This is a genomic window from Cyclobacterium sp. SOCE241 (genome assembly GCF_056867545.1).
Genome location: NZ_CP149779.1, coordinates 4,440,695 through 4,498,365, shown reverse-complemented (window position 1 = coordinate 4,498,365; position 57,671 = coordinate 4,440,695). Strand labels below are relative to the sequence as shown.

The 57,671-nt window shown below is 39.3% G+C and carries 58 protein-coding genes and 6 pseudogenes (2 of these 64 running past the window's edge); 20 read left to right on the top strand and 44 right to left on the bottom strand.

The genetic code is table 11. The features are described 5' to 3' along the window. Positions 1–764, top strand: partial view of a F0F1 ATP synthase subunit beta gene (gene atpD / locus WG932_RS22710; protein ID WP_483085492.1) — the 3' portion only. The gene continues 748 nt to the left of window position 1, outside the view; only the last 764 of its 1,512 coding nucleotides appear in the window; its start codon lies off the left edge, out of view; its stop codon occupies positions 762–764. A 42-nt stretch (positions 765–806) separates the two neighbouring features. Then, positions 807–1,052, top strand: a complete 246-nt coding sequence (gene atpC / locus WG932_RS22705; RefSeq protein ID WP_483085491.1) for an ATP synthase F1 subunit epsilon — start codon at positions 807–809, stop codon at positions 1,050–1,052. A gap of 77 nt (positions 1,053–1,129) precedes the next feature. Here atpC and WG932_RS22700 read toward each other — a convergent pair whose 3' ends face one another. From WG932_RS22700 to WG932_RS22610, 19 genes are all read right to left on the bottom strand, one after another. After that, positions 1,130–1,954, bottom strand: a complete 825-nt coding sequence (locus WG932_RS22700) for an N-acetylmuramic acid 6-phosphate etherase (protein WP_483085490.1) — start codon at positions 1,952–1,954, stop codon at positions 1,130–1,132. Positions 1,955–1,988: 34 nt separating this feature from the next. After that, on the bottom strand, positions 1,989–2,138 hold the full coding sequence (locus tag WG932_RS22695) for a hypothetical protein (protein WP_483085489.1): 150 nt from the start codon (positions 2,136–2,138) through the stop codon (positions 1,989–1,991). Then, positions 2,120–2,401, bottom strand: coding sequence for an aldolase/citrate lyase family protein (locus WG932_RS22690; RefSeq protein WP_483085488.1), 282 nt, complete (start codon positions 2,399–2,401; stop codon positions 2,120–2,122). The genes WG932_RS22695 and WG932_RS22690 overlap by 19 nt, the downstream gene beginning before the upstream one ends. Continuing rightward, complete coding sequence (locus tag WG932_RS22685) at positions 2,398–2,799, bottom strand: aldolase/citrate lyase family protein (RefSeq protein WP_483085487.1); 402 nt, start codon at positions 2,797–2,799, stop codon at positions 2,398–2,400. Before WG932_RS22685 ends, WG932_RS22690 begins: the two co-directional genes overlap by 4 nt. A gap of 2 nt (positions 2,800–2,801) precedes the next feature. Continuing rightward, a complete protein-coding gene (locus tag WG932_RS22680) occupies positions 2,802–3,638 on the bottom strand; it encodes a hypothetical protein (protein WP_483085486.1) in 837 nt (278 codons plus the stop codon). Between the two features lie 131 nt (positions 3,639–3,769). Next, the gene (locus tag WG932_RS22675; RefSeq protein ID WP_483085485.1) at positions 3,770–4,171 is read right to left on the bottom strand and encodes a hypothetical protein; all 402 of its coding nucleotides are present in this window, start codon (positions 4,169–4,171) and stop codon (positions 3,770–3,772) included. 11 nt (positions 4,172–4,182) lie between these two features. Then, positions 4,183–4,494: a hypothetical protein gene (locus WG932_RS22670; RefSeq protein WP_483085484.1), complete on the bottom strand. Its 312-nt coding sequence runs from the start codon at positions 4,492–4,494 to the stop codon at positions 4,183–4,185. After that, positions 4,448–4,687: a hypothetical protein gene (locus tag WG932_RS22665; protein ID WP_483085483.1), complete on the bottom strand. Its 240-nt coding sequence runs from the start codon at positions 4,685–4,687 to the stop codon at positions 4,448–4,450. Before WG932_RS22665 ends, WG932_RS22670 begins: the two co-directional genes overlap by 47 nt. Beyond that, on the bottom strand, positions 4,684–5,037 hold the full coding sequence (locus tag WG932_RS22660; protein WP_483085482.1) for a hypothetical protein: 354 nt from the start codon (positions 5,035–5,037) through the stop codon (positions 4,684–4,686). Before WG932_RS22660 ends, WG932_RS22665 begins: the two co-directional genes overlap by 4 nt. 402 nt (positions 5,038–5,439) lie before the next feature. Continuing rightward, positions 5,440–6,771 carry a hypothetical protein gene (locus tag WG932_RS22655; protein WP_483085481.1) on the bottom strand — a complete coding sequence of 444 codons (1,332 nt, stop codon included), beginning with the start codon at positions 6,769–6,771 and terminating at the stop codon, positions 5,440–5,442. 167 nt (positions 6,772–6,938) lie between these two features. Then, entirely contained in the window at positions 6,939–7,124 is a 186-nt protein-coding gene (locus tag WG932_RS22650) for a hypothetical protein (protein ID WP_483085480.1), read from the bottom strand. Then, entirely contained in the window at positions 7,118–7,255 is a 138-nt protein-coding gene (locus WG932_RS22645; protein WP_483085479.1) for a hypothetical protein, read from the bottom strand. The genes WG932_RS22650 and WG932_RS22645 overlap by 7 nt, the downstream gene beginning before the upstream one ends. A 133-nt stretch (positions 7,256–7,388) precedes the next feature. Continuing rightward, a complete protein-coding gene (locus WG932_RS22640; protein WP_483085478.1) occupies positions 7,389–7,592 on the bottom strand; it encodes a hypothetical protein in 204 nt (67 codons plus the stop codon). 247 nt (positions 7,593–7,839) lie between these two features. Beyond that, positions 7,840–8,718 carry an exo-alpha-sialidase gene (locus WG932_RS22635; protein WP_483085477.1) on the bottom strand — a complete coding sequence of 293 codons (879 nt, stop codon included), beginning with the start codon at positions 8,716–8,718 and terminating at the stop codon, positions 7,840–7,842. Between the two features lie 32 nt (positions 8,719–8,750). Further along, positions 8,751–9,020 carry a hypothetical protein gene (locus WG932_RS22630; RefSeq protein ID WP_483085476.1) on the bottom strand — a complete coding sequence of 90 codons (270 nt, stop codon included), beginning with the start codon at positions 9,018–9,020 and terminating at the stop codon, positions 8,751–8,753. A gap of 1 nt (position 9,021) precedes the next feature. Beyond that, positions 9,022–10,065, bottom strand: a complete 1,044-nt coding sequence (locus WG932_RS22625) for a polysaccharide deacetylase family protein (protein ID WP_483085475.1) — start codon at positions 10,063–10,065, stop codon at positions 9,022–9,024. 13 nt (positions 10,066–10,078) lie between these two features. Next, a complete protein-coding gene (locus WG932_RS22620) occupies positions 10,079–11,185 on the bottom strand; it encodes a sialidase family protein (RefSeq protein ID WP_483085474.1) in 1,107 nt (368 codons plus the stop codon). Further along, positions 11,182–11,571, bottom strand: a complete 390-nt coding sequence (locus WG932_RS22615) for a hypothetical protein (protein ID WP_483085473.1) — start codon at positions 11,569–11,571, stop codon at positions 11,182–11,184. Before WG932_RS22615 ends, WG932_RS22620 begins: the two co-directional genes overlap by 4 nt. Then, on the bottom strand, positions 11,571–12,221 hold the full coding sequence (locus tag WG932_RS22610; protein ID WP_483085472.1) for a metallophosphoesterase family protein: 651 nt from the start codon (positions 12,219–12,221) through the stop codon (positions 11,571–11,573). The genes WG932_RS22615 and WG932_RS22610 overlap by 1 nt, the downstream gene beginning before the upstream one ends. A 682-nt stretch (positions 12,222–12,903) precedes the next feature. Between WG932_RS22610 and WG932_RS22605 the strand changes: the two genes are divergently transcribed. The 6 genes and pseudogenes from WG932_RS22605 to WG932_RS22580 all read left to right on the top strand — a co-directional run bounded on the left by WG932_RS22605 (position 12,904) and on the right by WG932_RS22580 (position 17,716). Next, entirely contained in the window at positions 12,904–13,449 is a 546-nt protein-coding gene (locus tag WG932_RS22605) for an ROK family protein (protein WP_483085471.1), read from the top strand. 38 nt (positions 13,450–13,487) lie between these two features. After that, positions 13,488–13,760 (top strand): ROK family protein, encoded by a 273-nt coding sequence (locus WG932_RS22600; RefSeq protein WP_483085470.1) that lies wholly within the window; start codon positions 13,488–13,490, stop codon positions 13,758–13,760. Between the two features lie 98 nt (positions 13,761–13,858). Further along, positions 13,859–15,086, top strand: a pseudogene (locus WG932_RS22595) (MFS transporter). A 3-nt stretch (positions 15,087–15,089) separates the two neighbouring features. Next, positions 15,090–16,250, top strand: a pseudogene (locus WG932_RS22590) (DNA-binding transcriptional regulator). Positions 16,251–16,419: 169 nt separating this feature from the next. Beyond that, on the top strand, positions 16,420–16,800 hold the full coding sequence (locus WG932_RS22585) for a hypothetical protein (protein ID WP_483085469.1): 381 nt from the start codon (positions 16,420–16,422) through the stop codon (positions 16,798–16,800). Position 16,801: 1 nt separating this feature from the next. Next, on the top strand, positions 16,802–17,716 hold the full coding sequence (locus WG932_RS22580) for a hypothetical protein (protein ID WP_483085468.1): 915 nt from the start codon (positions 16,802–16,804) through the stop codon (positions 17,714–17,716). A 675-nt stretch (positions 17,717–18,391) separates the two neighbouring features. Here WG932_RS22580 and WG932_RS22575 read toward each other — a convergent pair. From WG932_RS22575 to WG932_RS22560, 4 genes are all read right to left on the bottom strand, one after another. Beyond that, entirely contained in the window at positions 18,392–20,077 is a 1,686-nt protein-coding gene (locus tag WG932_RS22575) for a SusD/RagB family nutrient-binding outer membrane lipoprotein (protein WP_483085467.1), read from the bottom strand. A gap of 22 nt (positions 20,078–20,099) precedes the next feature. Next, complete coding sequence (locus tag WG932_RS22570; RefSeq protein ID WP_483085466.1) at positions 20,100–22,100, bottom strand: TonB-dependent receptor domain-containing protein; 2,001 nt, start codon at positions 22,098–22,100, stop codon at positions 20,100–20,102. Next, the gene (locus WG932_RS22565) at positions 22,034–23,488 is read right to left on the bottom strand and encodes a TonB-dependent receptor plug domain-containing protein (protein ID WP_483085465.1); all 1,455 of its coding nucleotides are present in this window, start codon (positions 23,486–23,488) and stop codon (positions 22,034–22,036) included. Before WG932_RS22565 ends, WG932_RS22570 begins: the two co-directional genes overlap by 67 nt. 109 nt (positions 23,489–23,597) lie before the next feature. Next, on the bottom strand, positions 23,598–23,813 hold the full coding sequence (locus WG932_RS22560) for a hypothetical protein (RefSeq protein ID WP_483085464.1): 216 nt from the start codon (positions 23,811–23,813) through the stop codon (positions 23,598–23,600). 152 nt (positions 23,814–23,965) lie between these two features. Here WG932_RS22560 and WG932_RS22555 point away from each other — a divergent pair, with 152 nt between their 5' ends. The 4 genes and pseudogenes from WG932_RS22555 (at position 23,966) to trxA (ending at position 30,824) form a co-directional block, all read left to right on the top strand. Then, the gene (locus WG932_RS22555) at positions 23,966–25,396 is read left to right on the top strand and encodes a purple acid phosphatase family protein (protein ID WP_483085463.1); all 1,431 of its coding nucleotides are present in this window, start codon (positions 23,966–23,968) and stop codon (positions 25,394–25,396) included. Continuing rightward, positions 25,378–25,785 carry a metallophosphoesterase family protein gene (locus WG932_RS22550; protein WP_483085462.1) on the top strand — a complete coding sequence of 136 codons (408 nt, stop codon included), beginning with the start codon at positions 25,378–25,380 and terminating at the stop codon, positions 25,783–25,785. Before WG932_RS22555 ends, WG932_RS22550 begins: the two co-directional genes overlap by 19 nt. 347 nt (positions 25,786–26,132) lie before the next feature. Then, a pseudogene (gene dnaE, locus WG932_RS22545) lies at positions 26,133–30,416 on the top strand (DNA polymerase III subunit alpha). Positions 30,417–30,503: 87 nt separating this feature from the next. Then, the gene (trxA, locus tag WG932_RS22540) at positions 30,504–30,824 is read left to right on the top strand and encodes a thioredoxin (RefSeq protein WP_483085461.1); all 321 of its coding nucleotides are present in this window, start codon (positions 30,504–30,506) and stop codon (positions 30,822–30,824) included. A gap of 396 nt (positions 30,825–31,220) precedes the next feature. On the opposite strand, the pseudogene WG932_RS22535 reads toward trxA, so the two are convergent. The 11 genes and pseudogenes from WG932_RS22535 to WG932_RS22485 all read right to left on the bottom strand — a co-directional run bounded on the left by WG932_RS22535 (position 31,221) and on the right by WG932_RS22485 (position 40,795). After that, a pseudogene (locus tag WG932_RS22535) lies at positions 31,221–32,461 on the bottom strand (amidohydrolase/deacetylase family metallohydrolase). Positions 32,462–32,550: 89 nt separating this feature from the next. Then, the gene (locus WG932_RS22530) at positions 32,551–33,561 is read right to left on the bottom strand and encodes an aminotransferase class V-fold PLP-dependent enzyme (RefSeq protein ID WP_483085460.1); all 1,011 of its coding nucleotides are present in this window, start codon (positions 33,559–33,561) and stop codon (positions 32,551–32,553) included. Further along, positions 33,554–33,688: a twin-arginine translocation signal domain-containing protein gene (locus WG932_RS22525; protein WP_483085459.1), complete on the bottom strand. Its 135-nt coding sequence runs from the start codon at positions 33,686–33,688 to the stop codon at positions 33,554–33,556. The genes WG932_RS22530 and WG932_RS22525 overlap by 8 nt, the downstream gene beginning before the upstream one ends. Positions 33,689–33,741: 53 nt before the next feature. Then, complete coding sequence (locus WG932_RS22520; RefSeq protein WP_014020087.1) at positions 33,742–34,269, bottom strand: RidA family protein; 528 nt, start codon at positions 34,267–34,269, stop codon at positions 33,742–33,744. 55 nt (positions 34,270–34,324) lie between these two features. Beyond that, entirely contained in the window at positions 34,325–35,572 is a 1,248-nt protein-coding gene (locus WG932_RS22515; RefSeq protein ID WP_014020086.1) for an amidohydrolase/deacetylase family metallohydrolase, read from the bottom strand. A gap of 11 nt (positions 35,573–35,583) precedes the next feature. After that, positions 35,584–36,270, bottom strand: coding sequence for a carbohydrate-binding family 9-like protein (locus tag WG932_RS22510; RefSeq protein WP_483085458.1), 687 nt, complete (start codon positions 36,268–36,270; stop codon positions 35,584–35,586). A gap of 101 nt (positions 36,271–36,371) precedes the next feature. Then, entirely contained in the window at positions 36,372–38,060 is a 1,689-nt protein-coding gene (locus WG932_RS22505) for a PQQ-dependent sugar dehydrogenase (RefSeq protein ID WP_483085457.1), read from the bottom strand. 714 nt (positions 38,061–38,774) lie between these two features. Beyond that, entirely contained in the window at positions 38,775–39,665 is an 891-nt protein-coding gene (locus WG932_RS22500; protein WP_014020083.1) for a MerR family transcriptional regulator, read from the bottom strand. Continuing rightward, complete coding sequence (locus WG932_RS22495; RefSeq protein ID WP_483085456.1) at positions 39,662–40,108, bottom strand: sterol desaturase family protein; 447 nt, start codon at positions 40,106–40,108, stop codon at positions 39,662–39,664. Before WG932_RS22495 ends, WG932_RS22500 begins: the two co-directional genes overlap by 4 nt. A gap of 21 nt (positions 40,109–40,129) precedes the next feature. Next, entirely contained in the window at positions 40,130–40,429 is a 300-nt protein-coding gene (locus WG932_RS22490) for a carotenoid biosynthesis protein (protein WP_483085455.1), read from the bottom strand. A gap of 75 nt (positions 40,430–40,504) precedes the next feature. After that, on the bottom strand, positions 40,505–40,795 hold the full coding sequence (locus WG932_RS22485) for a hypothetical protein (RefSeq protein WP_483085454.1): 291 nt from the start codon (positions 40,793–40,795) through the stop codon (positions 40,505–40,507). A 160-nt stretch (positions 40,796–40,955) separates the two neighbouring features. On the opposite strand from WG932_RS22485, the gene WG932_RS22480 reads away from it, so the two are divergent. Beyond that, positions 40,956–41,261: a DUF4286 family protein gene (locus WG932_RS22480; protein ID WP_014020080.1), complete on the top strand. Its 306-nt coding sequence runs from the start codon at positions 40,956–40,958 to the stop codon at positions 41,259–41,261. A gap of 14 nt (positions 41,262–41,275) precedes the next feature. On the opposite strand, the gene WG932_RS22475 is transcribed toward WG932_RS22480, so the two are convergent. The 5 genes from WG932_RS22475 to WG932_RS22455 all read right to left on the bottom strand — a co-directional run bounded on the left by WG932_RS22475 (position 41,276) and on the right by WG932_RS22455 (position 45,471). Next, positions 41,276–41,782: a hypothetical protein gene (locus WG932_RS22475; RefSeq protein WP_014020079.1), complete on the bottom strand. Its 507-nt coding sequence runs from the start codon at positions 41,780–41,782 to the stop codon at positions 41,276–41,278. 146 nt (positions 41,783–41,928) lie between these two features. Further along, a complete protein-coding gene (locus WG932_RS22470) occupies positions 41,929–43,527 on the bottom strand; it encodes a hypothetical protein (RefSeq protein WP_483085453.1) in 1,599 nt (532 codons plus the stop codon). An 80-nt stretch (positions 43,528–43,607) separates the two neighbouring features. Continuing rightward, on the bottom strand, positions 43,608–44,438 hold the full coding sequence (locus tag WG932_RS22465) for a M14 family zinc carboxypeptidase (protein ID WP_483085452.1): 831 nt from the start codon (positions 44,436–44,438) through the stop codon (positions 43,608–43,610). A 140-nt stretch (positions 44,439–44,578) separates the two neighbouring features. Beyond that, a complete protein-coding gene (locus tag WG932_RS22460; protein WP_483085451.1) occupies positions 44,579–45,226 on the bottom strand; it encodes a TIGR01777 family oxidoreductase in 648 nt (215 codons plus the stop codon). Further along, on the bottom strand, positions 45,223–45,471 hold the full coding sequence (locus tag WG932_RS22455; RefSeq protein ID WP_483085450.1) for an NAD-dependent epimerase/dehydratase family protein: 249 nt from the start codon (positions 45,469–45,471) through the stop codon (positions 45,223–45,225). The genes WG932_RS22460 and WG932_RS22455 overlap by 4 nt, the downstream gene beginning before the upstream one ends. 428 nt (positions 45,472–45,899) lie before the next feature. Here WG932_RS22455 and WG932_RS22450 point away from each other — a divergent pair. The 3 genes and pseudogenes from WG932_RS22450 (at position 45,900) to WG932_RS22440 (ending at position 49,392) form a co-directional block, all read left to right on the top strand. Next, positions 45,900–47,197 (top strand): annotated as a pseudogene (locus tag WG932_RS22450) (voltage-gated chloride channel family protein). A 136-nt stretch (positions 47,198–47,333) separates the two neighbouring features. After that, entirely contained in the window at positions 47,334–47,543 is a 210-nt protein-coding gene (locus WG932_RS22445; RefSeq protein ID WP_483085449.1) for an acyl carrier protein, read from the top strand. Between the two features lie 382 nt (positions 47,544–47,925). After that, positions 47,926–49,392: a Gfo/Idh/MocA family protein gene (locus WG932_RS22440; protein ID WP_014020074.1), complete on the top strand. Its 1,467-nt coding sequence runs from the start codon at positions 47,926–47,928 to the stop codon at positions 49,390–49,392. Positions 49,393–49,489: 97 nt separating this feature from the next. Here WG932_RS22440 and WG932_RS22435 read toward each other — a convergent pair whose 3' ends face one another. Continuing rightward, entirely contained in the window at positions 49,490–49,906 is a 417-nt protein-coding gene (locus WG932_RS22435) for a GNAT family N-acetyltransferase (RefSeq protein ID WP_014020073.1), read from the bottom strand. A 202-nt stretch (positions 49,907–50,108) separates the two neighbouring features. Between WG932_RS22435 and WG932_RS22430 the strand changes: the two are divergent. The 3 genes and pseudogenes from WG932_RS22430 to WG932_RS22420 all read left to right on the top strand — a co-directional run bounded on the left by WG932_RS22430 (position 50,109) and on the right by WG932_RS22420 (position 52,322). Next, a pseudogene (locus WG932_RS22430) lies at positions 50,109–51,229 on the top strand (Gfo/Idh/MocA family protein). 554 nt (positions 51,230–51,783) lie between these two features. Next, a complete protein-coding gene (locus tag WG932_RS22425) occupies positions 51,784–52,062 on the top strand; it encodes an NADPH-dependent FMN reductase (RefSeq protein WP_483085448.1) in 279 nt (92 codons plus the stop codon). A 47-nt stretch (positions 52,063–52,109) separates the two neighbouring features. Beyond that, positions 52,110–52,322 carry a hypothetical protein gene (locus WG932_RS22420; protein WP_483085447.1) on the top strand — a complete coding sequence of 71 codons (213 nt, stop codon included), beginning with the start codon at positions 52,110–52,112 and terminating at the stop codon, positions 52,320–52,322. A gap of 25 nt (positions 52,323–52,347) precedes the next feature. Here the strand turns inward: WG932_RS22420 and WG932_RS22415 are convergent, their stop codons facing one another. The 4 genes from WG932_RS22415 to WG932_RS22400 form a co-directional block, all read right to left on the bottom strand. Next, positions 52,348–53,457 (bottom strand): hypothetical protein, encoded by a 1,110-nt coding sequence (locus WG932_RS22415; RefSeq protein WP_483085446.1) that lies wholly within the window; start codon positions 53,455–53,457, stop codon positions 52,348–52,350. Between the two features lie 118 nt (positions 53,458–53,575). Then, positions 53,576–53,923 carry a type II toxin-antitoxin system PemK/MazF family toxin gene (locus WG932_RS22410; RefSeq protein ID WP_339679521.1) on the bottom strand — a complete coding sequence of 116 codons (348 nt, stop codon included), beginning with the start codon at positions 53,921–53,923 and terminating at the stop codon, positions 53,576–53,578. A 405-nt stretch (positions 53,924–54,328) separates the two neighbouring features. Then, complete coding sequence (locus WG932_RS22405) at positions 54,329–55,105, bottom strand: ThuA domain-containing protein (protein ID WP_483085445.1); 777 nt, start codon at positions 55,103–55,105, stop codon at positions 54,329–54,331. Positions 55,106–55,397: 292 nt separating this feature from the next. Beyond that, entirely contained in the window at positions 55,398–56,951 is a 1,554-nt protein-coding gene (locus WG932_RS22400) for a M20/M25/M40 family metallo-hydrolase (RefSeq protein ID WP_483085444.1), read from the bottom strand. A 514-nt stretch (positions 56,952–57,465) separates the two neighbouring features. On the opposite strand from WG932_RS22400, the gene creD reads away from it, so the two are divergent. After that, positions 57,466–57,671: the beginning of a cell envelope integrity protein CreD gene (creD, locus tag WG932_RS22395; RefSeq protein ID WP_483085443.1), read on the top strand. It continues 1,117 nt past the right edge of the window; the window shows 206 of its 1,323 coding nt (coding positions 1–206); it begins with the start codon at positions 57,466–57,468; its stop codon lies beyond the right edge, outside the window.

Here is a 57,671-nt window from a genome sequence, read left to right as displayed (position 1 = left end):
TAGCATTGACAGGACTTACTTTAGCTGAATATTACCGTGATGGTGAAGGAGATGGTGCAGGTAAAGATATCCTATTCTTTATTGACAATATTTTCCGTTTTACCCAAGCAGGATCTGAGGTATCTGCACTTTTGGGAAGGATGCCTTCTGCAGTGGGTTATCAGCCTACACTTGCCACCGAAATGGGAGCGATGCAGGAACGAATTACTTCAACAAAAAACGGCTCCATTACTTCCGTACAAGCGGTATATGTACCTGCTGATGATTTGACGGATCCGGCACCTGCAACAACCTTTGCTCACCTTGATGCGCAAACTGTACTTTCAAGAAAAATTGCAGAGCTAGGAATTTACCCGGCAGTGGATCCTTTGGATTCTACTTCGAGAATTCTCGAACCATCTGTAGTAGGTGATGAGCATTACAACTGTGCCACCAATATTAAAGAGCTTTTACAGCGCTACAAAGAGCTTCAAGATATCATTGCTATCTTGGGTATGGAAGAGCTTTCTGAAGAGGATAAAATGGTTGTGCACCGTGCCAGAAGGGTACAAAGGTTCCTTTCTCAGCCTTTCCATGTAGCCGAGCAATTTACAGGCCTTAAAGGTGTGTTGGTAGATATCAAAGATACCATCAAAGGATTCAATATGATCATGGATGGAGAATTGGATCACTTGCCAGAATCAGCATTTAACCTTGTAGGTAGCATTGAAGATGCCATTGCCAAAGGTGAGAAAATGTTGGCAGAAGAAAAAAATAGCCATTGATTAGGGTAGTACCGAATATACTACCCTTTAATAAAATAAATCATGCATTTAGAGATCATTACACCTGACCAAAAAGTATTTGAAGGAGAAGTGTCTGAAGCCACCTTTCCCGGAGCTGATGGTTCCTTTCAAGTATTGAAAAACCACGCTGCTATTATATCTGCCCTTGAAAAAGGTGCTGTTTCTTACACCACTACTGAAGGACAAAAGTCATTGGTGGTAGATGGTGGAGTAGTGGAGGTTAATGACAATAAAATTATTGTATTGGCTGAAAAGGTAGTGGATTGATTAACATCTTTTCTCGAAAAAACAAAAAGGGTTTTGAAATTAATTTTCAGAACCCTTTTTGTTTTTCGGGATTTGCCCTATCTTTCTTTCTTGTATTTCCCTAAAGATTCTAAAGCTGATTTAACAGAACCTTTGTCCATCAATAAGGCCTTGGCCTCCTCATAATTATCCATTGTTGCTCGCTCCATAAGCATTTTCACACTTCTATCAACAATCTTGTCATTGATCAATAAAACGTTGACCATTTTATTGTCTTCCACCCTGCCTAAGCGAATCATGCTGGTAGTGGAAATCATGTCAAAAATCATTTTCTGTGCAGTGCCACACTTCATTCGGGTACTTCCGGAAACAAACTCCGGCCCGGTGATTACCTCCACAGGGAAATCTGCATTTGACGCAATGGGTGACTCAGGATTGCTTACAATACAACCTGTTAATACACCATTTGCTCTACATGATTTTAAAGCGCCCAATACAAAGGGAGTAGTCCCACTCGCTGAAATCCCTAGAACAAAATCATTTTCTGAAACCTCATAGCCTTTCAATGCTTCCCATCCGGCATTTGGATCATCCTCTTTTTCTTCTCTCGCCTCGATCAAACGATCCACTCCGCCAGCCAAAATAACATTCACTTTCCCCTTGGGTATTCCGTAAGTGGTAGGAAGCTCTATTGCATCTAATACAGAAAGTCTGCCACCACTTCCGGCACCTAAATAAAATAGCCTGCCTCCATTTTCAAGTTTATCAACAATGTTTTTAATCAACAGGTTGATTTCCGGCAATGCTTTTTCAATGGCAAGGGCCACCTTCTTGTCTTCATTGTTAATATTGGCAGTCAACTCCTCAATGGACATTTTCTCCAAATGCCTGTACAAGGAGGGTTGTTCTGTTATTTTTGTCATTTTATATCAGTTTAAATAAGTTCACAAGAAAATTTTATATCACAGGACTATCGGAGGTTCCTTGAACTCTGTTGCCCGCATCCCCAAAGTTGGATCTCACCTGTTCCAAGTCCTTGTTTAATCGCTGTGTAAATAACGCATAATCGGAACTATGGACCACCATATTCACCCCTCCTTTATCCAAAAAACTTGTCTTTCAATGGTCTCAGAAAAATGAATGCCCACCATCAAGCCTAACTTTCTACTCGTTTGAATGATCTGCCTTACGGCCTTAATAAAATCAGGATGATCATAAGCTTCAGGAATCCCCATACTTACAGACAAATCATGAGGGCCTATAAATACGCCATCAAGACCCTGTAAAGATAATAATTCATCCAATTTCTCCAATGCAGGCACACTTTCAATATTCACTATACTCAGGTGTCCTTTGTTGTATTTGGTCAAATATTCCTCCAGCCCCGGGGGACTTTTTCTCTTCCCTCTAAATACAGATTTAATTTTTCTCCTTTTAAAGGTCTGAATTTGGTTGCACCAATTAATGCTTGAACCTCATGTACGGATTCAACATACGGAATTACAACCCCTGTAGCCCCGGCATCAATGGCCTGGCAAATCAGGTGGTGATCAGCTTTATAAACCCGTACTATGGGAACAATCTCTCTACCTTTATAAGCATCACATAAGACAGCTAGGTCTTTTCGTGAAAGGGAAATATGCTCAGTATCAATAAAAACAAAATCCAAGCCGGAGGTAGCCAGCGCTTTTGGCCACAAGGGATTGTTTGACGTAACACAAGTACCAAGCACCAATTCTCCGGACTGAATTTTATTATTGAAGCTCATTTTTATTTTATTAAAGGGTCGCTGATTACGTTTAGATATCGCCCCATCCAATAAGGCAATAGCCATATATCACCTGCACTATACTCTTGGGTTCCGGCATTACCTCCATCCAAAGTAAATCGATTTCCATTATGTCTACGTATGGCCAATTCATCGGGAGGTAGCACTTCACTTGTGCTTTGTCTTCTAAAATTCTCCTCCAAAATTTCAATGTCTTTTCTATGGCTGTTTTTTGCACTCCAGCTAATCATATCCAATGGGTATTCCTGAAGGTACCAAATTGCCTCTTCAAGATCAAAATCCTCACGATCTACCAATGCCCCGAAGATATTCCACAAACCATCCTTCTCCGGACGTTCGGCCTCCCAATGGTCTTTAATTGCTTGCTTATACTTCTCTTTCAACTCATCCGTAAAGGCATATCGATAAAGCCCCCAGTAACCAAGGAAATACATCTCGTCATCCGAATGATTCCAAGATTCAGATAGCATAGCAGCCCAATCATCACTTCCTTCTTCTGCTTTTCCAATAACTTCCATAGGTCGCATAAGGTTTTCTAAGTAACCATGCTTTTCCATTAAGTTATAAGCCTCCTTTTTGTACATTTCCTTGCCGGTAAAATGATAAGCTGTTTGTAACATGGCAATGATATTGGAGGAGTTTAGTTTCCTGTCGCCAACCATGGTAGGGAAACCATTTACATATTCAGGATTCCACCTTCCCCAGGTGGTATGTTTACCATCATAATCAATCAAGTACCAGTCATTTTCTACGATATGCGTCATCACTTGATCCAATAAGCCTATGGCTTGCCTACGCAATGCTTCGTTGTCTACCAATTCGGCAATTACTCCAAAAACAAATACATGTCCAATTACCTCATCACTGCTTGTGGTAGCTTTCCAGTCCCACTCAGGATCAGCTGCATGCTGCCACCTGTCCGGGTCAGCTAATTTCTCAATATATACTTCTAAAAGAAGGATCTTGAAGGAAGCCCTTCTACCGGATTTATGGTATAAAGCCTCTTTCCATAGCGTCCAATGACTCCTTTTATGTTCTGTAGGGCTTCAGAGATCCGGGTTGCGGCATAATGAAATGCTTCTCCTCCCAAATACATTGAAGGTCCATAAGCCGTCATTGTCTGAATCCGCCAGTCTTCCTGCATCGCTTCTTTCCATTTGGGTGAGGTGGCATTGAAGCCATGTCGAATATGGCGATGTCTTACCTGCTTCTCATAATAGGCTGCTTTTTCTGCCAAGCGTTTGGGACATAAACACCAACTTCCCAGCCCCTTATCTGTCAAGATCAACACTTCATCTGCATTTTTTTGGCTGATATGCAATACCTTGTCTCCGGGTAACCACCTGCTCACCAAAATAATAATTAAACTTGCCGTCTTCCCTTCAAATGCTCCTTGCTCTGAGCCAAACCGCCAGCAAGCCGTTGATTTCTGTAAGGCTGGTCAGTACAGCCATGGCAAAGCCTGCTGCTTTGTCCCCACTTTTTTATCGCTAAGTAAGTCCCATTCAAAATAGCCATACTTTTGGTACCTACGGCAAGTTTATTTTTCCCTTCACGTACTACAAAACTGGTAAACCCTGCTCCTCTGTAAGAATTGTTAATTTTGTATCGGCAGGTGAAAAAGACATCAACTTGTTTTCTGCCAATAGTAAAACCTTTCAGAGGAGGCATCATAGGTGATTTCTATTACCGGTGATCCACTGATCTTGCCCTTATAGGAAACACCTTCCTTATTTACCGCGGATATTTTCTCCATCTGAAACCAAAAAGGTGAAGTCTTTTCCATGAGCAAAACAGCTGCACTTGCCAACTCATGTTTTAAATAAAAGGCTCCGGCCCAAGCATTGCTAAATACCGCTTCGGTCATCCAAGTATACAAATTGATCGCATACAATAAAGTTGATTCCTACAATATTTTTGTCTTTCATGGCCAGGTAGGTCTTGTCCGGTGTCAAGGTTCCCGGATATAAAAAAGCACCTGCATGCGGTCTTAACAGTCCTGATTGGCCTAATATCTGAATGGTACCATTCCTGTCTGCATAGACCTTTTTCTAGCCTAGAAGCCCCTTCGGAATAATATTTAATGGCATACTCCTGAACAAAAGGAACATCTTGGTGAACCCTTCGGCTGTTGGATGGCAATTGTTGCCCTTGTACTTGCAAGAAGCCAAGAAACAAACCAACAATAATGAGAAGCTTTAAATTTATTTTTTTCATATTAAAATAAAATGGTTGATAAATAATAGACAGGTAAATCAATTGCAAATTAGTAGCAGAAAAATTGGAAGATCCTATTCCTGATACAGGCCATAAATAAATTTGTCCGCCCTGTTATAAAACATGAGCGGACAAACAATTCCCTAAATAAACAGAAAGTTAATTATTACAATGCCTCTTAATAAGCTAACGATCCACTCTTTAGTAATACAGCAATTGATTATAGATGTACTATTTCAATTATGTTTTGTTGATGAGGGGCTAAAATAAGGTTTGAATATTGTCTAATAACATTTCTATACCCTTTACCTCATTCTAGTATTGGTTAATTGCTAACCGGCTTGCTTATTACCTCAAGGTATCTCCCCATCCAGTACGGTAGAAGCCAAATATCACCGGCACTCATTTCTTCTTTTCCATCTCTTCCCCATCCAGCTCAAACCTATTGCCATTGTGACGGCGCATTTTTAATTCATCTGGTGGAAGCACCTCTTTGGTGCTTTGGTTCCGAAAATTTGGTTCCAATAGTTCAATGTCTTTTCTATGGCTATTTTTAACATTCCAATTAATCATATCCAATGGGTATTCCTGAAGGTACCAAATAGCCTCTTCAAGGTCAAAATCCTCTCGATCTATCAATGCTCCAAAGATATTCCATAAGCCATCCTTCTCCGGACGTTCGGCCTCCCAATGGTCTTTAATTGCTTGCTTATACTTCTCTTTCAACTCATCCGTAAAGGCATATCGATAAAGCCCCCAGTAACCAAGGAAATACATCTCGTCATCTGAGTGGTTCCATTTTTGAGACAACATTGCTGCCCAATCATCGCTTCCTTCCTTGGCTTGTCCTATTTCCCTCATCGGACGCATCAGATTTTCTAAGTAACCATGCTTATCCATTAATTTGAAAGCTTCCTTTCTATACATTTCCTTTCCGGTAAAGTGATAGGCTGTTTGTAACATGGCAATGATATTGGAGGAGTTTAGTTTTCTGTCACCAACCATGGTAGGAAAACCATTTACATATTCAGGATTCCACCGTCCCCAAGTTGTATGTTTACCATCAAAATCAATCAGGTACCAATCATTTTCTACAATATGCGTCATTACTTGATCCAGTAATCCTATGGCTTGTTTGCGCAAAGCTTCGTTGTCTACCAGCTCAGCAATCACTCCAAAAACAAATACATGACCTATTACTTCATCACTACTTGTAGTAGCTTTCCAAACCCATTCGGGATCTTCAATATCTTGCCAATGTTTAGACCCTCCAAGCTGATCTTTGAAGCACTTCTGGAAAATGACCTTGCAGGAAAACCTTCCAATATCATTGATAGTATACAGTCTTTCCATGGCATCTAATGATTCTTTCACATTTTGCAAGGCTTCTGGAGAACCGGTAGTTGCGTAACGGAAAGCTTGCCCGCCCAAATACATAGAAGTCCATAAGCCGTCATTGTCTGAATCTTTGATCCTTCCAGTATTAAAATTACCCTTCTCCATGTGGGTGAGGGTGGCATTGAAGCCATGTCGAATATGGCGATGTCTTACCTGCTTCTCATAATAGGCTGCTTTTTCTGCCAAGGTTTGTGACATAAACACCAACTTCCCCAGCCCCTTGTCTGTCAAGATCAACACTTCATCTGCATTCTTTTGGCTGATATGCAATACCTTGTCTCCGGGTAACCACCGCTCACCAAAATAATAATTAAACTTGCCATCTTCCCTTTCCATGAATGCTCCTTGCTCTGAGCCAAACCACAGCAAGCCGTTGATTTCTGTAAGGCTGGTCAGTACAGGCCAATACGGCTGTTCGCTCCCAATTTTTTTATCGCTTAGTAGGTCCCATTCAAAATAGCCATCTTTGGTACCTACGGCAAGTTTATTTTTCCCTTCACGTACTACAAAACTGGTAAACCACCGCCCTCTGTAAGAATTGTTAATTTTGTATCGGCTGGTGAAAAAGACATCAACTTGTTTTCTGCCAATAGTAAAAACCTTTCAGAGGAGGCATCATAGGTATTGATTTCTATTACCGGTGATCCACTGATCTTGCCCTTATAGGAAACACCTTCCTTATTTACCAAGTGGATATTTCCACTCCATCTGAAACCAAAAATGTAAAGTCTTTTCCATGAGCAAAAGAGGCTGCACTTGGTAATTCGTGTTGGAGGTATAGGCTCCCTGCCCAAGCATTGCTAAATACTTGCTTGGTCATCTAATTAATACAATTGATCTGCTACCGTGCTGATTCCTACAATATTTTTGTCTTTCATGGCCAGGTAGGTCTTGTCCGGTGTCAAGGTTCTGATATAAAAAAGCTGCATGCGGTCACCAACAGTCTGATGATACTATTGTAAATGGTCTCGCTCCTGTCTGCATGGTCTTTCTAGCCTAGTAGCCCCTTCGGAATAATATTTAATGGCATACTCCTGAACAAAAGAGACATCTTGGTGAACCCTTCGGCTGTTGGATGGCAATTGTTTGCCCTTGTACTTGCAAAAGCCAAGAAACAAACCAACAAAAACAAATAGTTTTAAGTGTAAGTATTTCATGGTAAATTAATGTGGTTAATAATTTAAAGTGTATGAGTCCTTGATAGTGCGACAATATCAAAATCATACCGGCTATATATTCATTATTACTAGAAAGGGTATAAATAAATTTGTCCGCCCCGTTATAAAACATGAGCGGACAAAACTTACCTAACCTAACTACTAAAGCTTAATCTATCTTACTTGAATCAAGTAAGTGATTGAGTTATATATAATACATAATACCTTTCAATATGGGCTACTTGCTTTAAAAGTTTTTTGGATCAATTTTTAAATATTTTATGGATTTACCTTTTTTATTCAAATGGTAGGAATAAGTGACATGTACCATTCCATCTGTATCCTGTATCATAGAAGGGTAAGAGAAGCCGCCAACCTCTTTCTTTTCATCTTCCAAATAAATCTTTCCTCTCCATGTTTGCCCTTCATCATCTGAGATGTATAAAGAAATCCTGTACCTGCCATCATCTATATCATTTCCTAAGAAAAGCCAGGTACCACTGTCCAATACCAGCAGTTCTACACTTGCAGTATTCGGTATGCTGGTTTTCTCTGAAGCAGACCAAGTCATTCCATCATCTTGGGAGTAGCTTTTATGGATTCTGGTAGGAGCATCTCCACTATCCCTCATTATGGCCATAATTTCGCCACTTTCTCTTTGCCCCAGTGCCGGCTGAATGGGACCTCTTCCCACCAAGGGCTTGCTCGGAAACCAGGTGGCCCCATCATCATCAGAAATGGCCATCATGGAAAAATTAAAACCATCTGAATAAAGGGGTAATAAAATCCTTCCTGAGTTAAGCACAATCGGCTTTATTCTGGTCATCCATCCAATACTGGATTTTTTACTATCCTTGCTGGCCTCAATGATCATTTGGTCATATTGTGGAGCATATTCAGACCACCCAGAGTTATTTTCAGGCAATTCTTCAAATCGTTTGGCAACTTCCTGATGAAATATTTCACCGGGTTTGAGCAGAATATTATCCTGCCAACTCCAAATGGGAGCGCCTGCATTTTCATAACTTGTACTAGTTCTAAACCGCAAAATGGACTGCTCCCATCGGTTGGCCTGAACGGCAATCCAAACCAGAAAGAGCTTCCCTTCTTGATTAAGGAAAAGCACGGGATTACAATCCGGAATATTGGGGGTATCCGCTAATAGAAACGGTTCACCCCATCGGCTATCCTTTTTCTTAGCCTGGCACCCATAATGCGCACATCATCTGCCTTTCGTTCTCCTGAGCCTTCAAACCAAGCTGTGAGTAAGTCCCCATTGGGCAAAGAGACAATACTGCTTCCATGCACATGATTTTGTTGAAGAGGAAAAATCAAGTTTTCGCTAACGACCACTTTATCTTTAGGAATGTACTGGCCAAAAGCAGAAATACTAAGCAAAAATATGCCTATAAAAACTATCTTATTCATTTCACTTTTTTCTTCTTTCCATTACTTCAGACCAGGTGGTTAAAATAATTCCCTCGTCTTCAATGAATTTCTGTAGTTCCGGAGAGGTCATGGCCAGCATATCTGCATACCTGGATTTGCCCGAGCCACTTATTCTGTCAAATGTATTTCGATCTCCGTTACTGTGAACAATCACCATGGCCAAACCGGGCTCCATAAGCCTGAGTAATTCTTTACATTTCTCTACTTTGTAGGCCCCTAACTCCTCATCACTTACTTCATGATCCGGCGTCCAGTTACCACTTGTGGTATGTAAATCATCCAAAACGGGCAAGCCTGCCTCCCACAATTGTTGGGCTACTAAGGGAGTTCTTTCCATAATAGGATTATTGGGCAATTTCATTCCTTCTTTGTATTTGCCTTGTCTTTTGAGTTGTTTGATCAAATTGCTGTTCATGGAAATCCCTAATAATTTATTGTTCCCTCCCGGAAACATTACAGGAATACCATATTCTATCCCCACTTTAATATACCTTTCAAGAAAGGGCGGATGATAAAATAGGGTTCCCATATGACTATCCATATGGGTTGGTTTCAACCCTAGGGACAAAGCACGGTCAATCTGAGCACGGATTTCTATTTCTACTTCATCCGGGCTCGCATTGGCTACAACTTCAGCTACCGAAGGCCACATTGCTCCTTCTTCATCGACCAAGCCCGGTACTGCCGCCTTACCTGCTAGTGGAGGCCATCTGTAATGTTTCCATTCAGAGGTCAATGTCAAATGGAGTCCTGCATCCATAGGATCTTCTTTTGCGTCTTTTACAAAACTCGCGGCCCAAGGGCAGGGCATCATAATGCTACAAGAAGTAGCTACACCAGCATGTATTGATTTTTTAGCTCCTTCATTGGATTCATAGGACATCCCTGCATCATCTACATGAAAGATAACCACCTTCTTCCCTTTAGGAAATCCCAATTTTTCAGCGTAAGTCATTTCTTGTTGGCTAAAAACAGCTTGACCTTGAAGCAATAGAATAAGTAAGCTACAAAATATAGTTCGCATCTAATACTAAAATTTAAATCCCTTCAAGTTTACCTTTCCAAAAAGCAACCGTTTCTCGGTTCCAGGTATAACAAGCGACCAAGTGACCGTCTTCATAAAACATAGCAGGATATGAAAGCTCATCGTCTCCCTCACCCTTTTCTATCTCAAATTTCAAAGGCCAGGTTTTTCCATTGTCTTCAGAAACAGCAATGGAAATGGGGAACCTATCTCCCCAATTCTCAGCAACAGGGTTATAGATCAAAGCAATTTTCTCCCCTTCTATATGGGCAATATCAATTCCACTGTTGTTATTGGGCAATTCAATTTCGGTAACCTCAGACCAAGTTTTACCATAGTCTTCTGAGTCAGACCTACAGATATTTCCTGAGCTACTTCTCATCAGCATGTGTACATGACCAGGTTTTGACTCCCATAGGGCTGGTTGAATTACTCCTTCTCCTGTAATTACTGAGCGATCCATATCCAATTTATCTGTGGCAGTCCAAGTTTTTCCTTCATCCTCAGATCGGTCAACAAATACTGTCCATACTTTATTTTTCTCATCAGAGGCAGGAGCCAGCCAAGTACCGTCAGATAAAACCAACATATGGTTTCTAACAGGACCACGGCCACCTTTATCTCCCGGTACCAATTCTCTTGCTTCAGACCAAGTTTCTCCTCCATCTTCAGTGTATTGCACCCAAGTTTCCCAATAGTCAATTTCCTTTCCTACTTTAAAATACAAATATACTTTGCCGTCTGGGGCATTGAATAAAACAGGATTCCAATGTGGTTCATTTCTTACTTTTACCAATAATTCAGGCTCACTCCAATCTCCGGCTTTACCTTTAGACACCCAAATTCCTACGTCATTGTGCTTTTCATGTGAGCCTGCAAACCAAGCGGTTAAATATTTCCCATTACCTAAGCCGGTAATGGTGGAAGCATGACACTGAGCAAAAGGTCTATCTTCACCAAAAATATGCTCATATTCTTCTGTGGTAAGCTTTGTCTCTTGAACAGCTGTTTCGTCTTTTTCTTCAACTGCTTTGGATGTATTTTCTCCACTGCAAGCTGCACTGATTATCAATAGCGATAAGAGAAAAGAATAACTTAGTAATTTTCGGTAATTTTTCATGGTTTTATCAATGGATTATTTGGATAACTGTCGATGATGTCTCCATCCTCATCTACTGTAATAATATTAAAACTTTTGCCCTGTAGGGTTACGAGTGTAAATGCTCTCACCGATTGTGAGGTCTCTAAATACCAAGTACTTGCCGCATTATGCACGGTTCGGGGCCTGGTACCCCAAGAACCATCACCTATATAGACGATTCCATCCTCATCTACATTATTGTTCTTTATAGGATAGGTTCGTTTGTACGCATGATCGTGATTTTCAAAGGCCAAATTCATACTTGAATTTTCAAATAAAGGAACCCAATGTTTTCGAATCATCGTTTGAGTCGTCCCTGTAAATGATCTGGCCGAAGGGTAAGCCGGCACATGGTAAATGGCCATTATATGTGCAGTGTTTTTTCTTTCTGAAGCGCCAGTTCACGGGCAAGCCAATCCTTCTGTGGCCCATCGATGGCATTGGTGTGGTCCGAATCAAGAAAGAGAAAACTTAGGTAATTGCCAAACTCCAGCACCCCATAGCCCGGTTGTCCGGGGAAAGCAAAGAGATTATAGTAAAAAGGAGCGCTTTCTTTTCTTTTCTCAATTTTCAAATGCTCGGCGATGGATTCATCATCAAAGCCACTTTTGACTTCATGGTTTCCAATTCCTACCATGATAGGAATGATCCGCCCATCGTCTTGTATCAGTGTATTCTTTACAGCTTCAAACCAGGCATACCACCTTTTAACATTTTTTCCGTCTCCATTGGCGTAAGCAAGATCACCTCCAATGATAATAAAGTCTGGATTGTAAGGCAATACTTGAAGGTTGGTTTTTTCCATTACCTTTTGATCATGCATAGTGTCTCCGCCTATCGCAAATTTGATAGGGTTTCTGGAAATATCATTTGGCATGGTTTTAAAATAATATACTTTATCATGGGCTCCGAATTTAACTTCATAGGCTTGGTTTGCCATCAGCCCTTCAAGAAAAACCCGGTGTATTTTACGATCCGAAAATGGGAAATTATTCACTTTACCACTTTTCTCCATCCAATTTTTATCTCCTTTTTTCGATAATATAATGTTTGCGTGGCATTGGATTTTAAATGCCAATCAATTGTCATTGTACTGGTAGGATCTTTTTCCCAGGTTAAATAAATTCCACTAGGTTCTTCCTGCGCATTTATGGTGCCTGCAAATAGTCCCAATAGTGATAAAAAGCATATAAAAATAAGGGCTTTTTACTTTGAAATTGCATTGTTAAAGGATTATTGTTAGTTGTATGCTCGATTAATTAAATTCGATATAATTGTAAAATATATAGACCAGATTATAAAAGACCATTTGGCTTTATTCAAGACTTTGTCATTTTGCTATTTATTATTATTTAAAAATAAAATGATGCTTTAAGATATATAGTCTTGTTAAGATTTCACAGTATTTATAGTTTCTTTAATACCACTGTGGTTGCTCAATTTTCTCAATCCAACAAATACATTACAGTTATTTTCGGTTTCGGACTATTAAAAAAACAATTGCTCTCAAATAGCCCTAACGAACCTTTTTAAGTATATCATTAGAATCTAAACAAATATATAGTTTGATTATCCACTGTTTTTCAGGTAGTTACTAAAGGTTAACTTTTCCTAAAACTTCAATTTTGGGTTGTTAAAAGGTTAAAGTTGAGATATATTTGTCGTTGATTTTTTTTAAAAATACCCGACTTAAAACAATGAACATAGGAATAGATTTAGGAGGAACGAAAATACAGGTAGGTATTGAACATGAAGGAAAAATCATTCACAAGACCAAGGCTCTTTTGAAAGAAAAAAATGACCTTCAGTCAACACTTAACCAGGTGAAACAATTTATTAAACCACTTACTGCCTACGAGGTAGAGGGAATAGGTATAGGTGTACCATCAGTAGTGGATGTGGAAAAAGGAATTGTATATAATGTAACCAATATACCTTCTTGGAAAAAAGTGGCCTTAAAAGATATTCTTGAAAAAGAGTTTAAGCTTCCGGTCTTCGTCAACAATGATGTCAACTGTTTTGCGATAGGAGAGCATAAATTTGGAAAGGGAAAAGACTATAGTAATATGGTAGGCCTATCTATTGGAACAGGATTAGGGTCGGGAATTATAATTAAAAATAAGCTTTATGCCGGGGTAAACTGTGGCGCAGGCGAAATTGGTCTACTCCCTTACCTAAACCATAATATAGAATACTATGCCAGTGGAAACTTTTTAGCGCAGAGTACCAAACCACCGCATTAGATGCCTTTACCGCAGCCAAAAATGGTGAAAAAGAGGCATTGGAGCAGTGGAAAGCCTTTGGTCAACATTTTGGAGCGGCAGTGCAAGTGGTCATGTATACTTATGATCCTCAGGCAATCGTAATCGGTGGTTCAGTAGCCAATGCCTATCCATATTTTGAGGAAGCCATGCGCGAAAGTTTCAGTGACTTTATCTATCCTGAATCATTTAAAAAGTTAAAGATCCACCTGACTAAAAACGAAGACATTGCACTATTGGGAGCTGCTGCCCTTGTAGATTTGCCTGTCAATGCCACCAAAAAAGCTGTTTAATCAGCTCCTTTTTCCCGCTTTTGCAAAAAAACCTCCAAATTTATTATAGAATATTATTGCTACGCATAACCATTTAATGACATGAAAAAAACACACTTATCGTTGCCCTCATATTATTGATTTTTTCGTCATTTCATTTCTTACCAATATTCTTGGACCTATCATTCCTGATATTATTGATAGTTTCACTTTGAGTATTGGGCTGGCAGGTTTTTTACCTTTTTCTTTTTTGTAGCCTATGCAGTGATGTCCATTCCATCCGGAATACTGGTAGAAAAATACAAAGAAAAGAAAATGTTGATCTTTGCATTTACCATGGCATTTATTGGTGCCTTACTATTTGCTTTTATTCCAAGTTTTACCATTGCTTTGACTTCTCTGTTTATCATTGGCATTGGAATGGCCGTTCTACAAGTAGTGATCAACCCACTACTTAGAACTGCAGGTGGTGAAGAGCATTTTGCTTTTAATTCCGTTATGGGCCAACTGGCTTTTGGAGCTGCTTCTTTTCTTAGTCCCATGCTTTACAGCTATTTGGTAACCAATATTCATACCTCAGACAACTCATTGATATTTTCGTTTTTAAACCCTATGGTTCCGGAAAACCTGAAATGGGTCTCATTGTATTGGGTGTTTGCTGCCATAGCCTTTCTGATGGTTATCATTATCTATTTTGCTAAGTTTCCAAAAGTGGAGCTCAAAGAGGATGAGAAAATTGATGTGGGTGTGGCCTTCAAAGAGCTATTGGCCAATAAGTATGTGCTATTGTATTTCTTAGGAATCTTTTGTTACGTGGGAACAGAACAAGGCATAGCCAACTGGATTTCGAAATTTCTCCAGTCTTATCACGGCATAGATCCATCTACTACAGGTGCAATTGTTATCTCTTACTTTTGGGGTTTATTAACTGTAGGTTGCTTATTGGGACTTGTTTTGCTTAAATTTCTTGATAGCCGAACCGTATTGATTTTCTTTACAACCGGAGCCATCTTGGCTTTGTTAGCGGGTCTTTTCGGCCCTGCCAATGTAGCACTTATCGCTTTTCCTTTGACCGGTTTTTTTGCTTCTGTAATGTGGTCCATTATCTTTTCTCTGGCACTCAACTCCGTACCTCAACACCACGGGACCTTTTCAGGGATTCTATGTACGGGAATTGCAGGAGGAGCAATTGTGCCGCTAATAATTGGTGGATTGGCAGAACTTGTAGGACTTAAATTGTCCATGTTATTTCTTTTGATTACTTTAGGATACATCTTAAGCATTGGCATATGGGCCAAACCTTTGGTCACCAATGCTACCAAAAGTTTGAAGGATATCTTTAAGTAAAAAATGTATAAAATTATTTTGCTCTTGGATTTTGCCGAAGAGTACAGTAAGAGTTTATTAAAGGGAATATCAAAATATTCTACTGAGCATGGACCTTGGTCCTATTGCCGCATGCCACTTTACTATAGGGAAACAATAGGTATTAAGGGCATACTCGAATGGGCCAAGGATTGGGGGGCTGACGGTATCATCGGGCAATTATACAATGAGATAGACCTTGACCTTCTTGTCGATTCAAAAATCCCCGTGGTTGCGCAGGATTTTAAAGAGCGATTTACAGAAATTCCAAATATTACAGGTGCTTACCATGAAGCCGGTGAAATGGGGGCTTCCTACTTTCTTAAAAAGGGCTTTAAAAACTTTGCCTTTTATGGTTTCAATGATATTGTTTGGTCCAGAGAACGGGCTGAGGGTTTTGAAAAAAATCAACGCAATGGGCTACAAAGTAAATTACTTTGAGCACAGAAAATCCCGTTCTACGGACTTGTGGTACTACAAAAGTAATTCTTTGAGTAAATGGCTTTTGTCTTTGCCAAAACCCATTGCTCTGATGACCTGTGATGACAACCAAGGGCTCCATATTACCGAAGCCTGCAAGCAAAATAAAATCCGGATTCCTGAAGAAGTTGCTGTTTTGGGCGTAGATAATGATGAAATGCTTTGCGAATTATCAGATCCTCCACTATCAAGTATTGGCTTGGATATAGAAAAAGGGGGTACGATACTGCCAAGTTAATGGAACAAATGATCCAAACCAGTGCTTCAAATTTCTATGATATTCGGGTAAAACCCACCCAAGTCATCACCCGGCAGTCTACCGATATCTATGCAACCAATGATGACCATATCGCTTCATCATTGAAATATATCCATAAAAATATTGAGAAAAACCTCCAGGTAGAAGAAGTAGTAAAGCAGGTACCCCTTTCCAGAAGAAGTCTTGAAAAGCGCTTTTTACAAATTACAGGCTATCCCATTTACAAATATATTTTTAACCTGCGGATAGAAAAATTTACGCAAAAGCTTCTGGAAACTGATCAAACAGTTTTTGAGATTGCCATGGATCTGGGCTTAAATGACAGTAAAAACATTGCCAGGCAATTCAAGCAAGTAAAAGGATGTAATCCTATAGAATACAGAAAGCGATACCTTGCTGGGAAATAAGTCTTCCGCTCTTTTCGCCATCAAAAATATCCTCTACTCAATTAACCGCCAAATAATCCCTCAGAACCGTTCATATAATGCCATTATTTTGAATGGTACTTTTTTGTACCCTTAGGTATACTATAAAAACATACCCAAAATTTCTTCAACCTTTATCCCTTTTCCGGTTATGAAACATTTAGATAAAAACACCATCCTATCCATCATCCTTGCAGGTATGGCTTTAGCCACAGCTTGGGCTATCCGCGGGCAGTTTGGTCATGAACAAGGTGCAGCTTGGGCCGGCGGTATAGGCGCTCTTAGTATACTCCTACTTGCCAAAAGAGAGGACTGGTACAACAAGGCGATCAAAGCCGCTTTTGCCGGGGCTGTGGGATGGGGTTTTGGAGGCATGATGAGCTATGGTATTCTTGTAGGTTATGGCAGGGGCACAGAGTTTTTGAATGTGTATTACGGTCTTTTTAGTCTCTTTATCGTAGGTGGGCTGTATGGATTAGTAGGCGGGGGGCTTTTTGGACTGGCCTTGGCCGATAATCCGGAGAAAAAGTAAAATGGCACCAGCTAATCGTAGAAATGGCCGTAGGTGGGCTGATTTTTATTTCCTTATGGTTGAGCAGTTGGGTTTTGAGATGACTCCTCCAAGGTCAGAGGCCTGGGGTATCTGCGCAGGCTCCGGTTTAGCATTAATTTATTTTCTTTCAAGAAATAAACAATTTAGTGCATTGAGAGTCGCTATTTATGCAGGCCTTGGTGGGGGATTCGGGTTTGCCTTCGGAAATTTTCTTCAAGTTTTAGGAAATGTGGCACAAATCCCCTTTAACATGTGGAATGTTATGGAATATTCACTCGGCTTCTTTGGTGGAGTAGGAATGGCCTATGGCACCTTTACCTCTACATGGAAAGTAGAAAATCAAAACACAAAATTCACCTCCAGTAACCTGATCATTCCTACGGTAGGCCTGGTATTGCTCATACCATTCTTTGTCTGGCATCAATCTTTTCTAATGAAGGACATTACCGAAACACTGGCCGCATTTGTAAATCAGCCGAAAACCTGGAGACTTGTGGTTCAGTTAATTGCTTTATTTATCGTATTAGGCCTTTCTGTCTATTGGATAAAAATAGGTTCAGATAAAAAGAAGCTAGAAAATGCCACCTTTAGTAAAAAAGAGATTTCTTCACTATTTATCAGTTATTTTGGTGCATATATTACTTATACCATACTACTTACAGGATCGTTCTTAAGTTTTTACCGAATTGAGCAGTTCCTCTATATTGTAAATTTTGTGATCATACTTGCGCTAATCCCAAGAAGTCAAGCGCACTTTATTTCCCATCCTGCTAAAACCAGTACTTGGACAAAAATCCTGTTACTGATGTTGGCATTTTTTATATTGCTGGCTTTTATTCTTATCAATAGTCATGGGGATATCGGGCATTCGCACAAAAGGTTTGAATGGATTTGATTGATAAAAAAGGTAAAAAGTAAAATTCTAATCTATGAAGAAAATCAGCCCTTACAGGGGCTGATTTTTTTGTTTTCCACCGGTGAAAACTCCATTTAGAATCAAAGGGTAAAATATTTTTAAGCCTATCCGGCTCTATTAATAAGACTGAATTAAAAAGCATTGGATACCTCAAGCAGGAAATCTCAAAAAACTACCTCTCTGGAGAAACTTCCTATTCCTTAAAATTTGGTTATAGGAAGCAACTCAGTCCTAGGAAGGCTATTTTGGACTTACTAAGAAAAACACATACCCTTTCACCTCTTACTAAAGAGCTTTAATTCTATTGGCATCCCCAAGGCATGTCGCTCATTGCCGGCTTAATCTACAACTCAAACAGCTTCAAAACATCGGTTTCACTACCAATCTACCCACAGCAATTTCTCATTCAAAGAACTAGGCGGTTAATGATTGATCTCTAAGATGCAAATTGATAGGGGCTATAATTTGGCTGGTTATCGATGATAATTCAGGGCTCAATGGGCCAACCAAGTACATACCTTTGCAATGCTAAAAGGAGCAAGACCTACAACAACAGCTTTAGAAATTGGAAAAAAGTTAATTTTCATATAAATATAAAAAAGGTTCTCTGCCGAAAACCGACAGAGAACCTTTAATAAATATATTAATTCAGACTTAAAAAGGAACGTTTGTTCCCTGATATAACCAAGGCTTAGACCATTGGCTATCCGCACCAAAGTTACCGGAAAATTCAGTGACTTCAAGGTTACTTAGTGCAGCATTTATATTGTGAGAGTTGTTATTGTACTCATCATTTCCATACTGGAACCTTAAGGCTACCTCAGGCTGAGGAGACAATGGACCGGCAGATAAATCAGGATAACCTGTTCTTCTGTAATCAGCAAAAGCTTCCGTACCATTGGACCAGTTGGCCACCCATTTCTGAGTAATAATTTGTTCTAAAGTACTATTAAACATTACACTTGGCTGAGCAACAAACGCTTCGTACATGTCCGCTTTACCCCACACTTGAAGAGATTGTTCAATACCCATATTGTAATGCGTTTCGGCATCTCCTACACTCCAGCCTTTAAGTGCACCTTCAGCAAAGATAAAACTTACTTCAGCCGCAGAGATAATTCTAGCTTGAAGAATATCTCCAGCAGAACCAGCGGTGCTGTAAATTGGATCTAGTTGAGAAACGTGCAGGTTTTGAGTTCCTTGACCTGGAATTGGGTTACCATTATAAGATTCCGGAGTCAAGATGGATGGAGGCAAACCTACATACAAATCTGAGTTATAATCCGCCATATTAGGATTGAAATGGCGTGTAAATTTCACATCAGCATACTCTTCTTCAAATTGATCAAAGGTATAGATAGACTCTATAGGCTCTCCATTTGCTCTAATAAAGTCTTCTGCCGCTACACTCAAAGTTTCATCTTCAACCCATTGTACCCTTACAGAGTCAAAGAATACCGGTAATCTTGGATCATCTGTCATGGTCAATTGATCAATAAAGGTCTGACAAGCCTGGTACCGCTGAAAGTCATCAGGGTTAAGCCGCACATGACGGGTAATCCAGATATCGTTTGCGCCTCCTGTATAATCAAGGGTTGCATCCTGAGAAGGGTCTTGAATATACATTCCGCTACTATAGATGGCTTCCACTCCAGCTTTGGCTACATCCGGTTTCTTTTCAGATAACCGCATGTAATACCTCAATAATAAGGAATTGGTAAACCTTCTCCAGCTATCAATATCAGCTCCGTAAATAAGATCATTTCCGGCAGTCACTCCTTCAGTAGAAGCAGAAGCAAGTAATGTGGCTGCCTCTTGAAGATCTGCTATAATCCCATCATATATAACCTCTTGGCTATCAAATTTAGGGAATTGAAACTCATCACTTCCTTGATCACCTTTTAGGGCATTAATGTATGGTGCATCTCCCCATAAATCTGCAATATTTCCAAAAGCGAAAGACTTCATGGTAAGGCCTACCCCTTGGAAGAAGGCATTGTCCATTTCTTCACCTCTGGTAATCATCAGATTGTTGGTTCTTAAGATATCATACCATCCAGTCCAACTTTTGGAAACCCACTCATAATTGTTGTGACTACTGTACCAACCATTTTTCTGCGTGTATTGCATGGCCCCTGCCAAGTCATTGAAACCTAAGTTCAAATAGCTTTGAGCTGAAGAAGTCAATACAGAGGGCATCAAAAGGTTTGGATTGGCGTTGGCCGGGTCAATACCATAAGGGTTGGTATTGATCTCACTGAGTTGGTCATCACAACCGGTGACCAGTACAAGTCCCAGGAGAAATACGGCTATCTTTCTAAATTCAAATAAATTTTTCATGATATGCAAATTAAGGACTTTTTTAAAGATTAAAATTGAGCTTGAACCCTACAGGAATACTCCACGGCATCACATTTTGACGCTCAATTCCTTGTTGGAAAGAAGAACCAGAAGCCCTGAAAGCTCTTTCAGGATCTATACCTATATCTGCTTTTGTCCATAAAATTATATTTCTAGTATATACAGAGAACGTAGCATTTCTGAAAACACTGAAATTTGGAATTTTATATCCTAAAGACAATTCTCTTAATTTAATAAAAGAAGCATCAAAAGTTACTTGCTCATTAAAGCTCCATGGGTAAGTATTGGTGATTGGGTAGATATTGGTACCGGATCCACCAAGGTGCTCGGTATAAACATCATCAGAATAATCATCCGGGGTATCCGCTCCGGCAGTTTGAATCACACCTGGTACAAAAGCTCCGTCTGATCCATTTTCATCAATTGCAAAACCACCTGTTTCTGCAGTATGTCCACCTACTCTAGGGAAATTTCCTGGTTCAGGGATGATGTATTTTTCCGGATCTGATTTTAACAGCGCCACCAATTCATCTTCAGAATACAAGCCACCCGGGATCAGGTTATCCAATTGTCTTTGTGATTTCCAGTCAGACTCTCCATACCTATATGTAAAGGACATAAACTCACCACCTTGTCTCCAGTCTAAGCTGGCATTCAATACAAAGCGTTTGTAGCTTAGTCCAGTTTGCATACCTAAAATAAAGTCAGGGTTGAAGTTACCAACTTTTCTAAGGTCTTCATCTGCAGACAATCGTTGCCATTCTCCGGCACTGCTCAATACAGGCCATTTGTAATAAGGAGAAGAAGGATCTTCTACTTGTACAAATCCTCTACTGTAAAGGTCTCCAATTTGCTCTCCTAAGAAAGTAATTGCTCCACCACCATTATCACTCCATAGGGTGATTCTGTTAAAGTTTTCTACAAGTTCCAATACACTGGTCCTGTTTCTACTCCAGTTAAAATCTACGTCCAGTTTCCAACCATTTCTGTCAAGTGGGGTACCTCCAAGACTAAGCTCAATACCTTTACTTTCGATCAAACCTGCATTGATAAGTCTGCTGCTAAACCCTGAAGAACGAGGAAGATTTACAGAGAAGATTTGGTTTCTGTTTTCGATCACATAATACGTTCCGGAAAATCTCAACTTATTGGCAAACATGTTCAAATCTATACCTGCTTCAATAGAGGTAGCTTCTTCCGGTAGGAAATCAGGGTTATTTATACCAGATCCTAAGGAAGCAACATTGATAGAATTGTAAGTACCGGTAGATAAGTTTTGCACCAATCTGTATGGGCTCGTATCGTTACCTACTTTTGCCCAACCTACTCTTGCCTTTAACATATCAATCGTTTCAGGAAGATTTAGCGTATAATTCGCCAACCAGCTTAAAGATGCTGAAGGATAAAAATAGGAATTGTTGTCCAATGGAAGCGTAGAAGACCAGTCATTTCTCGCCGTCAAATCCAAATACAATTGGTCAGCGTAACCAAAAGAGGCCAATCCATAAATACTATAGATCCTTTTGTCAGAGTATGTATTGCTAACAGACCTGTTTTCAGCAGGAATATTTTGTGCATTGTAGATACCCGGTACTACAAGCCCATTATTTCTGTCTCCACCAACACCTATATTTGCTGAGGTTCCCATTCTGCTCATGATATTACCACCGGCAGAAGCATTGAAATCCAATTTACCAAAGTCATCGTTATAGCTTAACAAGAAGTCAGCATTGGACTCTTGATTCAAGAGGTCAGAGTTATAATACCCACCTTTTGCCATTCTACTGTAGCTATAAGGAATCTTGGTTTCTCTGTTTTCATCAGAACGATCCAGTGAATACCTTACCATGAAATTCACATTTTTAGAGATTTTATAGTCTAAAGAAACATTTCCATACACCCTGTCCCTTCTGAATGCATTCTGAATACCATAAGCTATAAAATAAGGATTGTCTCCATTAGGGTCCTTACCTGCTGAATGTCTTCCTGTCCAGGCACCCAAATATCACGCATTTGCTCAAAGTCTATATATGAAGATGCATAGATAGCTTCAAGTGGGTTACCTCTTCTATCACCGGTACTAGGCCGATCATTCGACTTACTGTTTGTGTAGTTAAAATTGGTATTTAAAGTGACGTTTTCTAAAACATCATAAGACAAGGAAGCAGCAATGCTGTTTCTAAATAAATCAGAATTAGGAATCATACCCTGATGTACCATATTCCCATAAGAAACCCGGTAAGTAGCTTTGTCATCTCCACCGCTGATTGCAAGGTTGTTATTAGATGTTATCCCGGTTTGCATAAAATCTTTCATGGCATTAGGATAAGATTTTAATTCAGTAGGAGTTACATTACCGTTTTCATCTACAGGGCTATTCCATTGTTCTGCCATATTTCCGGCATCCAACTCTGGTCCACCCCAATAGGCTGATCCGTCGTTAAATACACCTTCTCTGTTACCATTGGCATACTTGTAATGAAAATCAAGCAGTCTAGATGGTCTTTCAAATACGTTGCTCGTAGAGAAAGATACACCCATACTTTTTCCTTTGCTTCCGGATTTGGTCGTAATAATTACTACTCCATTACCGGCACGAGTACCATACAATGCTGCCGCACTGGGTCCTTTAAGCACACTGATATCTGCAATATCATCAGGGTTAATATCAGAAATGGCATTTCCATAATCGACCTGGTTACCATTTCCATTTTCCCTATTATTATTCAGTGAGTTAGACATTGGCACACCATCTACCACAAATAGCGGTTGATTGTCAGAAGTCAAAGAGGAAGCTCCCCTAATTACCATACTGATTGAAGAACCTGCCCCACTGGTCTGATTGATGGTTACACCAGGCATTCTACCTGCGAGAGAGCTCAAAACGTTTTCTTGGGAGACTTGTGTAATGTCTTCCGCTGAAACAGTAGACACATCATAACCCAAAGAACGTTGGTCTCTTTTGATACCCAATGCAGTCACAACTACTTCATTCATTGCAGTAGCTGCTTCTTCCATACTCACATTGACACTTGTACGGTTCCCTACAGTAACTTCCTGACTTTCAAACCCAACATAAGAGAATACCAATACTGAATTTGGTCCGGCTACATCAATGCTATATGATCCGTCAATGTCCGTTACCGTTCCATTGTTTGTTCCTTTTTCCAAAATAGTTACTCCGGGTAAGCCTGAATCATCCCCTGTGGAAGTAACCTTTCCGTTGATAGTTATTGCAACCATCTCCTCCAATTCTGTGGCAGTCCTTAAGGAACTCCCCATTAAAGAGGCTCCATTGGCATCAGCCAGTACTGATCCGGTAGATATAATACCTACCGAGAGAAGTGGCACCATCCACTTCATCATTTTTTTAGTACGATGTTTTTTCATAAGTTAATTGTTTTGCATGTTCAGTTTTCTATTGTATTGATAAATTGGAAGTTATTATCCAAACCTTGTCCTTGATGGGACGTCTACTCCTTATATTTTATCTCTTTTCTTACTTCAATTTGCTTGTTTTCTGATTTCCAAAATTTGCATTCTTGTCTTTCTTATAATCTTTTAAGACTTTATCAAAATGTTTCCGCATACTCTCCTCCATACCGCTCCTCATTTCCGAGTCTTCCAGGCCTTCTAAAAGCGCTTCAAACTCCGGTCTCGAAATTTCATTTTGTACAAGTCTCTGCATCAGAGCCTCTGCTTTTTTCTTTTTCATATAAATGCCCTCCACCGTAAATACCATCGCTTATAAAAAAGAGACTATTTGTAAAAATTGTTTTTTATTATGAATTAATTGTTAACTAACATAACAATGGCATAAAATGGCCTGTTTTCCATTTAATGCGTAATAATATTTGACACAAAAAAATGGCTTTTAGAGACAACGGAGCCCTAAATATTATATCAATTATGAAAACCACACCACTATTATTGGCTTGTTTAGTTTTGATTTTACATGCTTGCGGACCAAAAGAAAACAGTAACAAAACTTTACCTTCGGTAAAAGAAACCATGGATGGGGTCGTAACGAGACTTTATAAGGAGTTGGATAAAGCTCAACTAGACACCATTTCTCATAAGTTTATCGAACAATACCTTACCGAGAAAGAAAAAGAATCTTTAGCGACACAATACTGGAAAATGGAGGTAAATGTACCTACCACCGTATCCCTAATGAGAAATAAAGGTCAAGAAGTAATTCCTTTTTGGTTGAAGCCTTCGGGTTTTACCCTCACTGATATGGAAGTACAAAATGAACACGATACCTATGAAGTCTGGCAAAAAGATTTTGATGCCGGTGAAATTCAATTAGGTATCAATGGTTTTGGAAAACACCGACCCGTTTATTTCATAGGTCTAGCTCCACAAAATCCGGAAGAGCAATTAGAAATCACTCCTATCTTTCCGGCAAAACAACATTTTGAGGTTTTTGATGTGGGGGCATTTACTTACCACGACTGGAGTGGCCTTACGCTTACCTCTGTACCTGAAGCCCTTAAAGGGCAGCAATTGCTGACAACCATAAGAGGTAGAGCTAGAGAAGCTCATATGGTGAAGGCCTTTAGAACAACGGATTTCCCTACCGGAGAAAAACCTGACCAATTGCTGCTTACCTGGAGTGATGCCCCTGAAACTTCCATGGATATCCAGTGGAGAACCACGGAAACGGTAGCCTCCGGTACCGCCAAGTATTGGAAAGTAGGATCCAATGATACTTTGGAAGTACCGGCAGAAAAATTTCTAATGGAGGACAGGCTCCTACAAAATGATCGGTACATGAATAGGTTTACAGCCAAAATAAGGGCTTTAGAACCTGATACTAAATATGGGTATATCGTTGGAAATGAAAAATCCGGTTGGTCATCTCCTGAAACCTTCACCACCGCTCCTGATAAAAACAAACCATTCTCCTTTGTTTGGTCCGGAGATGTACATCTGGATGAAGTATGGGGGGACAATATTCAAAAAGCAGAAAAAAGATACCCTGATATTGCTTTCTATTATATCGCAGGGGATCTTGTCAATACAGGTTTATACAGGGATGATTGGGATAAATTGTTTCAATATGCAGGAAAAACAATTGCCAGAAAACCCTTGATGGCGGTGCCCGGCAACCACGATAGCCAAGATGGCTTGGGTGCATGGATGTTTGAAGAAATGCTAAGTTACCCGTCCGATAGCCCATCACCAGAAATGGCCGGAAGATCTTATGCATTTAATTATGGCAACACCCTCTTCTTGATGATTGACTCTACCTTCCCGAATGAAGACCAAACAGCGTGGATAGAAAAAAATTGAAAGAATCAGATGCCACATGGAAAATTGCTGTATTTCATTTTCCTCCTTTCAATGAGGTAGAGCCTTATGAAGATATCCAAGGCGAATGGGGACCACTTTTTGACAAATACCATGTGGACATGGTCATGGGCGGGCATTTCCACTATTATATGCGATCCAAGCCATTGAACGGTGGGGAAATTGTAAATAGCCCTAAAGACGGAACAATATATTGGATCTCTGTGGGCACTACAGGAAAAAACAAAGACATAGGAACAGGCTCCTATGCAGAAATTCAGTTCCCTGCAGACCACTTGTATCAATACATTACAATTGACGGAAAAACCATGAAAGCTGAGACCATCAATGTGGATGGAGAAACGGTTGACAAATTTTCCATCAATAAATAATAACTCCTTTTGTCCTTTTAAAGCCTGTCTACCTTTAAACGGTGGGCAGGCTTTTTTTGCCCCGGATATTTTTCAAATTATACTGGCAGAAACCTTTATTTACCTGTATTTTTAACTCGGATTTCGCAATGGAATTTGCCGGACTTAACTTCATTCTTTCGATAACCAAAAGATTACCAGGCCAATACATGATATTTTGAATGAGTTAAAATAATCAGGTTAGCAAGACAACCCACAAAGGAAAAGTTTCACTATTGTCGCTAGCTTTGCCATGAATAAATCCCTGCTTTGGTAAATCTTTCATCCAAAGTATAGAATAGACTAATGAATTACATCAATATACATTTATGTACCTGATATTTGATACCGAAACAACCGGACTCCCAAGGAACTACAATGCGCCCATGTCTGACTTGGACAATTGGCCTCGTTTGGTTCAATTGGCTTGGCAGCTTCATGATGAAAAAGGAAAGCTTATTTCTAACAACAATTATATTGTTAAGCCTGAAGGTTTTACTATACCCTATAATTCGGAAAAAATTCATGGTATTTCAACCCAAAGGGCCTTAAAAGAAGGACATGACCTAAGCAAAGTATTGGAGATTTTTGAAGAAGATCTCAAGAAAACAACCTTCTTGGTTGGTCACAATATAGGTTTTGATATTTCGATTGTAGGGGCTGAGTTATTAAGAACCGAACGCCCTATTGTTGACTTGGAGAAACAAGCCTTGGATACCAAGGATATTTCAACCGAATTTTGCGCCATTCCGGGGGCAAAGGAGGGAAGTTCAAATGGCCTACCTTGTTTGAATTGCATCAGAAGCTTTTCGGTGAAGGTTTTGGGGATGCCCACGATGCGGCTTATGATGTCGATGCCACAGCAAAATGTTTTTTTGGTCTTATCAAGGAGGGGGTACAGCCACCCATTGAAGGAATCTCTCTGGATGCAATCATTTATGAACCACCGAACCTGGAAGCGGCAAATTTTGCTGCCGCAAAAGATGAGGTAAAAGTATCTGCACAAAAAATCCTTAAAGCCGCTGATCGTGCAGATATTTCAGACCTAAAGGATACTCCTTTTACGCATTTGCATGTCCATACCCAGTTTTCTATCCTTCAATCTACATCTGAAATTCCTGCCATCATTAGAAGGGCAAAAGAATTGGGGATGCCGGCATTGGCAATGACCGACCATGGCAATATGATGGGGGCATTTAACTTTGTAAAGGAAGCATTTAACAATGACATCAAACCCATCCTAGGTTGTGAATTTAACCTTTGTAGAGATCGCAAAAATAAATCCAATAAAGACGATGGTTACCAAACTGTTTTATTGGCTAAAAACAAAGCGGGCTACCATAACCTCGCCAAACTGGCTTCTTATGCCAACATAGAGGGCTTTTACTATGTACCTAGAATCGATAGAGAAGTTTTGGTGCAATACAAGGGAGACCTTATCGCTACTACAGGAGGCCTGTGGGGAGAGGTTCCTTATCTTATTCTTAATGTGGGAGAAACCCAAGCGGAAGAGGCCTTTGTATGGTGGCACGAGCAATTTGGAGATAATTTCTATATTGAACTTAATCGGCACGGAATACCTGAGGAAGAAAAGGTAAATGAAGTATTACTTCAGTGGGCAGCAAAATACAATGTAAAGTATTTTGCTGCCAATAATACCTATTACAATGCCCAAGAAGACGCCAAGTCCCACGATATTTTGTTGTGCGTAAAAGATGGGGAGCTGGTAGAAAAACCTAAGAAATACATAGGAAAAAGAGGACGCGAGTATCGCTATGGTTTTCCAAATGATGAGTTTTACCTTAAATCTCCCGAGGAGATGAAGAAACTCTTTGCAGATTTACCCGAGGCCATTTCTTGTACAGATGAAATCGTATCCAAAATAGAACCTTTCAAGCTGGCAAGAGAAGTACTCTTGCCTAAATATGACATTCCCGAAAAATTTGTAGATCCTAAAGATGATGAAGATGGGGGAAAAAGAGGAGAGAATGCATTTCTTCGCCACCTCACATACGAGGGCGCGAAAAAAGATACGGAGAAATCACTGATGAAATTCGCGAACGATTGGATTTTGAATTGGAGACGATCGAAAGGACAGGATATCCCGGTTATTTCTTAATTGTACAGGATTTTACCGGAGCGGCAAGAGAAATGGGAGTATCAGTTGGACCAGGGCGTGGCTCTGCAGCAGGATCTGCCGTTGCTTATTGCGTGGGTATAACGAATGTTGATCCCATTGCATACGATTTACTATTTGAGAGATTCCTTAATCCTGATAGGGTCTCTCTCCCTGATATTGATATTGATTTTGATGATGAAGGCAGGCAAAGGGTAATAGAATATGTAATCAAAAAATATGGTGCCAATCAGGTGGCACAAATCATAACCTATGGAACCATGGCTGCCAAGTCTGCCATTCGAGATACAGCAAGGGTACTTAACCTTCCCCTTTCTGAAGCAGATAGATTGGCTAAGTTGGTTACGGATATCAAACTTAAAGCTCTCTTTGAGTTGGCCAATGACAGGGCTAAACTCTCAGCAAAGCTTAAAAACAACAACGACAACTTGGAAAAGGCCTTAGAGTTAATCAGGATATCAAAGGGAAATGACGACAACTCCAAAACCATAAACCAAGCAAAAGTACTGGAAGGTTCTGTGAGGAACACAGGGATACATGCTTGTGGGGTCATAATCACACCGGATGATATTACTAATTTCGTGCCTGTTGCCTTGGCAAAGGATTCGGAGATGGTTTGTACCCAATTTGACAACTCCGTAGTGGAAAGTGCCGGGTTGCTAAAAATGGATTTCTTGGGTCTAAAAACCCTTACCCTAATTAAGGATGCTGTCCGCATCATCAAAGAAAGGCATGGTATTGAGCTCGATCCGGAAAACTTTCCTATTGACGATGTCAAAACATATGAACTCTTTCAGCGAGGTGAAACTGTAGGTATATTCCAATATGAATCTGCCGGCATGCAAAAATACATGCGGGAATTAAAACCTACGGTTTTTGCTGACCTTATCGCCATGAATGCCCTTTACAGGCCGGGTCCATTGGAGTACATCCCTAGTTTCATTAAGCGGAAACATGGTTTAGAAACCATCACCTATGATTTGGATGATATGAAGGAATACCTTGAGGAGACCTATGGTATTACGGTCTACCAAGAGCAGGTAATGCTTCTATCTCAAAAATTAGCGGATTTTACCAAAGGTGAAGCGGATGTTCTCCGTAAAGCCATGGGTAAAAAGCAAAAGAATGTGCTGGATGAGATGAAACCAAAATTCATCAACCAAGCAGCTGCAAAAGGGCATGACAGCAAAAAATTAGAAAAAATATGGAAGGACTGGGAAGCCTTCGCCTCCTATGCTTTTAATAAATCCCATTCTACTTGTTATGCCTGGATTGCTTACCAAACAGCTTATCTTAAAGCCCATTATCCGGCTGAATACATGGCTTCGGTTTTGAGCAATAACATGAATGACATTACCCAGGTAACTTTCTTTATGGAAGAATGTAAACGAATGGGAATTCAGGTACTTGGGCCGGATGTCAACGAGTCCAAGAGTGATTTTACCGTAAATATGGAAGGCCAGATTAGATTTGGTTTGGCAGCAATAAAAGGAGCCGGCAATGCAGCTGTAAATGCCATTATAGAGGAGAGGGAAGCAGGAGGCTTGTACAAAGACGTCTTTACATTCACCAAAAGAGTAAACCTTAAGGCAGTCAATAAAAAAACCATGGAAGTATTGGCAATGGCGGGAGGGTTTGACTGTTTTGTAGATTTTCATCGAAGACAATACCTAGAAGCCCCGGATAATGAAGCCACGCTATTAGAAAAAGCCATAAAATATGCCCAAAAGGTAATACAGGAAGAAGAAAGTTCCCAAGTTTCCATGTTTGGAGGTGGCGGGGGCTGGACATTCCTGTTCCTTCTATTCCTAATATGGAGCCCTTCAGCCAATTGCAGCAATTAAATATTGAGAAAGAGGTAGTGGGTCTTTATATTTCAGGGCATCCTTTGGATCAATTTAAAGTAGAAATAGAAGCTTTTACCAATACTGGACTTCCGGAGCTAGCGGATCTTTCACAGCTAAAATCAAAAGGGGAAATCAAACTTGCCGGAGCAGTGACTTCATTTGCGCACCGCACCACAAAAAATGGGAAACCATTTGGCACTCTTACGATGGAAGATTACCACGGAGGCCACACCTTTTTCTTATTTGGTGAGGATTATGTGAAATTCAAGGAGTATTTTATGCACAATTGGTTTTTATACATTTCAGGATCAGTACATCCAAACAAATACAAACCTGCTGAATTTGAATTTAAAATCAATCAAATCACCTTGCTAAACGAGATCCGAGGAAAAATGATCAAGGGTCTAAGGGTTCACATTGACTTGGATGATTTGGGGTTAGAATTGATGGAAAAATTGGAGGCCATCACTCAAAAATACAAGGGAGATGCAAAATTATACATCAATATAATAGACAATAAGGAGAATTTGACCTTAGACTTAATCTCCGCAAAATACCGAATAGACCCCTCTAATGAACTGATTCAAGCATTGGATCAAATCCCGGAAGTAGCTTATAAAATCCTTTGACAAAAAAATAATTTCATTGATTCGGAACTTATTAATGTTGAAACTGATTAAGTTATATATTTTATAAAAAACCATAATTACATTAAGATGGCAAAAGCAATTGAAATTACAGATAGCAATTTTGAGGAAGTAATCAAATCTGATCAGCCTGTTTTGGTAGACTTTTGGGCAGAATGGTGCGGACCTTGTAAAATGATCGGCCCAATAGTTGAAGAACTTGCAGGAGAATATGAAGGCAAGGCTACCATCGGTAAATTAGATGTTGATGCAAACCAAGACGTTCCTTCCAAGTTTGGAATTAGAAGTATACCTACTCTTTTGATTTTCAAAGGTGGAGAGGTAGTAGACAAAGTAGTAGGGGCAGTTCCCAAGTCTGTACTATCTGATAAATTGGAAGCGCAGGTATAAATATATTTCTCCCCATTAATACAATAGATACTATAAATCTAAGTTTAGGTTTTTATTCCAATGGAACATTCAAAACTTTAGGTAATCTATTGAAACCATTGCAGGCAATAAGGCTTATCTTATGAAAGCAGATCTAAATGAATGCAAATGATTGAAATGGGTAGAATTATTAAAAAAAGTCCTTCAAACGAAGGACTTTTTCTTTTTAAATAAGGCAACATTTAACCCGGATTATGTAATAGAATTCGTGATGAGTGTTGCAATCGCAAGAAAATCAGGCTGTTTGGAGATTTTAGCATAGCACCGCTATGGTGAAATTGAAAACAGCAACGAAGTGGTTGATTTTAAAGCGATTTCAGCACGTAATAGAATGTCTATTGCATATTTTGGGTTTAATTATTGAATGGATCTACCATTTAAGTCATAAACAACTTTACCATCTTTAATGGTTACTTCACATTCAAGTTTTTGATTGGTAGGTACCTTATCACCGGTTCTATCCCACTGAGTAAACTCACCATTTCTGATGTGTAGAATACTTATATCAGCTATAGCTCCTTCAGAAAGGTGTCCCAATTCAGTTCTTTTGATTACTCTTGCAGGTTCCCAAGTACTGGCTTCAATAACATCAGGAAGTTCCATTCCCATGGCCAAAAATGTAGTCATTACATTTAGCATGTCCTTCATGGCAGCATTCATGCTTCCGGTGTGAAGATCAGTACTAATGGTATTGGGGTATAAACCAGCAGCTAAAGCAGGTATTGCTTGTTTAAATTCAAAACTGGCTCCACCATATCCAACATCAAAGATGATCCCTCTTTTTGAGCTTCAAGTACGAAAGGTTCAAACTCACGAGTTTCTCTATTTATAACTGTTTCTCTAGCACCGTTTAGCTCAGCATAGGTATGGGTATAAATATCACCAGGCCTCAAACGATTGAAAAATAATTCTTTGATAGAAAGTGGATCAAAGGCATTGGAACCTCCAAAATCAACAATAACAGGCATATCTGCAATTCTTCCTGCTTCTACAGCCCTGTCGATTGGAATCCAATCTCGGCTACCGTAATGAGCCACCTTAAAACCTACAACATATTGTTTATTTTGCTTGGCAACTATCCCACTAAGTTTACCATCCATGTCGCTTGTGTTTTGTTCCCAAGCTCCACCACGCATTCCTTCACCAACGATATTCATAAAGCTCAATACCCTTGTTTTGCTTGGCTCGATAACGTTCTTTTTGAAGGTTTCAAAATTCTTCCATCCGGCACCTCCACAATCAACAATTGTAGTAACACCTACACGAAAGGTAAAACCATCCGGTGGCAACGCAGTCAAACCATCACTTAGGTAATGATTTGGTTTGGTTCCATGAAATACATGACCATGAATATCAATCAACCCGGGAGCAACTACAAGCCCATCAGCATCGATAACCTTAGAAGCATCGCTTCCTGCAATGGATTTAGCTACTTTGGCCACCTTGCCATCCTTAATGGCGATGTCCATCGTGGCATCAATATCATTTTTTGGATCAATCAACCTACCACCCTTGATAAGCATATCGTAGGTCTGGGCACTTACCACAGTACAGGTAAATGCCATTAACAGTAATAATAATCTATATCTCAAATTCATAAGTTAAGCTTTAGCTTTTATCAATTCTTCAGCAATTCTCTTCGCTACAATTTTTTCCTCTTTAGGTCTAAGCATAAATACAGTAAGTTTCACTGCATGCTCCCCCCACCAATCACTTCTATTGAAGGAGATCCGTCACGTAACTTTTCTCTCAATTCAGCTTGAGTAAGCTTGATTTTAGCAGGATCCCAACCTATTTCTAAATAAGGGGTATGGTTGGCTACAGGTGGAACGGACACATCTGTACTTACACTTTCAATTTCAGAAACCGCATCAGAAATGAGCGCAATTTTATCCTCCCATTCTTTCCATTCCTTGTCATGATCCTTTTTGATATAAGTATCAAGGGCTACATACATTCCAAGAATTTCTTCTTTATTTACCTTCATTCCACGGCCAATTGTACCCCCTCTTGGTGGTGCACTTAAACGAGCCGCTTCTACAAGGTCCCTACGCCCCATAAGGATTCCCGCACTCTGAGGACCTCTTATGGCTTTACCTCCGGAAACACAAACAAGGTCAAAACCCAAGTCGTTGTACTTCCATAAGTTTTCTACCGGTGGAACATCAGCCGCCATGTCTATCATGGTTGGGAGACCATGTTTTTTGGCAAGAGCAACCCACTCTTCATGTTTAATCTTTCCTGATGGACCTTGATAATTCAAGAACCACATCATGGCAGTCTTATCATTTACAGCACGGTCTACATCCGCAGCAGTCTCAACTTCCACAATCTCAACACCGGTATTGGTAAGGGCATGTACATAACCTGTATTATGAGATTTTTGTACAATCACCTGAGACTTCATCCCTGTAAGGTCAGGAAGTTGGCTAATCTTTTTCTTGTCTTTTCCTGTTAACACGCCTGCTGTACCCAATACCATTGCAGACCAGCAACCGGCTGTGACAGTTGCATATTCAGCATGGCATAAGGCTGCAATTTTCTCTCCTACTTTGTCTTGCACCTCATCCAACATGATGTAATGGTCAGAAGAAAAATTAATGGTTTGCATCACTTCGTCAGGCATTAGTGAAGCTGTCATCGCAGTATATGTACCTGCAGCATTAATGAAACTTCTAAGGCCCAATTCTTCAATCACATTTCTCTTTTGGAGCTTCTTCAATCGTTTCTCCCTTCACGACAGAAAGGGGAACACCAGCACCTAGTACTCCTCCCGCCAATGGAAGGGTACCTAATCTTTTGAGTAATTTTCTTCTACTTATCATAATAATATTTTTAGGAAGATCTTCTGCTAATAAATTTATATATAGCTACAGTCTTAATCTTCAATTTCAACAATCATTTCAATTTCCAAGGCAATATTACCAGGCAAAGAACCCATGCCCACTGCAGATCTTGCATGTCTACCTTTCTCTCCGAAAACTTCTACCATAAAGTCAGAAAAACCATTCATTACCTGAGGTTGTTCATCAAATTCAGGGCTAGCATTTACCATTCCTAGGACTTTCACAATCTTTTTTACCTTGCTTAAGTCTCCAATCTCAGCTTTTAAAGAAGTCAGCAAATCTATACCTACCAATTTAGCCGCGGCTCTACCTTCAGTCACGGTAAGTTCTGTTCCAAGCTTGCCTGTTACCATTCCTCCTTCAGGCTTAACCGGACCATGACCGGAAAGAAATACCAGGTTTCCTGTCCGTACTGCCTTTACAATACTTCCTTTGAAAGGCTCGGGATTTTTTAACGTGATCCCCATTTTTTTCAAATTCTTCTCAGGACTTTGCGCATTGCTAATGGTGGGCAAAGAAACAAGACTTATGAAAAACAAAAACACTAGTGATTTAAGCATAACTGAATTTATTTTTAGTAATATAATTAGGTCAATATAGAAATCATCAAACTTATTACTCCCAGTTTTTGGCACCAATACCATTGAGGTCCCAAACAATTCTACCCGCTCTTAAAGTCAATTCGGTTTCCAATTTCTTTGAACCTTTAAAGGCAGCCCCGGAAGAGTCAATAAAACCAAACTGGCCTTCGTGTAAGTTGAATATTGCCAAATCGGCTTCTGCTCCTTCAGATAAGTGGCCTAAATCTTCTCTTTGAATCACTTGAGCGGGTTTCCAGGTTGAAGCAGTGATGGCCTCCTGAAGACTCATTCCCAAATTCATCATTTTAGAAACCACATTCAACATGTCCTTCATACCTGCATTCATGCTTCCTGTATGTAAATCGGTACTTATTGTATTAGGATAAAAGCCTTGTTGAGTAGCAGGTACCGCCACTCTGAATAGAAAGGATCCACCTCCATGTCCGACATCAAATATCAACCCCTTTTCTTGGGCCTCAAACCAGTGTGGCCAAACTTTTCCATCAGCATTTAACGTTCCCTCTTTTGGACCGTGTCCGGAGTGATCTCCACCATACATATGGGTAAGAATATCTCCGGGTCTTAATACATCTAGAAGCAGAGTGGATAGTGGCAAAGCCGGATCTGCCCCTCCTAAATCAACCATTACTGGAATTTTTGCAATCTCTGCAGCTTGAACAGCCTTCTTGTATGGGCCCCACTCATGTCCCCTATAATGCGCTATTTTAACTCCAATAATTTCAGGGTTTTGCCTCGCTATCATAGCGGTCATCTTAGGACTCATATCCGTAGTATCTTGCTCACGCGTACTCACGCCACTCATACCTTCTCCCACTATATTAATGAAAACCAATACCCTGGTTTTGGAACGGTTGATTACATGTTCTTTGTACGTTTGAAAATTTTTCCACCCCGGACTTCCAGCATCGGCAACAGTAGTAACTCCTGCTCTAAAGGTAAACCCATCCGGTGGCAAGGATGAAAAACTATTGTTGTAATCTCTATGGGATTCTGTTCCAAAAAAATGGTGCCCATGGATGTCAATCAAACCAGGTGTTACAATCAACCCCTCAGCGTCAATTACTTTTTTTGCTGACTTTTCCTTGATGTTTTTGGATACTTTTGCAATTTTTTTATCCTTAATTGCAACGTCCATTACCCCATCAATCTCATTTTTGGGATCAATCACATGACCATTTTTGATCAGTATATCATAATCTTGTGCATTGACCTGAAGGACAATGGCCATAAAGAAAATGAATGTAAGCCTTAATAGTTTCATAAGTATAGATTTTATTCAAAGGTTAGCTTTCCAAAATATTTAGGTAAGTGAAAATCCGGGCGGTGATTGATTACCTCATTCCAAGTAAAATAATGAGGATTACTCGTACGTCCTGCAATCTTATAAAAATTAGCCTTCCAAGTAACCCCCGGTGCCGGATCTGTGATTTCTCTATGTTCTTTTAATAATGACAAAGGCACTTTGAATTCAATAAACCAGGTTACCGGTTCTGTGATCTCAGGGTCAACTTTATCAGGCATGCTATGGGCAATCTCTATTTGAGCAATCTCTTCAGGTTTCAGGACGGTAAATTCTTTCCTAGGTTTGGTAACATAGTGAAACAAAGGTACACCTGAGCAGTTGATCTCCAAATTAAAATATTCCAAGGGTGAGTTGGTATCCGGTGCAAAGAAAAACTCAACACAGGAATCACTTGAAACATTTCCATTAACCTCCTGAACCAAGCATTTTACATATTTATCTTCCACTTTAAATATCCCATAAATGTTTTCTTGGTCATACCGCAGTTTGACTTGAGTTTTAGGGATAAACTTCTCCGGTTTTGGCCCCATATGAAGTGCTATGGAAGCGGCATCCACTTCCTTCCATGCTGGTTTGTCCCAATTCCCATCAACAGAAATTGGTTCTTTTACATGTTTTACAATGTATTCCAAAGTAGATGCTTCACTTTCTTTCATAGCTTTCGGTTTAGGACTTTCTATAAGTCCAAATATTACAATTAAAAGGGAAATAATTAACTTCATATTTTTGCCAATTCAAGTGGAAAGGTTGTAACTACTTATTCAATTTCTTTACGTACATTCCCAACTTCTATGGCTGAAATACTGGAAGAATTATTCCCAAAGCTTTTCCTAATATACGTAAGAACACCCGCAATCTGTGCATCACTTAGGAAAGAATGTGCCGGCATAATACCATTGTAGGAAACTCCTTTAACATCAATTTGTCCTTCTAATCCTTCCAACAATACCTTAATTAATTCCTTTTTATTACCACGAACCCATTTGGTTTGAGACAAGGTAGGGAATCTGGTACCGTCTCCTAAACCATTGCTTTGGTGACAGGTTGCACAATATACATTATAGGTTTGTTCACCTATTTCTAACATGCCTTTCTCCAAGTTATCCTCTTCTTCTGAAGGCTTTTTAATATTTGTTCTGGTTTTCTTTCTTTCCTCCAATTCTGCCAATGCATCTGCTGTGAAGTCTTCTTTATCACCGGGATACATTATCCTCCAAATTTTACCTTTCACACTTTCAGTAACATAAAGTGACCCATCAGGACCCATAGAGATCCCCATCGGACGAGCTGCAGCATCTCCTGTATTCACAATGGTATCCAACTGTGCAAATCCATCTGCAAACACTTCCCAAGGACCGGAAGGTTTCCCATCCTCAAATGGAACAAAACCTACAAAATAACCTGCCTGAGGATAAGGACCTCGAATCGTACTGCCATGAAATGCTACAAATGCACCATCTTTATACCTTTCAGGAAATTGATCTCCAGTGTAGAAAAATAGATCATTAGGTGCATAGTGTCCCGGAAATCCCATTAAAGGCATGGCAATTGAGTCTACTCCTGTAGCCAACTCCTTATCTCCACCATATTCAGGGTTCAAAAGTTTTTTATCACGAATATGATCATAATAGTAATAGGGCCAGCCACCATTCGTACCATCTTCAACTTTGAAAAATTCTTCTGAAGGAAGTACTGCAGATTCCCATCTTGAGTAAAGGTCAGGCCAAGTCCTGTATAGATTGTCACGACCGTGCTGTACCACATAAAGACTATTTTCTTTGTCATTCCAATCCATGGCAACTACACTCCTTATACCAGTAGCATATCTATAACCATCTTTTTGGGTTTGATTTAATTTATTGGCATCAAATCTCCAAATCCCTCCATGCCACTCAAGTTGGGGACATGGAAACATCCCAGCCATACCCGGACGCCTGTTAAATTCCTGGCAAACATCCCCCGGAGAACCAAAAGGAACATACATATTTCCTTCATTGTCAAAAGCTAGGGGTTTGGCAATGTGCTCAAATCCATGTTCAGCATTTTTATAATCATCTCTTAAGATAAGTTCTGCCTCACCCTCAGGAACCAATTTCTCCGGATCAATTTTTATTCTGAAAACATCCCCGGCAGTACTGAAGTAAAAGTAACCATTGTAGATTTCCATACCGGTACCATAACTTCCATTTTCAGGATAATCCCCAAATACATTGACAATATCAGCTTTACCATCATTGTCTGTATCTCTTAAGGCAACTATCCCCTGTCCTTCTTCATTGGCAACACGGAGCTTTACATAAATGTCACCATTGTCTCTTACGGTAAGGTGCCTTGCTCTTCCGATGCTATCCGCAACAACTACAGCTTCAAATCCACCGGGAAGCGTCAACCCGCCATTATCTGCGTCTCCTTTTGGTAATTCTACTCCGGATTGGCAGGCTGCCAAAGTAAAAGCACGAACATCATTAGGTAGTAACCTAAACGATTTGATTTGTTAAAAGAAATATTTTTCATCTTATATAAACTATTAAAGATTTGTCATTTTAATATTATGTGGGTGATGCGATTACTAAATTAGGAAGGTAAGTTATATTGAAATCATAAAATTCCCTTAAAATCAACACGTAATTCTTAAAAAAATTACTTAAGTGGATAAAGTATTATGGAAATGGTTATTTCTAATATCGACCTGCCAAATTTCATTTAAAAAGAGGTATCAAACTCTATTTTAGTTTTAGATCTATTTTTCTCCTATCATCATGCTTTAGAAAGTCTAGTTATACATATTTCTTAATTATTTGGATTTATAGCAAAATGAAATAACCTTAAAGCACTGGTTGCTAAGCCTTAAAGTAGGAATTCCCCAATTAATTACCTAGTGTAGTCTATTTATATGCAATAAGGCTCCTGCCTATTTAAACCTCAGGTTCCAACTCAATTCATTGAATTTGATATGCCTTGTTCAAATAACAAACACGAAAATAATTTATATAAAGGGAGATATCTTGGGTGAAAATAATGACAAAAGTAGAAAAAAACCCTACGACCACAAGGTTAAAAGATTATTTTTTAACCACACTTTTGTATTTTTTTGTTAAACAATGAATTATTGCTTCATTTTTAAAGCAAGAACATTTTGGAGAAATGAGTTTTAACCAAACTAAGCGCGGGTGGAAGGCAAAAGAATGATAAATTCCTTAATTTCCTTTAAGTATTCCATTAATTGTACATTCGAGGGTAATTTAAGGTTTCTGCCAAGGATTTGGTATCCCGAAGCTATGATCTTTGAGTCAGGAAAGCTTTCACCTAAAGATTGCAAAAACGGTTCTACCTCTTCATTTGAAGGATTGGTAGTAATGGCGGTAACCAAAAATTCCGGTTTGTGTACCTTATAAACATTTTTCAGATCTTCATCGGGGGTATTTTGACCCAAGTAAATCACTTTGTGACCATATGATTTCAATATATAAGAGGTAAATAACAGAGAAATTTCATGCAATTCTCCTTCCGGTAGAAACAATAAAAATTTACTCCCACCTCCACTATACATCTGCCCATCAATGGCTACTATTAATTTTTGCCTTACCAAGTTAGAAATAAAATGCTCCTGCCCGGGGTGAATACTACCTGTCTGCCATAAAATCCCAATCTTTGATAAAAAAGGATAAATTATGTTTAACATGGTCTGTTCGAAACCTATTTTGAGAATATTGGTGGCTATAATTTTTTCAAACCGTTCTTCATTGAATTCCACCATGGCCAATACTAAGGAATGAATCTGATCATCATATGCAAAGGAGCGCTCAGTGAGGTGTAGAACCTCTGCTTTCATCTCCTCTACCGACATTTTAGCAATTTTACTTATTTTGATACCATTATCATTAAGTAAGGCCACGTTAAGAATTAACTTTAAATCATCATCATCATAGTACCTGATGTTGGTCTCTGTCCTTTTGGGGTTTAGCAATTTATACCGTTGTTCCCAAATTCTAACAGTGTGTGCCTTGATACCCGACAACTGCTCCAAGTCCTTTATTGAATACTTACTCATCTACCTTTAATTTTAAAGTACTTCTTAGGCACAATGAATAGACCGAATGAAACAGCTCCATCTTTCTCCTTACTATAATGATGGGCTTGATGGGCACTAAAAATACCCGCAAGATACCCCTTCTTTGGTTTTGAAAATAACTTAAGTCTTCTGTGGATCAGGATATCATGCAAGAAAAAATAACTCATGCCATAAATAGTGATACCAATTCCTAACCAAAACCTATAATCCCATCTATCAATTCCCAAAAAGATAAGCACAATGGCAATACTTGCAAATAATAGTGAGAATAGATCATTGAGTTCAAAAAACCCTTTGGTATGGGCGTGATGCGTCTTGTGAATTTTCCATAAAATGCCATGCATTATATACTTATGTATAAACCATCCGGAAAATTCCATGGCCATAAAACCAATAAACGTATAAAACAGAGCGTAAATCATTGTTGTTAAAACTCCTATTAATCAATTTTGTTTAGCACAGGTCTTTTTCTTTTTATAAAAGGATTGCCAAAATGGCAAAAAGAAGAGCAAATTGAAAAAGAGAGTTAGGTGAAGTGGATTCTCCTTTTCAAAGGAAGCCTTTCTGTAGACCATCTGAATAATAAATGCGACTAAAAACCAGGTGACGTAATTCGACAAAGGTATGCTTTCTTGGTGCCACTGCCAGAAATTCAGTTCAACGGCCACAATTTCAAGGTTTAAATCCAATATAACCATTAAAATCGAAGCCAAAACCGCCGCAATTAGGTCATTTTTTATCATATTTTGAAAAATTCCCCTGTCAAATAAACTAAAAGGAACCAATTTAAGCCAATGGTTAGGGAACTCCAAAAATTCTTATCCCCATGACCGAACTGTAGCTGTAGTCTCCAAAAGTAATCCGGTATTCACCCCTATTATTTCAGTACTCATACCAACCATAAAGGCAAATGATAAAAAACCTATGAAGCTTCTGCTAAAGTCCCGATGGAAGTAAAGGAGGATACCGGTCACCACAATTAAGTGAAAAGGTGTAATCAATTGAAACAAGGGCCGACTTTGCTCCCAGTACAGGCCCAATAAACCCACTATGTGCAAGATGGTAATAAAAATTTTGGCTATTAGTGTTTTTTCAGGCTTTAAGCTCAAGAAGCTATTTATGTTTTTGGGCATAGTAAAACAGAAAATTAAATATTGAGGTATTATTTTTGTTTTCAATATACTATAAGTGTTTCTTTACACTTTTGTTCGAAAGAATGAATACGAATTTAATATAAATTGAATCATACAAGCCATAAAGGTCAATCAAATGGTACTTTATAATATAACTGTCAATATTGATAGCGATCAGGAAGAAGAGTTTATTGCCTGGATGAAACAGGAATACCTGAGCAGGGTAATGCAAACCGGACTCTTTTACGAAAAACGTTTTTTCAGACTACTGCAGGAAGACAATGGGAATGGGGTAAATTTTTCTGCCCAATTTTTAGCAGAAAATCTTGAGGATGTAGAATTCTTTCAAGAAAGATATGCAGCAGTATTAAGCGAAATTATCAAAGAAAAGTTTGGAAGCCAGTTTGTATCTTTCCGATCTGTGTTAGAATCGGTTGATTAAATCATAATGCCTTATTAGCTTCCTAGTTTCATTAAAAGATCTCCTTTTCTTTTAATAATTAATATGCCAAAATGCTCGTTCAATAAGGATTTGCACCTGTTCTCTGCAAATAAAGCTCGAGAGGGTGTATCATACAGCAGTGTCATTCTGAGTAAATTTTTTACATAGGCTGGATCTTGGCCTAGTGTCAGTACCCACTTATGAAGCGTTTGTTTCCAGTCTTCTTGGTATTTTTCGAAGTGACTCTTACCGTCAAACCTCAACTCCAATTGGTTGGAACCAAATTTATACCTAAAAATGCCCGCTAACTGCCGATAAATAATGGATAAATGTTCCTCTGGAAAGGACTTTACCGAAATAATTTTTAAATAAGTATCATCTTGCAATTCGAGGGGATTGAACAATTGGGTAAAGGCTTTTTTCAGTTCATTCACCATCATTTGCATCATCTCCTTCTCCACGGCCTCTTGGGCTTGCCGTAGGATATAATTTTTATCTAAAGGAAATAGCTTTCTTTTCATAATTAGCCTTTGAACTTGCAAATTAAAGAAAAGTAATTTGAAAAATAAGGCAATACTGTAATTTACAGCTTAATTTTTTTGATTTTCATTGGGAAAAAAGGTTTTAACAGATAAAACTTAAACTCCAATCAAAAAAACAGCGCATCTTACCTTGTCGATGCGCTGCTAATGGTCTGACCAAAAAAGACAGCATTTAAAAACAATTTATTGGTTCCATACCAAAAGGCCCTGAAATTTGGGTTATCAACAAAGCCTATGGTTTTCCCACTACCTTTTCCCGAAACTTGTACCACTCCTTTGTTTTTAATCATTTCTAGATTTTTGGGATGCACATATCCACTCGCAAGTGGATCTGCAGTATAAACCAAAGGGTTTGCATAAGGATTTCCTGAAAGCTCAAGAAACTGATTCCCTTGCTTAAACACATGTATGTCCTCAGACGTATACCCATAGCCAATGGGATGGGTTACATCTAATTTCGCTTTGAATATAGCACCTCCTGTTACTTTTGCGCCCCTATCATTGCTTAAATCAGCATATTTCTTTTGCCTCGTACTGTCAGAATAATCTGCACTAGCAAAATTAAACACTGCAATATCATTCTTTGCCAACCAGTTCATGGCGGAGCCTCTACTTATAAGAGTGCCACCTTTTTGCACCCAGGACTTTAACTTCTCAGCTTCTCTTTCACCAAAAGCTCCGTAATTTCCGGTAGGTAAAATGATCACATTGTACCTGTTAAGGTCAGCTCCTGACATCCTATGTGTCGGCATTAAAGTAATTGGAATTTCCATTCGTTGATCAAAAAGGTGCCATATTTCTCCTGCATCAGAACTACCCACACCATCATCTACAAGTAAGGCAATGGATGGTTTTGTCAATACACTAATACTTGGTGATCCTAAATTCACACCGGCCGTAAGCCCGGTGGATAAAGCGTAAATATTAATGCCCGTTGAGGCCGCTATTGATTTAAGGTCCTCATAAAACACTTCGTCACTCCGATCTGAATTTCCTTTTCCTACCAATATGGTTCCCCTGCTGAAACTTTTCTTATCCTTGGTTTGGAACTCTTTGTGACTAACTCTCACTTGATAACCGAGATCCATTAGTTTATACAATGCTTTTGGAGCATAATATTCCTCCCATTCAAAGGCATAACTGTAAGCACCTGCTTCACCTTTTACCTCTCCTTTTTTAAAAGTTAGTCCCTTACTCACGTTTTCTACCTTGGCAAGATTTAATATCTTGCTGCTTAATGACATATAATTTAAGTTAAATGACATTGGTAGGTTCCAGGTAGACACATCATAGAATAAACTATCCTGAAAAGTAGTCCTGGTTTCAAACAAGGAATTGATTAGCCTATATTGGGGTTGATCCAATGGAACAATGAAGGACTTTCCGGATTTGAAAGGCACACCATTTAGTGTTACATCTTCTTCCAAACTATAAAGTTGTATGTCATGGCGCAGTAAAACATCAGCAAAATGAAATGTTCTTCCATAATCCTCTAAAGCTCCAAAAATTATTGCTTTGTTGTCATCGTTTGTATACTCTTCTTTTGCCTCCTTATAAAAGTCGGACATATAAGTGTTTAATTCTACCCTTAAGTCTATGGCAGCATCGAAAGAAGAAAGTGCCGTTGTGAATTGATTTCGAATGGTAAATGGAAAGGAAATCTCTCCGAACACATTTTCTTGCAGGTGTCCTCTGGAGGAAGCTTGCTCAAATAGTATTCCCACAGCCCCCTGAATATCCGGATAGGTAGAACCTTTGCCGAAATAATAATCATCGAAACTTTCCTTAGAATAATATAAGGATCCTATTTTGTCCAGGTATTTTGCATGATAACCGGCAATCTTTTCTGTAAGTTCAAAATTCTTAGCAGGTGTAAGAGGGTTATTCCGACTAGGTATACCCGGCTGAAAAAGTAAGTATTGTCAGTACCCATTTCATGAAAATCAAGAACAATATTAGGCAACCAAGCTTGTAATTGGGCAATTCTCCCTTGAGATTCAGGATGTTGCACAGGCAACCAATCCCTATTCAAGTCAAACCAGTAATGATTAGTTCTTCCTCTGGGCCATGTTTCATTAAGCTCTCTATTGTTTCGGTCCCCATTGGGATAATAACTCTTATGACTGTTGACCCAAGAAGCAAAACGGTTAATTCCATCAGGATTAATGGCCGGGTCAATTAACAAAATAATATTGTCTAGGTCTTCCTCTATTTCTTTTGCCGCAGTAAAATGATAGGCCGAAAGCAAGGAGGCATTTACCCCTGAAGATTCGTTTCCATGAACTGAATGCCCCATATACATTACAACCGGCATTCCTTGAAGATTGGATTTAAAATCAGGATACCTTAATCCCCCACGTTGCTCTTTTAACTTATCCAGCTGTTGGATATTTTTAGGAGATGAAACTGCCAACATCAATAGAGGCCTTTTTTCATAAGTACTGCCATAATTAATCAAGGTTGCCCTAGAAGATTGTTCGGCTACTGTCTTGTAATAATTTACTACTTGGGTATGATTGGCATGCCACTCCCCCACTTCAAAACCCAAGATGGATGAAGGTTTGGCAATATTCTCATCATAGGTATAGTCTTCCGGAAGGTAGTAATCAAGATTAATCTCCTGAGCACCAACCACAAAAAAAGAAATAATAATATAATGCTAAATAGTCCTCTTTTCATTTTTTAGTAAGGTTTAATACGCAAGGTTCCAGACAGGTCGTTTCAGGGAATGAAATTATGAGGTTTTTTGCAAATAATACGACCAGTCGTCAAAACTTAGGAGAAAATTTTCTTCAAAGCAAGGTTAAGGTCTCCATATTGAAATTTGAAACCTGTACCTTCTATTTTTTCATTACTCACCCGATTACCCCCTAGTATCATATTGGCCATCTCCCCCAAGCCTAGCTTAAGAGCAAATGAAGGAACTCCAATATTTACAAAAGGTTTGCCTTTATACTCTGCTGCTCTTTGGGTGAGGATTTTATTCGTTACAGGTACTGGCCCTACGGCGTTATAAATTCCGGACACTCCCTGATTTTCAAGGGCGAAGGCAAACATTGAAGACAAGTCTTCAATAAAAATCCAACTTAAATACTGTTGCCCTGAACCTAGTGGTGCTGCAACCGGGGGTTTTAGCATTTCTTTTAAGGCTCCCCCTTCTTTGGCCAGTACAATACCAATCCGAAAAATCACTGTACGAATCTCTAAATCCTGATACTTTTCTGTAGCGTTTTCCCATTGCTTTACAACATCCGCCAAAAAATCATTCCCAGCAGGATCTCCTTCAAAAACCAATTTTTCTCCCGTATCAAATCCATAAAAACCAACCGCACTGGAACAGACCACGGCCTTGGGTTTATTTTCGGCTTTTTTTAACGCTTCATATAGCAAATTACTACTGTCCAGTCTACTTTTTAAAATCACCTTTTTGCGTTGCTCTGTCCATTTTTTTCTGCCACACCGGCCCCTGCTAGGTGAATTATAGCATCTGCCCAGTCTATTGCTTTATCATCTATTTCGCCCTTTTTAGGATCCCAATAGAAGGATTTTTGCGCATATTTTTTTGGGCTCCTACTTAACCAAGCTACTGCTTTTCCTTCAGCCTCAAGTGTTTTTGTAATAGAAGAACCAACAAGTCCTGATCCTCCGGTGATTAGTATGTTTTGCATAATTATTAGCTCCCCTGTAATCTATTTTAACGAAAAATTACACGCCACAAAAATTATTCCACCATCCCAGAAAAAGTAAAAAATGCTGGTAAAAGATTTAGGGTTCCATTTAGCTTATAAATAAGCTAAATCTCATGGCTACATTTTCCGTTAAAAATGAAGATGAGTACCCACAAAAAATTCAAGAATAAATCTATAATAAAATTGGCTTTCCTAGGAGCAAATGGCCTGTAGATGCAATAAAACTTTTACCAAATGTTTACCTATATTTGTGAACAATCGGTCAGGGGATACATCAAGGAGCTTATTTGTAATAATTCAGGTAGTAAGATCACCCCATGTGCAATGGTTCCGGAAATATTTCCTGCTTGAACAAAAATTGAATTTATTCTGGGTTATCGTTTCTTAGAATCTAAATTGTTCACTACATGTCAAATAGGAACCGTAACCTCCTTTTGTTTAACAAGTATATTTTTAAAGAATTAATTCCAAATCTGGCTTACACAGCCAAGTGGCTGGTTTTGGCTTTGATTATAGGAAGCTTGGTAGGTTCTGCTTCTGCCCTATTTTTAACTTCTCTGTATTGGGTGACTCAATACCGGGAAACTCACCTTTGGATCATCTTATTTTTGCCGATTGGGGGCTTTTTCATAGGCTGGATTTACCATCGTTTTGGTACTTCTGTAGTCAAAGGGAACAACCAACTTTTAGAAGAATATTATAATCCTTTAAAGATAATTCCATTAAAAATGGCACCTTTGGTGCTCTTGGGCACCTTGCTAACGCATCTTTTTGGAGGTTCAGCAGGTAGGGAGGGCACTGCCATACAAATGGGAGGGGCGATCGCCGATCAATTCACAAAGTGGTTTAACCTAAAAAGCGATGATCGTAAGATGGTCATAACGGTAGGTGTAGCTGCAGGATTCGCTTCTGTATTTGGAACTCCACTTGCAGGTGCTGTATTTGCATTGGAATGGCTGATCATTGGCAGGCTGAGGTACGAATCCATACTTCCTGCCTTTCTTGCGGCAATTATCGCCAACTATGCCTGCGAAGGTATCTGGCTAGTTCACCATACCGAATACTTAATCCCTACAGTTCCTGTTTTTGACATCATCAATGTGTTATGGGTTATTCCTGCCGGGATTTGCTTTGGGCTGGCAGCCAGACTATTTTCAAAATCCACTCATTTCTGGTCATATTATTTTAATAAAAAATAAAATATCCCCCTTTCAGACCCGTCGTAGGGGGTGTAATCATCGCTGCCTCCGTCTTTTTAATAGGAGACACCAAATACATTGGTTTAGGAATCCCCACCATTGTAGATTCATTTTCTCAAGATCTCCCTTGGTACGATTTCCTAATGAAAATAGCAAAAACCTCCTTGACCTTAGGTTCGGGATTTAAAGGTGGAGAAGTGACACCATTGTTTTATACTGGCGCTACCCTAGGAAACGCCTTGTCAGCCATTATTCCATTGCCTGTTGCATTATTAGCAGGCATGGGGTTCGTAAGTGTTTTTTCAGGAGCTACCAACACCCCATTGGCCTGTACTTTAATGGGGATTGAACTTTTTGGGACTGAACCCGGGGTATTCATTGGTCTGGCATGTGTCCTGGCTTACCTGTTTAGTGGTCACTCCGGTATCTATAATTCACAACTAATCGGCTCGCCGAAGAACCGGAAATTTTTAAGGAGAAAAGGCAAAAAGATAGGACAACTCTAATTAAGGAAAAACCAAACTTAAAGTAAAATTCAACCCTTGATTTTAGCTGTTTAACAAATTTTAATGAAAAGATTTGTTGAAATGCACAACAAAACAGAAGCTAACTCCGTATTGTTTCTGGATTGAACTTAATGCTATGAACAATATTACTGCAATGCGAAAGGCCATTGGAATTTTCCAATCCTATGGAATCCCTCTTACAGGAAAGAAAAAAGCTGCCAACTTTTATTACGATTTGAGGATGGACAAGATTTTTGTCTCAGGTTTAATCTTCGAATTAGAATACGAATTAAAAAAGAATTGGAAGATGATAAAATTGCGCGCATTCAAACTCCATCAGAATTAATTGATACCCTTTTGAAAGCCTCTTAAGCTTCCCTTAGAAAAAGCTTTTTTGTTTTATTTAAATTCAAGATCGCTTTTTTGCTACTAATGGCATGGATCAATAATATTTTTTGATTTTTATCATCTTTACTTTAGCTCTGCTTTTATGTTCGGATAAAAGTAACTTTTGTAAGGCCACAATTTTTTCTTTCTTCTAAAATATCACCTCTAATCCAAACCCTAACAAAGGCCTGGGTATCGAATTACTATAGCTGATAACATTAATTCGAAATTAATTATCCCCCATTGCTACCAATCAAATAAAAAATTAGGCAAAACTTGAATTAAATCTCAATTTTCTTTTACTTATGTATTCATTCTGAAAGTATTATCAAACCCAAATCATGAAACAAAGAAGAGAGTTTATCAAGAAATCTATTTTTGGAGCAGGTGGATTAACAATTGGAGCCATGAGCTTTAGTGCAAAGTCCTATGGCTCTATCATTGGTGCCAACGATCGCTTTAGAATGGCTGTTTGCGGAGTCAATGGCCGAGGTAAATCCCATATTGGAAATTTCTCAAAATTGGAGAATGTTGAAATTGCCTATCTAGTAGATCCTGACAAAAATGTACTCAACGAACGTGTACAATCTCTTCGAAGTGGAGACACCAAAAGCAACAGAGTAAAGGGCGAAGCTGATGTTCGCCGAGTTCTAGAAATGAAAGACATTGATGCCATAAGTGTGGCTACTCCTAATAGCTGGCACTCCCTAATGGTGGTATGGGCGGCTCAAAATGGAAAACATTGCTATGTAGAAAAGCCTGCTAGTCATGATGTTCATGAAGGCCGAATTGCACTAGCTGCCGCTGAGAAATATGGAATTGTGGTACAACATGGAGCACAAAGGAGAAGTAGTGACGAATGGCGAGATCAGGTAAGTGACATTAAATCCGGGAAATATGGTAAAATGTTGGTTTCGCATGGCTTTGCATGTAAACCTAGGGAAGGCATAGGTTACAAACCAAATACTGCCCCACCAAGCCATTTGGATTGGAATTTATGGAAAGGACCTGCAGTAATCGATCAATACAATGAAAATCTGGTACATTACAACTGGCACTGGAACTGGCAGGTAGGCAATGGAGAGTTAAATAACCAAGGAACCCATCAACTTGACGTTGCCTATTGGGCACTAGATGACGAAGTGGCCAATACGCACCCGGTTAGAGTAATGGCTATGGGAGGCAGATTCAATTGGGATGACCAGGGGGAAACGCCAAATACAATGTTTGCTATAGCTGAATTTGCCAATGGCCAACAAGTGTTTTTCAACGTTAGGAATGCCAACCATGAAGGCTATGTTAAAGAAGTGACTAATCGATTCTATTTTGAAGATGGAGGGAAGCTAATCGATGGAGAGTATAAATCTCACAATGGAAGCCAAGCACGAAAGGTTGATGTAAAGAAAGTCCCCATGACACCTGGAGGTGCGTTCGGTAGCTTTGTCAATGCCTGTCGCGCCAATGATCCTATGATGGCCAATGGCAATATGTATGATGCGCATTACAGCTGTACTTTAGGCCACTTGATGAATATATCCTATAGACTTGGAGAAAAAGTACCTTTTAATGCAAAAGCAGGTAGATTTGGAGACAATAAATTGGCCTTTGAAGAATTTATGAAAATCCATGAAATCGCAAGAGATGGAATGGGTGTGCCTGTAGATCAAGCAGATTATATCGTCGGCCCTTGGTTGGAGTTTGATGGAGATTCTGAATTCTTTGTGGGAGACCGCTCTGTGGAAGCCAACCGATTACTCTTTGATCCTAGAAGGGCTGAATTTGATCTTCCTTCACCGGACAAAGTATAAAGGCAAAAGAGTTCTTCTTACAAGATATAAACAATAAACCTTAAGGGCTGCTTCTATTTAAGAAGTAGCCTTTTTTTACTGGTTTGTTAAAAGCAACTTAATAAATAGGGTCTTTTGGTACTGACAAGAAGCAATGAGGATGCTTTTTCATCCCAATTTTAGGGTAATAGTCGACAGCTTTGGGAGCTGAAAGCAAAATTAAATTGGCCAAAGGAAAGGCTTCCTTTGTTAATTTCACTAATTTCTTTCCGATACCCTGCTTTTGAAAATCAATATGTACAGCCAAATCTGAGAGGTAGGTACAATAAGATTCATCAGAGATTGACCTGGCAATACCGATTAATTCCCCATCCTTTCTTGCCGTTAGAATTAGGTCAGCATGCAAAAGCATCTTTTCCAGACGTTTTAAATCTCCTACCGGCCTGCGCTCGCCCAATGTAGAAGAGATTAGCAATTTTTGAAAGTCAGATGCTTTTAATTGAGGCTCGGCTTGGTAAGCAATTGAAGACAACATTTTGATTGGGTTGAAGTACCATTTGTTTCATGCCTAAAAATATTTTATTTTCAATTTCCAGATAAAAAACAATATCTTGTAATAAAGGAATTTGACTGGAATTATGCAATAAAATTTACCCCCTATGCTTCAAGAAAGGGTGAAAAACAACAGTACAAAATAATTGACCATAGCTTATATAAACTCTAAACCTAATTTTATCATGACAAGCAGAAGAAACTTTTTGCAAAAACTGACCCTCTCGGCTGTTTCCCTTCCCCTAATTCCAAACTTTACGCAAAACTCACAAGCAAGCATGAATCACAATACCAAAAAAGCAAGCACATTAAGAGTTGCCATTATGGGTTTGGGTAGTTATGCTACCCGTGTTGCCAAAGCCATGTTGGATTCCAAAAACGCCAAATTGGTAGGCCTGATTAGTGGTACACCCTCCAAAATCAAGGATTGGCAAGCCACTTATAATATACCCGACAAGAATTGCTACAATTATGAAAATTTTGACGCCATAAAGGACAATCCTGACATTGATGCTGTTTATATCATCACTCCAAATGCCCTTCATCACCCGCAGACCTTAAGGGTAGCGGCTGCCGGAAAACACGTGATTTGTGAGAAACCCATGGCCATAAACGCCAAAGAAGGCAGAGAAATGGTGGAAGCTTGTAACAAAGCAGGCGTTAAGCTATTGGTAGGTTACCGAATGCACTTCGAACCGAATACTCTTGAAATTATTCGCTTAAGGGAAGATGGAGCATTCGGCGAAATTAAATTTTTCAGGGCTTGAGTGGGTTCAGAATAGGTGACCCAACCCAATGGCGACTTAACAAGGAATTGGCAGGAGGCGGAGCCATGATGGACATCGGTATCTATTCTATTAATGGGGCTCGCTATATGGTAGGAGAGGAACCTGAATGGGTAACTGCCCAAGAAACCAAAACAGATCCGGTAAAATTTAAGGAAGGTGTAGATGAAACCATTACTTTTCAGTTTGGATTTCCGAGTGGGGTAATCTCCTCTTGCTTGTCTACCTACAGCACCAGCCATTTGGATAAGTTTTTTCTAAATGGCACCAAAGGTTTTGCTGAAATGCAGCCCTCCACAGGCTATGGCCCAATCAAAGCCTGGACCAATAAAGGACCGTTAAATTTCCCACATGTAACGCACCAAACCGTCCAAATGGATAGAATGGCAGGGATCATTTTAGATGGTGAAACTGCTAAGATTCCTGTAGATGGCAGGGAAGGGCTCAAAGATTTGATTATAATTGATGCTATTTATAAAGCTGTTGATACGGGTAAAAAAGTGAAGATTGATTTGACTTAATAAAATACCAAAAAATATTAATAGCCATTTTGCTGTAAGTCGAGTTATGTCCCAAAGGAGAAATTCTTTGGGATTTTTTTGGTTGGGGTATTTATTTAAAACGAGAAAAGTCCACCTTAAGAACAAACCTTTTGCCCAAAAGGATGGCCGTAGAGTTATAACCAGATATGTCATCCCTTCGGGATTTCAATTTTATGTTCGTCCTGTTTTCTATAATCTTAACACCCCTTTGGGGTTAAAAAAATTAGCATTTTTGAATACCTTGCTCATATCGGCATAGCCTTCATCCCAAATTAGGCCTTAAACATCCCTCTACACGTTAAAAATAAATCAGCACAAAAACCAATCCCGAAGGGATGAAACGATTATAGACAATCTGACTCATCTTTTACAAAACCCCAAAGGGGTGACAGCAATACAGATACATTCCCGCATCACAAAAGGTGTGTAAATTGAAATTATAATCTTCAAGGCCTGCTAATGTTTAGTTTCCATTTTCTTCAAGTATTGATAACTTGAATCCGAAATTATCTAATACAATAAAATAATTCCAAATGACCCTAAAGAAAAACATACTGGGAATTTGTGGCAGTGCCAGTCGAAATTCAGGCAACTTATTTCTACTAAAACATCTGGCAGAGCTGGGCCAAGTTGAATTCAATATGGAACTGATAGAAGATTTGACGGGATTGCCCCATTTCCAAACGGCCCTAACGGAAAATAATGTGCCAGAAAAAATCATTGCCCTGAGAGAGAAAATTGCCAAGGCAGATGGGATAATCATTTGTACTCCGGAATATGTTTTCAGTATACCGAGCGGTTTAAAAACCTGATCGAATGGTGTGTGTCTACCACCATTTTTTCTGAAAAGCCTGCTGGCTTGATAACGGCATCAGCAAGTGGTGTAAAAGGCCATGAAGAATTGAAGTTAATTATGGAAACCATTCAGGCCACTTTCGTAGAAGAAACCACCCTACTCATCCAAGGCATAAAGGGAAAGGTTAATATCGAAGGCAAAATAACAGATCAAAATACAAGAAATCGACTAGCCGAATTTCTTTCAGCATTCGTAAACTTGACAACAAAGAGGTAAACGAAGGAAAGATCAGGATTTACATTCACATCTTTTGAGCCAATCCCAATGTCCTTAAAAAAGAATCGGTATTTGGTATAATTAATGGCTCCAGTCCTACCCAATCGCGCAAAGCGTTTCTGGTGATTATTGCCTGTGAACAACCATCTGTCGTTCCATATTCATCCTTTACTGAATTCGCAAAGCCTCCATCATTACGTGAGAATTGCAGGACATTGTCAATGGAAATTTTTATGATTTCATTCTTCTCTTTTTCGCTAATGCCAACATAGGGTTTGATAACGGCCAGTAAGTTAAGTGGATTCCTAACCCAGGTTGAATTGATGCATTCTTCTTCCCGTATGCACTTTAGGGTGCTTTTAAGAATGCTTTTGGCATTAGGCATTTGCCTGCCATAAATGCTGTAAAGGGTACTGACTTTAAATGCCCCTGAAAGTTGAACATACAAGGAACTACCACCCCAAAAACCATTTTCGTTTTGATTAGTTGCCAGAAAATCAAACATGGCCTCCACTATTTGTTCCTGTAAAGGACTTTCAAGAGAGCCGATTACGTTGCCCTGCGCAGACAAAGTTCCCCCTGCCTTCCATGGATTTTCTTCCCAACCTAAAGTATTCAACCAATCATTAAAATTATCGACTGATTTCAAATGAATTAGGCCATCCTCTTCAGCGTCCTTGTTGCTTTTGATTGAGGGGTAAGGATATTTTGAACTGACATCTAATCGCCTAAAGGCACCTTTCACATAACTTAGCGCCCTGCCCCTTCTCATGTCTATATTGCGGTGTTCGTTCGGATCATCAAAAAAACCTGTCTCCGCATCTTGAAAGCTTTGCAGAAACCTTATCCATCGCTGCTTAAGTGAATCGGGGACAGTATTGGTCAAGCCATTGTCATCAATTCTACTTATTACCCTGCAGGTAGACTCAATCCTTGGGGCTGTTTTCTTTTGGGGGCTATCATAAAATCCTCCGGTAACCGGATCATACAAATTGGCATAAAAAACGAACAGGTTTTCATACGATTTGTCCAACTGCTTAACTTCTAATAGTAATTCATTGCCTTGCTGACTTTTGCAACTGATTGAAAGGACGGTTAATGTTAAAACCGCTAAAAGTAAATAAATTCTTTGCATGAATATGAAAGGATTTGTGGAGTTGATTTATTTGACTACCCTTTATGACAGGAAAAAGTTGAATCACTTGCGTTAAAGACCACAAATAACCGAATCCAAGGTTCTTGGTCTGGTATTTTTATTCAAGATCAAGGACTATCTTAATGTTCTCCTTTATAATTTCAGCCAATTCTACTGGTAAAACACCGACTCTTCTTATAAGCCTCTTATTATCTATTGCTCTAATTTGGTCAATCATTACATCACAATCCTGATGCAGATTTGCCATTCCTATTGGCAAATGAACCCTTAAAATTTGAGCGTCTTTTTTAACATTAGTTGTAATTGGACAAATAATCGTTGAGGGATGAGGGATTTTGTTTAGTAAATTGGATTGAACAGTCAATACAGGTCTGGTTTTGCCTGGTTCTGTTCCAATCTTCGGGTTCAGATCAGCTATCCAGATTTCAAATTGATTAATCTGCATGGTCAATCTGTTCAAAGTCATTAAGTGTTGCCATTGAATCTTTCTTTACCAAAGCAGATTCTTTTGCAAGCTTTTTTCAATTAACAGCCGTTTCTGCATTTTATTATAATGCTCTAAAGCTTCATTTATATACCGATTTCTAGGCTTCTTTATTCGAGAAAGAATCTTTTCAGTTTCGCCAAAAATAGAATCATCAATTTTCAAGGATATTGTCTTCATCGTTTTACTGATTAACCAGACTAAATGTATATACAAAAAGTATATTCTGCAAGTAAAGAATAATAATTTAAAAAGATCCAATACTACAATCCTATTTGGCATTTCCAGCCCTTAGAATGATTATTTCTCGATTGATTTGTACCCTGAGCCTGTCTAAGGGCACAAATCAATCGGTTCGGATAAACCTTAACTCGGATCCCATTCCAGCGTATTCAATATAACCTGCAGGAAATTCGGGTTTTGATAATCTGATTCCTCATGGCCTGCCTGATAATAAAACACCATCCCTTTGCCTTTTGGACGGTACCAGCCTGAAGTGGGTTGAACTCTTGATCCATCTTCCGTTCTGAAACCATAGAGAATTGTTCTTTGGTTATCGGTAAAGCGTTGGTTCAAAAACAACTCCGTATTGACGAGTTGAAAAGCACTAAATTCACCCTCGTAATTTGTCTCGTATTCAGATTTAAATGGGATGACTTTTTCATATTCAATCCCATTACTAGTAATAAAATGGCCGGGATTCAAATTCACCATGGAATAGGTCAAATTAGCCAACACCTTCCATGGGTATTCCTTATGGTCTCTTGGGTACAATTGTATACCTAAAAAGTCAAGCCATTCGGGATTTTTCATTTTTGAAGACGAAATACCATGGTGCAGGACAACCAATGAACCTCCATTCATCGTGTAATCAATTAATACCTGTGTCGTTCTGGGTGCATGGGTTACATGAACATACATGAAAACAAAGTCAAAACCGGATAAATCAGATTGAAGCTCTTCTTCATTTGCTTTGCTGACGAGGTAACCATTTGCCTTCAAGCCATCTGCAAGGACATCCATTTCAGGCCAGGTGTCAGACACTATTAAAACCTTGTTCTTTTGTGCAAAAACTGAAATTGAAATAGGTATCAGTACGATAAGTACTAACAAAAATTTAAATGATGGTGATTTTAGGTTCATGGTTTTATTTTTTTTATTTACCTTCTTTAAGGCAGATTTAATATTTCTCTTTCCATTTGTTCACAAATACAGTATGTTCATGTTACGTGAACAAGAAAAAACGTGAACATGTTATGTTCATTTCTCCTCTTATCAAAAAAAGCTCTAAATAAAGTATACGAAGCGCGCTTCTCTTCCTAGTCTGTACTACAACAACTAGGTGGCATTTCAAATATAACCGAAATGCAAAACTACCACCAATAATCAGGCTCCCATGTAATAATTGGCCAATGTATTTCTTATTCCTAACCCCCTACTCCTCTCTAGGCATTCTTTCATCTCTTTCTGAGATCTGATAGACTAGGGCAGCAATCACCGTGGCATTGATCATTACATCTCTTTCGGGCACGTATTCCAAGGCATCCAGATTGGTATGGTGGGTGACGGTGAAATAGTTTAGCATGTCCTGAATGATCTGGAATCCGGGGATTTTGTAATAATCGAAAACATCGTGATCGGTGTAGTTGGTATTTTGGATGCTTAGATTATCCACGTCGAGATGCTTGTAGGGAGTCAGCATTTCTTCAAAAATAGGCCGTACGCCTTCATTGCCTTGCAGGTAGATGCCTCGCATTTTACCCGCTCCATTGTCCATATTCAAATAGGCTGAAATTTTTTCAACTTCCTCTTTTCTGCCTGTTTCGCCTACTTTACCATAGTGGACCTCAGCATAGGCCAAGGAACCTAAAAAGCCCTGTTCCTCCCCTCCCCAAAGGGCAATTCTTATGGTGCGTTTTGGATTCAACCCTGTTGCTTTGAGAATGCGCATCACTTCCATCATCACTCCCGTGCCTGCACCGTTGTCTGTGGCTCCGGAGGCCGGATGCCAGGTATCAAAATGGGCGCCTATCATCACCACCTCATCCTTTAATACGGGATCTGAACCTGTAATTTCTCCGATGATGTTCACATTGTTTTTCGGCTTCAAATAAAGTTCTGAGTCCAGGTGAAATTTGATTTTTGGTTGAATGGACCTGTCTACCAAACGTTTTAATTTCCCGAAACTTTCCGGGGAAATCGCAAAATAGGGAACGGATTTGATATGACTTTCTCTAAAACTGTAGGTGCCACTTGGGTGAACAATGCCTGGCGATAAAGGGGTAGTTCCTAAAATGCTCAATGCCCCTTCTTCTTTCAGGAAGGCATAAAAAGCATCGTTCTTCCGCATTCCTTTTTCGAAAACAACATCCTTATTGGCCACCAAGTCCACATTTCCGGAAGTTGGCCCTAGGGGGCTTGGGGAAGCAGGTAGGATATCTTTTTTAGCTCCTTCTATTTCTTCTTCGGTAAATCGAGTTGAGAGCGGATCAAATAACATGTTTTGCTTGGGAACTGAACCTATCAAAACAGTCTTGCCTTCCAGTTTGCCTGCCCATTCTTTTTTCACGGCTTCTATGTCGCTATAATTTTCTATCCAAACCATGTCCCCTATTTGCACTCCATTTGAACTTTCGGTCCAGGCATAAGGATAGGCATGTATCTTCATATAGGCCGGTTCAATCATTTCCACATTAAAGGACTTTACTTCCCAACCCATGCAGTCATCGCAGTAATTCTCAAAGTACACCTTGTCCACGCCCCAGTTTTCCAGGGTTTTCTTCGCCCATTGGGCTGCAGTAAGGTATTGATCTGTTCCGGTCAACCTAGGCCCATAAACATCAGACAAATCTGCAATAAGTTGCATGACCTGCGATCGTTGAAAGCCTTCTGTGTTGATTTTGGAAAGCGCCTGGGACTTTGTCTGGCTAAATCCCGAGAATTCAACAAAAAGAAATGCTGCAATAAGAAGAGTAGAAAAGGCTTTCATAAAGTATGCTATAAATATGCGTAGTTAAAATCGAATGAAATTAAGAAAGAATTATGAAAGCACAAGGCTACAATTATTGATAATGAGAAATATAACTAAGTTGGATAATTTTAGGTATAAAAATTATATTAGTTAGAGCAAGACCCCTATGATTAGAAGAAAAAATCCCATTTCAAAGGATTGGGAATTCTTATGGAACCTCTCCAACTAATTAGAAATCTTAAAACTTGAACTCAATTTTACATTGGTTCTGAGGAGTTTCAGGGATATGCCGCCCCAACTGGGCTAGAATTAAGTTAAGGATATAGTTTGGAACCCTATAAGACTGATATCTCAAAGCGATGCATGGAGCCCATCCGTACTTGAATTAATTATTCCATAAGTCCTGGAATGGCGAAATATTTTCTTTCTCGATTTCGGGATTAACCAAATTTAACCTAGTAAGGCACACTCTTTGATAATCTGAAAAAACACAGTCTATATCTTTGTATAAGCAATTGTAAGCCCCCTTCGCATGAAAAACCTGAAAACCAATATCTACTTTAAAGTAACTACAATCACCTTCATTGGTTTGTTATTACTCATTCCAACTTTTATGATTGAAAATTTAATTAGTGAAAGGGAATGGACTCAAAATGAGGCAATTAGGGAAGTCAGTGCCAAATGGGGTGAGGAACAAACCATTTCCGGCCCTTTTATTTCCATTCCTTACCATCGCTA

Bases quoted from the DNA above. Each gene is read 5' to 3' on its own strand.
- WG932_RS22440 (WP_014020074.1), top strand. From the start codon at position 47,926: ATGAAACAAAGAAGAGAGTTTATCAAGAAATCTATTTTTGGAGCAGGT.
- trxA (WP_483085461.1), top strand. From the start codon at position 30,504: ATGGCAAAAGCAATTGAAATTACAGATAGCAATTTTGAGGAAGTAATC.
- WG932_RS22700 (WP_483085490.1), bottom strand. From the start codon at position 1,954: ATGACAAAAATAACAGAACAACCCTCCTTGTACAGGCATTTGGAGAAA.
- WG932_RS22555 (WP_483085463.1), top strand. From the start codon at position 23,966: ATGGCTTTTAGAGACAACGGAGCCCTAAATATTATATCAATTATGAAA.
- WG932_RS22640 (WP_483085478.1), bottom strand. From the start codon at position 7,592: ATGAAATACTTACACTTAAAACTATTTGTTTTTGTTGGTTTGTTTCTT.
- WG932_RS22515 (WP_014020086.1), bottom strand. From the start codon at position 35,572: ATGAAACTATTAAGGCTTACATTCATTTTCTTTATGGCCATTGTCCTT.
- WG932_RS22670 (WP_483085484.1), bottom strand. From the start codon at position 4,494: ATGATGCCTCCTCTGAAAGGTTTTACTATTGGCAGAAAACAAGTTGAT.
- WG932_RS22615 (WP_483085473.1), bottom strand. From the start codon at position 11,571: ATGGCCATTTACCATGTGCCGGCTTACCCTTCGGCCAGATCATTTACA.
- WG932_RS22520 (WP_014020087.1), bottom strand. From the start codon at position 34,269: ATGCTTAAATCACTAGTGTTTTTGTTTTTCATAAGTCTTGTTTCTTTG.
- WG932_RS22410 (WP_339679521.1), bottom strand. From the start codon at position 53,923: ATGCAGATTAATCAATTTGAAATCTGGATAGCTGATCTGAACCCGAAG.
- WG932_RS22685 (WP_483085487.1), bottom strand. From the start codon at position 2,799: ATGAGCTTCAATAATAAAATTCAGTCCGGAGAATTGGTGCTTGGTACT.
- WG932_RS22500 (WP_014020083.1), bottom strand. From the start codon at position 39,665: ATGAGTAAGTATTCAATAAAGGACTTGGAGCAGTTGTCGGGTATCAAG.
- WG932_RS22510 (WP_483085458.1), bottom strand. From the start codon at position 36,270: ATGAAAGAAAGTGAAGCATCTACTTTGGAATACATTGTAAAACATGTA.
- WG932_RS22575 (WP_483085467.1), bottom strand. From the start codon at position 20,077: ATGAAAAATTTATTTGAATTTAGAAAGATAGCCGTATTTCTCCTGGGA.
- WG932_RS22400 (WP_483085444.1), bottom strand. From the start codon at position 56,951: ATGAAAGCCTTTTCTACTCTTCTTATTGCAGCATTTCTTTTTGTTGAA.
- WG932_RS22620 (WP_483085474.1), bottom strand. From the start codon at position 11,185: ATGAAAAATTACCGAAAATTACTAAGTTATTCTTTTCTCTTATCGCTA.
- WG932_RS22665 (WP_483085483.1), bottom strand. From the start codon at position 4,687: ATGACCGAAGCGGTATTTAGCAATGCTTGGGCCGGAGCCTTTTATTTA.
- WG932_RS22565 (WP_483085465.1), bottom strand. From the start codon at position 23,488: ATGAAAAAACATCGTACTAAAAAAATGATGAAGTGGATGGTGCCACTT.
- WG932_RS22495 (WP_483085456.1), bottom strand. From the start codon at position 40,108: ATGATTTACGCTCTGTTTTATACGTTTATTGGTTTTATGGCCATGGAA.
- WG932_RS22660 (WP_483085482.1), bottom strand. From the start codon at position 5,037: ATGAAAAAAATAAATTTAAAGCTTCTCATTATTGTTGGTTTGTTTCTT.
- WG932_RS22580 (WP_483085468.1), top strand. From the start codon at position 16,802: ATGGCACCAGCTAATCGTAGAAATGGCCGTAGGTGGGCTGATTTTTAT.
- WG932_RS22490 (WP_483085455.1), bottom strand. From the start codon at position 40,429: ATGATAAAAAATGACCTAATTGCGGCGGTTTTGGCTTCGATTTTAATG.
- WG932_RS22610 (WP_483085472.1), bottom strand. From the start codon at position 12,221: ATGGAGAAAAGTGGTAAAGTGAATAATTTCCCATTTTCGGATCGTAAA.
- atpC (WP_483085491.1), top strand. From the start codon at position 807: ATGCATTTAGAGATCATTACACCTGACCAAAAAGTATTTGAAGGAGAA.
- WG932_RS22630 (WP_483085476.1), bottom strand. From the start codon at position 9,020: ATGAATAAGATAGTTTTTATAGGCATATTTTTGCTTAGTATTTCTGCT.
- WG932_RS22475 (WP_014020079.1), bottom strand. From the start codon at position 41,782: ATGAAAAGAAAGCTATTTCCTTTAGATAAAAATTATATCCTACGGCAA.
- WG932_RS22625 (WP_483085475.1), bottom strand. From the start codon at position 10,065: ATGCGAACTATATTTTGTAGCTTACTTATTCTATTGCTTCAAGGTCAA.
- WG932_RS22605 (WP_483085471.1), top strand. From the start codon at position 12,904: ATGAACATAGGAATAGATTTAGGAGGAACGAAAATACAGGTAGGTATT.
- WG932_RS22435 (WP_014020073.1), bottom strand. From the start codon at position 49,906: ATGTTGTCTTCAATTGCTTACCAAGCCGAGCCTCAATTAAAAGCATCT.
- WG932_RS22445 (WP_483085449.1), top strand. From the start codon at position 47,334: ATGAACAATATTACTGCAATGCGAAAGGCCATTGGAATTTTCCAATCC.
- WG932_RS22560 (WP_483085464.1), bottom strand. From the start codon at position 23,813: ATGAAAAAGAAAAAAGCAGAGGCTCTGATGCAGAGACTTGTACAAAAT.
- WG932_RS22645 (WP_483085479.1), bottom strand. From the start codon at position 7,255: ATGACCAAGCAAGTATTTAGCAATGCTTGGGCAGGGAGCCTATACCTC.
- WG932_RS22425 (WP_483085448.1), top strand. From the start codon at position 51,784: ATGACCCTAAAGAAAAACATACTGGGAATTTGTGGCAGTGCCAGTCGA.
- WG932_RS22655 (WP_483085481.1), bottom strand. From the start codon at position 6,771: ATGGAAAGGGAAGATGGCAAGTTTAATTATTATTTTGGTGAGCGGTGG.
- WG932_RS22585 (WP_483085469.1), top strand. From the start codon at position 16,420: ATGAAACATTTAGATAAAAACACCATCCTATCCATCATCCTTGCAGGT.
- WG932_RS22525 (WP_483085459.1), bottom strand. From the start codon at position 33,688: ATGATAAGTAGAAGAAAATTACTCAAAAGATTAGGTACCCTTCCATTG.
- WG932_RS22405 (WP_483085445.1), bottom strand. From the start codon at position 55,105: ATGAACCTAAAATCACCATCATTTAAATTTTTGTTAGTACTTATCGTA.
- WG932_RS22455 (WP_483085450.1), bottom strand. From the start codon at position 45,471: ATGCAAAACATACTAATCACCGGAGGATCAGGACTTGTTGGTTCTTCT.
- WG932_RS22480 (WP_014020080.1), top strand. From the start codon at position 40,956: ATGGTACTTTATAATATAACTGTCAATATTGATAGCGATCAGGAAGAA.
- WG932_RS22415 (WP_483085446.1), bottom strand. From the start codon at position 53,457: ATGCAAAGAATTTATTTACTTTTAGCGGTTTTAACATTAACCGTCCTT.